43 protein-coding genes and 3 riboswitches are annotated in these 46,158 nt (G+C 35.2%); of the genes, 10 read left to right on the top strand and 33 right to left on the bottom strand.

Annotation, left to right across the window (positions count from 1 at the left end):
• Positions 1–819 (top strand): amino acid ABC transporter permease (locus RTL21_RS10600; RefSeq protein ID WP_312095851.1); only part of this gene is annotated, 819 nt, incomplete at its 5' end.
• Positions 806–1,534 carry an amino acid ABC transporter ATP-binding protein gene (locus tag RTL21_RS10595; RefSeq protein ID WP_312095850.1) on the top strand — a complete coding sequence of 243 codons (729 nt, stop codon included), beginning with the start codon at positions 806–808 and terminating at the stop codon, positions 1,532–1,534. The genes RTL21_RS10600 and RTL21_RS10595, both read left to right, overlap by 14 nt.
• Positions 1,535–1,569: 35 nt before the next feature.
• Here RTL21_RS10595 and RTL21_RS10590 read toward each other — a convergent pair whose 3' ends face one another.
• Positions 1,570–1,917, bottom strand: a complete 348-nt coding sequence (locus RTL21_RS10590; protein WP_312095849.1) for a winged helix-turn-helix transcriptional regulator — start codon at positions 1,915–1,917, stop codon at positions 1,570–1,572.
• A gap of 172 nt (positions 1,918–2,089) precedes the next feature.
• Between RTL21_RS10590 and RTL21_RS10585 the strand changes: the two genes are divergently transcribed.
• On the top strand, positions 2,090–2,944 hold the full coding sequence (locus RTL21_RS10585; protein WP_312095848.1) for an SDR family oxidoreductase: 855 nt from the start codon (positions 2,090–2,092) through the stop codon (positions 2,942–2,944).
• 60 nt (positions 2,945–3,004) lie between these two features.
• Here the strand turns inward: RTL21_RS10585 and RTL21_RS10580 are convergent, their stop codons facing one another.
• Positions 3,005–3,838, bottom strand: a complete 834-nt coding sequence (locus RTL21_RS10580) for a helix-turn-helix transcriptional regulator (RefSeq protein ID WP_312095847.1) — start codon at positions 3,836–3,838, stop codon at positions 3,005–3,007.
• 106 nt (positions 3,839–3,944) lie between these two features.
• Here RTL21_RS10580 and fabF point away from each other — a divergent pair, with 106 nt between their 5' ends.
• A complete protein-coding gene (fabF, locus tag RTL21_RS10575) occupies positions 3,945–5,177 on the top strand; it encodes a beta-ketoacyl-ACP synthase II (RefSeq protein ID WP_312095846.1) in 1,233 nt (410 codons plus the stop codon).
• 54 nt (positions 5,178–5,231) lie between these two features.
• Here fabF and RTL21_RS10570 read toward each other — a convergent pair whose 3' ends face one another.
• From RTL21_RS10570 to RTL21_RS10515, 12 genes are all read right to left on the bottom strand, one after another.
• Positions 5,232–6,449 carry an MFS transporter gene (locus RTL21_RS10570; RefSeq protein ID WP_312095845.1) on the bottom strand — a complete coding sequence of 406 codons (1,218 nt, stop codon included), beginning with the start codon at positions 6,447–6,449 and terminating at the stop codon, positions 5,232–5,234.
• A gap of 109 nt (positions 6,450–6,558) precedes the next feature.
• Positions 6,559–7,602 (bottom strand): ArsR/SmtB family transcription factor, encoded by a 1,044-nt coding sequence (locus RTL21_RS10565; RefSeq protein ID WP_312095844.1) that lies wholly within the window; start codon positions 7,600–7,602, stop codon positions 6,559–6,561.
• Between the two features lie 129 nt (positions 7,603–7,731).
• Positions 7,732–8,940 (bottom strand): MFS transporter, encoded by a 1,209-nt coding sequence (locus tag RTL21_RS10560; protein ID WP_312095843.1) that lies wholly within the window; start codon positions 8,938–8,940, stop codon positions 7,732–7,734.
• Positions 8,941–9,300: 360 nt separating this feature from the next.
• Complete coding sequence (locus tag RTL21_RS10555) at positions 9,301–11,286, bottom strand: methyl-accepting chemotaxis protein (RefSeq protein ID WP_312095842.1); 1,986 nt, start codon at positions 11,284–11,286, stop codon at positions 9,301–9,303.
• A gap of 144 nt (positions 11,287–11,430) precedes the next feature.
• A riboswitch (cyclic di-GMP riboswitch) is annotated at positions 11,431–11,516 on the bottom strand.
• Between the two features lie 168 nt (positions 11,517–11,684).
• Positions 11,685–12,668 carry a ketoacyl-ACP synthase III gene (locus RTL21_RS10550; RefSeq protein ID WP_312095841.1) on the bottom strand — a complete coding sequence of 328 codons (984 nt, stop codon included), beginning with the start codon at positions 12,666–12,668 and terminating at the stop codon, positions 11,685–11,687.
• Between the two features lie 195 nt (positions 12,669–12,863).
• Complete coding sequence (locus tag RTL21_RS10545; protein WP_312095840.1) at positions 12,864–13,292, bottom strand: VOC family protein; 429 nt, start codon at positions 13,290–13,292, stop codon at positions 12,864–12,866.
• Between the two features lie 119 nt (positions 13,293–13,411).
• Positions 13,412–14,584, bottom strand: coding sequence for a M20 family metallopeptidase (locus tag RTL21_RS10540; protein WP_312095839.1), 1,173 nt, complete (start codon positions 14,582–14,584; stop codon positions 13,412–13,414).
• Positions 14,585–14,777: 193 nt separating this feature from the next.
• On the bottom strand, positions 14,778–15,437 hold the full coding sequence (gene phoU / locus RTL21_RS10535) for a phosphate signaling complex protein PhoU (protein WP_312095838.1): 660 nt from the start codon (positions 15,435–15,437) through the stop codon (positions 14,778–14,780).
• Between the two features lie 12 nt (positions 15,438–15,449).
• A complete protein-coding gene (pstB, locus tag RTL21_RS10530) occupies positions 15,450–16,280 on the bottom strand; it encodes a phosphate ABC transporter ATP-binding protein PstB (RefSeq protein ID WP_312095837.1) in 831 nt (276 codons plus the stop codon).
• An 18-nt stretch (positions 16,281–16,298) separates the two neighbouring features.
• Positions 16,299–17,123 (bottom strand): phosphate ABC transporter permease PstA, encoded by an 825-nt coding sequence (gene pstA, locus RTL21_RS10525; RefSeq protein WP_312095836.1) that lies wholly within the window; start codon positions 17,121–17,123, stop codon positions 16,299–16,301.
• 1 nt (position 17,124) lies between these two features.
• Complete coding sequence (gene pstC, locus RTL21_RS10520; RefSeq protein ID WP_312095835.1) at positions 17,125–18,039, bottom strand: phosphate ABC transporter permease subunit PstC; 915 nt, start codon at positions 18,037–18,039, stop codon at positions 17,125–17,127.
• Positions 18,040–18,076: 37 nt separating this feature from the next.
• Positions 18,077–18,910, bottom strand: a complete 834-nt coding sequence (locus RTL21_RS10515) for a phosphate ABC transporter substrate-binding protein (protein ID WP_312095834.1) — start codon at positions 18,908–18,910, stop codon at positions 18,077–18,079.
• A 337-nt stretch (positions 18,911–19,247) separates the two neighbouring features.
• Between RTL21_RS10515 and RTL21_RS10510 the strand changes: the two genes are divergently transcribed.
• Both RTL21_RS10510 and RTL21_RS10505 read left to right on the top strand, forming a co-directional pair.
• Positions 19,248–19,487, top strand: a complete 240-nt coding sequence (locus RTL21_RS10510; protein WP_312095833.1) for a hypothetical protein — start codon at positions 19,248–19,250, stop codon at positions 19,485–19,487.
• A gap of 177 nt (positions 19,488–19,664) precedes the next feature.
• Positions 19,665–20,240 (top strand): DUF6944 family repetitive protein, encoded by a 576-nt coding sequence (locus tag RTL21_RS10505; protein WP_312095832.1) that lies wholly within the window; start codon positions 19,665–19,667, stop codon positions 20,238–20,240.
• A 117-nt stretch (positions 20,241–20,357) separates the two neighbouring features.
• Here the strand turns inward: RTL21_RS10505 and RTL21_RS10500 are convergent, their stop codons facing one another.
• The 9 genes from RTL21_RS10500 to RTL21_RS10460 all read right to left on the bottom strand — a co-directional run bounded on the left by RTL21_RS10500 (position 20,358) and on the right by RTL21_RS10460 (position 29,603).
• A complete protein-coding gene (locus RTL21_RS10500) occupies positions 20,358–21,959 on the bottom strand; it encodes an ABC transporter permease (protein WP_312095831.1) in 1,602 nt (533 codons plus the stop codon).
• Complete coding sequence (locus RTL21_RS10495; protein WP_312095830.1) at positions 21,959–22,876, bottom strand: ABC transporter ATP-binding protein; 918 nt, start codon at positions 22,874–22,876, stop codon at positions 21,959–21,961. The genes RTL21_RS10500 and RTL21_RS10495 overlap by 1 nt, the downstream gene beginning before the upstream one ends.
• Positions 22,877–22,888: 12 nt before the next feature.
• Complete coding sequence (locus tag RTL21_RS10490; protein WP_312095897.1) at positions 22,889–23,452, bottom strand: TetR/AcrR family transcriptional regulator; 564 nt, start codon at positions 23,450–23,452, stop codon at positions 22,889–22,891.
• 74 nt (positions 23,453–23,526) lie between these two features.
• Positions 23,527–23,682 carry a hypothetical protein gene (locus RTL21_RS10485; RefSeq protein ID WP_312095829.1) on the bottom strand — a complete coding sequence of 52 codons (156 nt, stop codon included), beginning with the start codon at positions 23,680–23,682 and terminating at the stop codon, positions 23,527–23,529.
• 131 nt (positions 23,683–23,813) lie between these two features.
• A riboswitch (cyclic di-AMP (ydaO/yuaA leader) is annotated at positions 23,814–23,959 on the bottom strand.
• 171 nt (positions 23,960–24,130) lie between these two features.
• Positions 24,131–24,772 (bottom strand): hypothetical protein, encoded by a 642-nt coding sequence (locus RTL21_RS10480; RefSeq protein ID WP_312095828.1) that lies wholly within the window; start codon positions 24,770–24,772, stop codon positions 24,131–24,133.
• A gap of 226 nt (positions 24,773–24,998) precedes the next feature.
• Complete coding sequence (locus RTL21_RS10475) at positions 24,999–25,706, bottom strand: M48 family metallopeptidase (protein WP_312095827.1); 708 nt, start codon at positions 25,704–25,706, stop codon at positions 24,999–25,001.
• A 29-nt stretch (positions 25,707–25,735) separates the two neighbouring features.
• Entirely contained in the window at positions 25,736–26,230 is a 495-nt protein-coding gene (locus RTL21_RS10470; protein ID WP_312095826.1) for a YehS family protein, read from the bottom strand.
• A gap of 522 nt (positions 26,231–26,752) precedes the next feature.
• The gene (locus RTL21_RS10465; RefSeq protein WP_312095825.1) at positions 26,753–28,300 is read right to left on the bottom strand and encodes an MFS transporter; all 1,548 of its coding nucleotides are present in this window, start codon (positions 28,298–28,300) and stop codon (positions 26,753–26,755) included.
• Between the two features lies 1 nt (position 28,301).
• Positions 28,302–29,603, bottom strand: a complete 1,302-nt coding sequence (locus RTL21_RS10460) for a glycoside hydrolase family 28 protein (RefSeq protein WP_312095824.1) — start codon at positions 29,601–29,603, stop codon at positions 28,302–28,304.
• 105 nt (positions 29,604–29,708) lie between these two features.
• Here RTL21_RS10460 and RTL21_RS10455 point away from each other — a divergent pair, with 105 nt between their 5' ends.
• Complete coding sequence (locus tag RTL21_RS10455) at positions 29,709–30,689, top strand: AraC family transcriptional regulator (RefSeq protein ID WP_312095823.1); 981 nt, start codon at positions 29,709–29,711, stop codon at positions 30,687–30,689.
• A gap of 223 nt (positions 30,690–30,912) precedes the next feature.
• Here RTL21_RS10455 and RTL21_RS10450 read toward each other — a convergent pair whose 3' ends face one another.
• The gene (locus RTL21_RS10450) at positions 30,913–32,124 is read right to left on the bottom strand and encodes an ATP-binding protein (RefSeq protein ID WP_312095822.1); all 1,212 of its coding nucleotides are present in this window, start codon (positions 32,122–32,124) and stop codon (positions 30,913–30,915) included.
• A gap of 311 nt (positions 32,125–32,435) precedes the next feature.
• Between RTL21_RS10450 and RTL21_RS10445 the strand changes: the two genes are divergently transcribed.
• Positions 32,436–33,524: a GGDEF domain-containing protein gene (locus RTL21_RS10445; protein ID WP_312095821.1), complete on the top strand. Its 1,089-nt coding sequence runs from the start codon at positions 32,436–32,438 to the stop codon at positions 33,522–33,524.
• A gap of 111 nt (positions 33,525–33,635) precedes the next feature.
• Here the strand turns inward: RTL21_RS10445 and RTL21_RS10440 are convergent, their stop codons facing one another.
• The 5 genes from RTL21_RS10440 to RTL21_RS10420 form a co-directional block, all read right to left on the bottom strand.
• Positions 33,636–34,142: a hypothetical protein gene (locus RTL21_RS10440; RefSeq protein WP_312095820.1), complete on the bottom strand. Its 507-nt coding sequence runs from the start codon at positions 34,140–34,142 to the stop codon at positions 33,636–33,638.
• 244 nt (positions 34,143–34,386) lie between these two features.
• Positions 34,387–36,681, bottom strand: a complete 2,295-nt coding sequence (locus RTL21_RS10435) for a PAS domain S-box protein (RefSeq protein ID WP_312095819.1) — start codon at positions 36,679–36,681, stop codon at positions 34,387–34,389.
• Between the two features lie 14 nt (positions 36,682–36,695).
• Positions 36,696–36,778: riboswitch (cyclic di-GMP riboswitch) on the bottom strand.
• Between the two features lie 363 nt (positions 36,779–37,141).
• Positions 37,142–37,723 carry a hypothetical protein gene (locus RTL21_RS10430; protein WP_312095818.1) on the bottom strand — a complete coding sequence of 194 codons (582 nt, stop codon included), beginning with the start codon at positions 37,721–37,723 and terminating at the stop codon, positions 37,142–37,144.
• A 115-nt stretch (positions 37,724–37,838) separates the two neighbouring features.
• Positions 37,839–38,975: an ATP-binding protein gene (locus RTL21_RS10425; protein WP_312095817.1), complete on the bottom strand. Its 1,137-nt coding sequence runs from the start codon at positions 38,973–38,975 to the stop codon at positions 37,839–37,841.
• A gap of 474 nt (positions 38,976–39,449) precedes the next feature.
• A complete protein-coding gene (locus tag RTL21_RS10420) occupies positions 39,450–40,004 on the bottom strand; it encodes a helix-turn-helix domain-containing protein (protein WP_312095816.1) in 555 nt (184 codons plus the stop codon).
• Positions 40,005–40,120: 116 nt separating this feature from the next.
• Between RTL21_RS10420 and RTL21_RS10415 the strand changes: the two genes are divergently transcribed.
• Positions 40,121–40,708: a LysE family translocator gene (locus RTL21_RS10415; RefSeq protein ID WP_312095815.1), complete on the top strand. Its 588-nt coding sequence runs from the start codon at positions 40,121–40,123 to the stop codon at positions 40,706–40,708.
• Between the two features lie 254 nt (positions 40,709–40,962).
• Here the strand turns inward: RTL21_RS10415 and RTL21_RS10410 are convergent, their stop codons facing one another.
• The gene (locus tag RTL21_RS10410; RefSeq protein ID WP_312095814.1) at positions 40,963–41,913 is read right to left on the bottom strand and encodes a glycoside hydrolase family 43 protein; all 951 of its coding nucleotides are present in this window, start codon (positions 41,911–41,913) and stop codon (positions 40,963–40,965) included.
• Between the two features lie 807 nt (positions 41,914–42,720).
• Between RTL21_RS10410 and RTL21_RS10405 the strand changes: the two genes are divergently transcribed.
• Positions 42,721–44,274, top strand: a complete 1,554-nt coding sequence (locus RTL21_RS10405) for an ABC-F family ATP-binding cassette domain-containing protein (protein WP_312095813.1) — start codon at positions 42,721–42,723, stop codon at positions 44,272–44,274.
• Positions 44,275–44,418: 144 nt separating this feature from the next.
• On the opposite strand, the gene RTL21_RS10400 is transcribed toward RTL21_RS10405, so the two are convergent.
• From RTL21_RS10400 to RTL21_RS10390, 3 genes are all read right to left on the bottom strand, one after another.
• Positions 44,419–44,802 (bottom strand): aspartyl protease family protein, encoded by a 384-nt coding sequence (locus RTL21_RS10400; RefSeq protein ID WP_199418916.1) that lies wholly within the window; start codon positions 44,800–44,802, stop codon positions 44,419–44,421.
• Positions 44,799–45,059 carry a hypothetical protein gene (locus tag RTL21_RS10395; RefSeq protein ID WP_312095812.1) on the bottom strand — a complete coding sequence of 87 codons (261 nt, stop codon included), beginning with the start codon at positions 45,057–45,059 and terminating at the stop codon, positions 44,799–44,801. The genes RTL21_RS10400 and RTL21_RS10395 overlap by 4 nt, the downstream gene beginning before the upstream one ends.
• A 254-nt stretch (positions 45,060–45,313) precedes the next feature.
• Positions 45,314–45,745, bottom strand: coding sequence for a trypsin-like peptidase domain-containing protein (locus RTL21_RS10390; RefSeq protein WP_312095896.1), 432 nt, complete (start codon positions 45,743–45,745; stop codon positions 45,314–45,316).
• Between the last annotated feature and the right edge of the window lie 413 nt (positions 45,746–46,158).

The following is a 46,158-nucleotide window of genomic DNA, read 5'->3' as shown; positions in this document are numbered from 1 at the left end:
AAAGAAGCGGGAGCATCCTATGGATTTGCCGTATCAAAAGGACAAAATACAGAGCTTCTTGAAATGTTTAACGCAGGACTAACGAATTTAAAAGCGTCTGGTGAATATCAAGAAATATTAGATAAATACTTAGAAACTGGTTCAGAAGAAGAAAAAGACAGTGGCTTTTTCAGACTTTTAAAAGAAAGCTTCCCTAGCCTATTATCTGGTTTAAAAATGACGTTGATCTTAACAGTCGTTTCTCTTTTAATTGCAACAGTACTCGGTATTTTCTTTGGTTTATTACGTATTTCCAAAAATAAAGTATTAAGCACAATTGCTGTTATTTATATCGATATTTTCCGAGGAACACCATTAATTGTTCAAGCATTCTTTATTTACTTTGGAATACCAGCGGCCCTTGATTTCCGAATTACAGCTGTTGCTGCCGGTCTGATCACCCTAAGCTTAAACGCTGGTGCTTACATGGCGGAAATTGTTCGCGGAGGAATTCAATCGGTTGATAAAGGACAAATGGAAGCTGCACGCAGTCTTGGACTTCCTTATGGAAAAGCAATGAGAAAAGTAGTGCTTCCACAGGCTATTCAATTAATGATTCCAGCATTTATTAACCAGTTTGTTATTACATTAAAAGATACGTCTATTCTTTCCATCATCGGTATTAACGAATTGACACAAAGTGGAAAAATTATTATTGCAAGAAACTTAGAATCATTCCAAATGTGGCTAATTGTCGGCATTATGTACTTTATCGTTATTATGATTCTAACAAAAGTATCAAATGTTTTAGAAAGAAGGATTAAAAATGGCCAAGCTTAAAGTGACGAATCTGAAAAAATCATATGGTAGTCTTGAAGTATTGAAATCAATTGATTTACAGGTAACAGAGGGCGAAGTTGTTTGCTTAATCGGTCCTTCTGGATCTGGAAAAAGTACCCTTCTTCGCTGCTTAAATATGTTAGAAGAAGTAACAAGTGGAGAAGTCGTTGTAAATGACTATAACTTAACGGATAAGAAAAATGATATTAACAAAATTAGGGAAAATATCGGTATGGTGTTCCAGCACTTTAATCTTTTCCCACACTTAACGGTATTAGAAAATATCACGCTAGCACCAGTTGATTTAAAGAAAGCAACACCACAGCAAGCGAAAGAAAAAGCATTAGAACTTTTAGATCGAGTTGGATTGAAAGAAAAGGCGAACGAAAATCCAGCTAAATTATCTGGCGGTCAAAAGCAAAGGGTAGCAATCGCACGTGCCCTTGCCATGAACCCTGATATTATGCTATTCGATGAACCAACAAGCGCCCTAGACCCAGAGATGGTCGGAGAAGTGCTGAATGTCATTAAACAATTGGCACAAGAAGGAATGACGATGGTTATCGTAACACATGAAATGGGCTTCGCCAGAGAAGTTGCAGACCGCGTTATCTTTATGGATAATGGTTATATTGTGGAAGAAGGAACACCACAGGAGATCTTCGGAAATCCACAAAATGAGCGTACGCAAGATTTCTTGAATAAAGTATTGTAAAGCTAATGGGGACAATTAACTGTCCCCATTTTTCTTTAATCCTTATAATGCTTCTTGCCCCACTCTCCCATTAAATCAAGAATGGGAATAAAGCTTACTCCCTTTTCGGTTAAAGAATACTCCACCTTAGGCGGCACCTCTTTATATACTTCTCGGTGTACCATTTGATCGGCTTCCAATTCTCGCAGCTGTCTTGTTAAAATTCCTTTTGAAATGCCAGGTAAAAGCCTTTGCAGTTCATTAAAACGTTTGGTCCCCTGACTTAACTGCCACAAGATAATAATTTTCCATCTTCCTGCCGTTAAATTTTGCGTATAAGTTACAGGACAGAAGCCTTCCTCTTCATTCGAAGATGGTTCCCCTTGAACAAAATAACGTGCCATTTTATCTCTCCTTCCCATGGTACTATTTATGTGACTATGTCATAAAAAAATAACTACTTTTATTTTTCTAACTATGAATATACTATATACCTATATTGAATATACAACAACACATCTTGTTAGAAGCTTCTGGTTATAATGAAATGAGAAAATGAATGGGAGGAAATTTCAAATGAAACTATTAGTAACAGGTGCAACTGGTAAACTAGGCTCTAAAATAGTCGATATTTTATTAAAAAAAGTTCCTGCTGATCAGCTTGCAATCAGTGTTCGCAATCCTGAAAAAGCTGCAGGATTACAAGCGAAGGGCGTAAATGTTCGCCAAGGAGATTTCGATCAGCCAGAAACATTAGAAACAGCATTTAAAGGAATTGATCGCTTATTAATTATTTCAGCAGATGGCGATACAGAAACAAGAATTCGTCAACACAATAATGCTGTTTCAGCTGCTAAAAATGCTGGTGTTTCGTTTATTGCATATACAAGTATTGCAAATGCACAAGAAAGCACAAATTTCCTTGCAGAAGTTCATAAAGCAACAGAAAAGGCTATTCTTCAAACAGGCATCCCTTATTCGTTCTTGCGCAACAACTGGTATCTAGAAAATGAACTTTCCACTATTCAAGGTGTTCAAGCTGGAGCACCTTGGGTTACCTCTGCAGGAGACGGAAAAGTCGGCTGGGCTTTACAACAAGACTACGCAGAAGCTGCAGCAGTGGTCCTTACTGAAGAAGGACACGAGAATACAGTTTACGAGCTTTCTGGCAAACTTTTATCCCAAGAAGAAATCGCCGCTGCTGTCGGCACAGTGATTGGAAAAGAAGTACCAGTTCAACAGGTTGATGACACTATTTATGGTGAAATCATGGCACAAGCTGGTGTACCAGATTTCATCGTTCCAATGCTTGTAGCCATTCAAAAGGATATTCGTGAAGGTACATTAGAAATAGAAAGCAATGATTTTGAAAAATTGCTTGGACGTTCGGAAACACCTGTAGTAGAGGGGATTAAGCAACTTATTGATTGAAACCATTAATAGACAAAGGGACACAACAATTGCTGTGTCCCTTTGTCTATTTGTCCAAAACTATTTCATCAATTGCTTAATCTTCTCCTCTGTACCAGTCCCATCAACAGGCGTATAAATACTGCATCTCAAATCATTCGCTCCATGAACCTGTAAAGAAGTTAAATTATAGATCATTTTTCCAGCCTTAGAATGCCGAAATTCAATTAACACTTCAGGAGCAGAACTTACTTCACTTTCGCTCCACATTTTATTAAAGTCTGGATAGTTTTTTTTCATGTCTTCGATAAATTCTCCATACCACTCATCTGCCATATACTGACCCAAGTATGTGCGAAAGATAGAGATGAATCCTTTGACAAAGTCCTCCCAATTAACTGCTAATGCTCTAAGCTCTTTTCTTGAAAAAACTAGTTCAATTAGATTCCTTTTTTCAAGTGGAATCTTTTCAAAATCCAAAAATACTTGTTTAGCAGCTTCATTCCATCCTACGATAAAGGAACGGCGGTCGGTGATAATAGAAGGACAGTAGCGAAGCTCTTTTAAAATTTTCTCCAAGGCTGGCGTAATCATTCCCTCTTCCTCTTCCTTAGGAAAAAAGGAACTCCCCTCCTCAAACGCTAATCCATATACATATTTTCTTTCATCCAGGTTCAATTGCAGAGCATCTGCAACAGCATCTAAAACAGAAATAGATACTTTAATATCTCTCCCTTGCTCTAGCCAGGTGTACCAGGTTGTGCTTACCCCAGCTAGTTGTGCTACCTCTTCCCTCCGAAGTCCCGCCGTTCTTCTTCTGCTGCCAACAGGAAGTCCCACCATTTGTGGCTGTATTTTCGAACGCTTTGTTTTTAGAAAATCGGATAAAGCTTCTAGTCTAATATCTCTATTCATACGAATTCTCCTTTTTAAGCTAGTACTATTTATACTAGTATAAACTACAACTTGTAATAGGATAAAAAAAGAATAGAATAAGTAAAAAAGGAATGGGGGAAAAGTTGTGAAAAGAGTTGTTGTCACTGGAATGGGAATTATTTCACCGTTAGGAAATAATGTAGATGATTATTGGCAGAATCTCTTAAAAGGGGAATCTGGAATCCATCCTATCGACCATTTAGATGTCTCAAATTCAAAAACAAGAATCGCTGGAGTTATAACCGACTTTCATCCAGTAGAACGATGGGGAGCAAAGGAAGCGAAGAAACTTGATCGATTTAGCCAGTTTGCATTAGCTGCAGCTGAAGAAGCCTTAACAGATTCTCGGCTAGACCTAGAACTAGTGGATAAAGAACGTTTAGGTGTTTATGTAGGGTCAGGGATTGGAGGGTTAACAACACTTATTGATAATGTAAATACATTAAATCAAAAAGGTCCTCATCGTGTTAGTCCTAACTTAGTGCCAATGATGATTTCTAATGCTGCGGCAGCACAAATTAGTATCCGACTTGGCGCTCAAGGTCCTTCCCTCTCTCCTGTAACAGCTTGTTCGATTGGAAATACATCGATTGGAGAAGCCTTTCACACCATTCGTAATGGCGATGCAGATGTGATGTTTGCTGGTGGAGCGGAAGCAGCTATCACGAATTTAGCTTTAGCTAGCTTTGGCAATGCAAGAGCGTTATCGACTAGAAATGAGGAACCTAGTCTAGCAAGTAGACCATTTGATAGAAATCGTGATGGATTTGTAATGAGTGAAGGAGCGGCTATTTTAGTAGTTGAAGACTTGGAACATGCCCTTAAGAGAAACGCTCCTATATTAGCTGAAATTATTGGATATGGGGCAAGCTCAGATGCTCATCATATGGTTGCCACCCATCCAGAAGGAAGAGGCGCATATCTCGCCATGAGAAATGCCTTAGCGAAAGCAACTATCTCCCCTTCTGATGTAGATGTGATTAGTGCCCATGCAACCAGTACACCAGTCGGCGATCGTTCGGAAACATTAGCTATTAAGAAATTATTTGAAAATGAAGCTTATAAAATACCAGTAACCGCGAATAAATCCATGCTCGGTCATATGCTTGGTGCGGCTGGTGGTGCAGAAGCCATCGCATTAGTGAAAAGTTTGCAAGAAGGCATTATTCCACCAACCATTAACTTAGAAAATCCAGATTCCGACTGCGATTTAGATTACGTCCCAGGAAGAGCAAGAAAAGCTTCTTTATCCATCGGTTTATCCAATTCCTTTGGTTTTGGCGGTCATAATTCAGCCATCTTGTTGAAAAAATATTAAGGAAAAAGACTAGGAAAATCATTAACAAGTTTCCTAGTCTTTTTCTATTGGAGATTAGGAAGCCAGCTTTTCATCTGTATTTGCTTTATCTATAAACGCAAAATACGGCAATGTCATTCCCAATAAGGAAATGCTAGCAATTAATGCTCCGATGAAAATGTACAATGGCCGAATTCCCCATACTTCACTTAGTACTCCACTTATTAATACACCAAGCGGCATCATGGCTCGAATAATAAAAGAACGTACGGAAACGATTTTTCCCATTAAATGATTTGGAACGTTTTGCTGGCAAATCGTTATATTATGGATGCTAAAAAATGCCATGACAATTCCCGCTATTATCTCTGTAGTTATTGCTAAAAGGATGGAGTTAGTCATCCCGAGATTTATATAAGTCAACCCTCCAATTAATAGTGCTCCCAGCATCATGCTTCTTCTCGATTGGAACCTCCATTTCCCAACGAGTAAAGTTCCTAGCATATACCCTAAAGGAAATCCTGCCATAAAATAACCATACATGACATTATTTCCGTCCAATACGCTTTTTATAAATGGAATATTTATAACCATCGTAACCCCTACTCCAAATTGCACAAATGCTAGAAAAGCACCTAACCATACTATTGTTCTTTGCTGAAAAAAGTAGCTGATCCCCTCCAGAAATTCAGTCGCCCATGTTTTTCTTTCTGCTCTCTCTTCCCTTTCTTCCGCAATACATAATAGAAGGCTTCCACTAACAATCAGAGAAATGCAAATAAAAGATAACGTGCTGTCAATCCCGATATATTCAATGACAACCCCTGCCATAACTGGCGCAGTAAAGGTCATTAATCGTGCCATTCCTTCCATATAGGCATTCGCTGTCTGTAATTGCTGTTTCGAAACAAGGCTAGGCAATATTGCTTGATTGGCAGGGGAATAAACGGGAGTTATTAATCCGATGATGATTTGAACGATAAAAATATGCCATGGGACTAGTGTGTCTGTAATAAACCCAATCAGCGGAATAAGAAATACAAGCCCCCTGCTCCAAAGTGCAAAAATCATAACCCATTTTCTACTCCAACGATCAATATATGGTCCAATAACAAGCTGCAGCATGAGGGATGGCAGGAAATATAGTAGCCACATACTGCCTAATGCCCAAGATGAATCTGTCATTTCATAGATTAATAGTGAATTGCAAAAGGTTCCAAAGGCCCCTGCTAATTCTGACAACCCATTTCCAATCCAAATATATGCAAATGATTTATTTCGAAATATATTCAAACTAGCACCACTTTCTTTGGTTTGGATTATATCCTTGTTGCTTTGGCTGATTTAGTTTTATTTTGGCTGATATCCTTGCTGGTTTGGCTGATTTAGTTTTGTATATCTTTCATTGCTGAAAATATCGCTCTAATTCTTTAGCTAAAGATGCAATAGCTCGCGTCTTTAATACATATTTCCCCTCTTCTATTCCTACTAGCTGGGCAGATCTCAATATTTTTAAATGATGGTGAATCGTGGATTTTCCCAACGCTAATTTTTCCGTCATTTCCTGAAGCGTTCGACTTTTTTCAAATAATAACTTCACCATTCTCATCCGAACTTCATCGCCTAAAGCCTTATGCTTCAAAACAAGAAAATGACTTGGCATATATTTATCGCTCGGAGATATGCTTTCATTTGAGACAGGATAATAATATACTTTTGTTCCTTCTAAATCGGCTGTGATATTCCATGGCCGATATATGTACTGTGGAATAAGTAATACTTTATAAACACTTGGTTCTGGCATATACTTAACCCCACCAGTAGCCCATTCTACAAATTCTTCTGGTTTCATTTTCTTTTTCATACTTTCCTTTGCTTGGACATCTGTTTGTAGAATAAATGTTAATTTTTCTAAATCAGGCCTGATCACTGAGTCATACCATCCACTCATTACGTCAATGAGATGCTGCTTCAATTGCTTGGAATCAATGGTGCAAATAAAAGAAATATAGCTTGGGAAAAAAGGATTGTCCATTGTTGCTTCTCTTAACTGCTCTATTGCATCTACGTTTTTGTCTGCGGCTTGCTCTCTAATAGACTGATAGGTTTCCGCTATAAACGGAATACTTTGGTAGATTAATTCTCTATCTGTCAGGTTATTTATATATTCGATAAATGCATCTAGGCTGGAGAAATCTTTTTGATGAAGTAATTGAAGCAAGGCTTTCCACGTATTATTTGTTTCTACATAGTCTAATTGTGCTTGTAAATCTTTAGAAAGATTTGCTCTGACCTCCTTCCAATAAATCGTTGGCTTGTCTAGCGAATCAAGTAGACGTCTATTTGTAATAGCTGCTATTCCAAGGGCACATTCCCATAATGGTGAATGCTTAATTTCGACTTGATATGTCTCTCGTTTCCGACCTGTTGTGCTAATAACTTCCACAGAGAAGCACCTCCATTTAATTTCCATTATCAATATTCTAAATTATTTGAATTGAACATTCAATATTTATCGAAAATTCAATTCAAAAAAACTCGACCAATTTCTATATTGGCCGAATTTTTTTACAATTTAGCTAACTCTTTGTCTAGTCACAAACAAAGACTTATTTTTATAAATAATCATGCTGACAAACGCAAGCAGAAAGCCTGATAAAACAAAGACCATTCTTACTCCGAATAAATCTGTGAATATTCCCATCAGTAAGGAGCCAACCCCAAAAATGCCTGTGCCAATTGCTCCTAAAGATGTATATACCGTTGATAACTGCTGTTTTCGTACACTTGTTTGAATGACTGTTTGTTGTGGAATATTTTTGATTTGTGTGAAAATACCGACACCAAATGATATCCCTAAAGCAACAATAGGAATGCTATTTACACTAAATAAGATAGTAAAAAGAAAGTTAATAAGAGAGCCAACTACTAGAAAAGCACCTAATTTTCTTTCCACAAAAGAAGAATATTTCATACAATAAACACTTCCCAAGATTAATCCTAAAAAGAAAGCACCATTTATAAATCCCCACCATTTTTGGTCTACCTTTAGTGCATCATTAACAAATACATACAAAACAGCTGCAATCCATACCGTCCCAGCAAGGCTTTCCAAAAATTCGATTGAGGCTATTTTTCTTAATACTGGAGTATGAAATAATGTCTTCCAGCCCTCTTTGATTTGTTCTGCCTTTCCTATTGATTGCATTGTTTTTGCATCTGCATTCTCTAAAAGGCATAGTAGGAAACTTGAAAAAATAAATAAACCGCCTACGTACCAAATGAGTTGCTGTGGACTTAAAATTAAGAGAAACATACTCCCTACAAACCACATTGCTGCTTGAATCAGTTGAGTTACGGTTTCTGCAATTCCGTTTGCTTTCATTAAATGTTCAGGTGCCACATAATACGGTATTAATGTTTGTCTAATTGGATTTGCACAGCCATCAAGAAATGCAATGCAACCTATCACCATAAAGACCACATAAAAATTTGCTTCCGTTAACCCTGATAAGGAAAGACCTAATAGGAAAAGCAATACCGTCTTTCCAAATTGTGAACCTGCCATCAAGGCGTTCAATCGTATTTTCCCAACGAAGAGTGGTGTTATTAAACTCGAAATAAACATACAGGTTGTAATCGTAAATGGAACAAATGACGCTGCCGTCGCCGATCCCTTTATGTCGTAGATAATACTAATAACACTCACCATATAGAGGACATCCCCTATATTTGCAAAAGACTGTCCGATCAATAACAATGAAAAGTTTTTATTAATTATCATGCTTTTTCCCCCATTAAAATTAATAATTTTAATTTAATTAACGGAGGGTTATTAAATTGGACGTGTCATTTTATTCGTACTCCTTTTTTATGAAAAAGCCAGGGGGATTAGGCCTTTCACAGATTTTGTTAAACCCATCTTATCATAAAAGGATGGGATTTTTCCGATATATTTTTGGGTGGGATTCGGAATAGTATCTGTAGGTTTTAAATGAGATTAAGATAGTACGTTCTCTCTGTTATCTGTTCCCGACTACGATTGCTCCTACAGGAACTGGTGCATCCATCTAATTCAAAGCTTCTCATCCACACAAAAAAAAGAGCACTTTCCCAAGTGCCCTCTCTCACATCGCTCTTTGTCTTATACTTTAAATCGATTCAATAATTCTCTTAACTCTTCCGTCACTTTTCCTGCTGTTTCAATGGATTCATTAATCGCTTGAATGGAAGTTAGCTGCTCTTCTGAAGAAGCTGCTGCTTCCTGAATGTATCTGCAAGATTCAATCGATTTCTGCAAATGATCCATTATAACTGATTCAACATCGGTAACCTTCGAAAGTAGTTTTTCAATTTCGATAAAGATCTTATCTACTTCTTTCGAAGACTCTTCAGAGGAATAATAGACATTTTGTAAGCTTTCATTCACATCTTTTAATGTCTCCATGCCTGTACTAAAATGCTTTGTTCCTGAATCCATTTCTACAACAGCATTTGATGTATCGGAAACAATTTCATTTACAAGATTGGAAATCTGATTAGCCGATGTTGCTGATTGCTCTGCTAATTTTTTGACCTCATTTGCGACAACCGCAAATCCTTTTCCATGTTCCCCAGCTCTTGCTGCTTCAATCGAAGCATTTAATGCAAGCAGATTAGTCTGTTCTGTAATATCAGTAATCATTTGTACAATATTACCGATTTCAGTAGAACGATTTCCTAATTTCTTTACAATCTCAGAAGACTGATGGACAGAAGCTTGTATATCAGACATTTGATTAATCAATCGTTTGATTTGTTCGTTTGCTGTTTCGACCTCTCTGTATGAATGCTTCGTTTTCTCTGACACTAAGGAAGAATGATCTTTAATCTCCGAAACACTTTGAGTAATTCCATTAATTGACTCTAAGTTTTGCTTGTTCCCTTGTTCTTGCTCCGTTAGAAGCTCAGCTGAATTTTGGACATTATTGGTAACGTCGCCAGCTAATTGAACCATCTCTTCTGCACTATTTGATAAATCACCAGTATTTTCCGAAACAACTTCTCCTTTATGAAGAATTCCTTGAATTAAATCTTGCAGACTATCCAATAGCTCATTAAAGTTATTGGCAAGATCTCCTACCTCGTCTTTTCTATTAATAGAAAGTCTTTGCGTTAAATCCCCTTTATTATTTGCCAACTCTTCAATCTTGTCATTTACTTCTTTAATCGGCTTTAAAGAACGATTATTAATGACGTAGCATATAATTGCACTTAATAAAATAAACACAATGGTAATAATAATAAAGTAGTTTAATAAAGAATTTGCATCAGCAAATGCTTCACTTGTGGGGATAGAAATCATAATTCCCCAATCCATTGCCGCTGCTTTGCTATAAAAAATTAAACTGTTTTCTCCATTCAGGTTTGTTGTAATATCACCGCTTTTTCCATTCATACTGTCTTTCACTAATTGATCAAGATCACTGTTTTCATAGTCGGCTATTTTCTTATTTAACGTATCTTCTTTATTTTGACCAGCAACTATTGTTCCATCACTCGTAAAAACTGTTACATATCCACTCTCTCCCAATGTTACATTGGAGATAATGTTCATAAGACTTTCAATTTGATTTCCACCGGAGGCAACTCCAACAACTTCTCCGTTATTGCCATATATCGGCGCAGATGATAATACAATTGGTGCTCCGTTTAAACTTGGCGATTCAGAAGGAACAGGATCATAGGTCTTTGTTAGTTCCTCCATTCCGCCTTTATAATGGGGAGCCTCTCCAACGGATATTTTATTTCCACCTAAATATAAGAAGCCTTTTGCATCGATAAATGCAAACGCATCTGGATTTTCCATTCTTTCCGCAATTCTAATTCCTAAGGCATCAGCTTTTTCTACATCATTTGCTTTTAGCTCGTCTGCTTCAGCCATATACGTCATCGTATCTTGTTTTCCATTTATCCAAATATCGATATTTGCTTTTACCGATTCTAATTGACTATAGGCTTGGTCTTGAAAGCGCTCATAAAGAATTGCCTTTGCTTTCATATAACCAAAGGCAGATATACTTATCATGGAAACTGCAATAAGCAAGCTAAAAACCAATGTATTTTTTAAAACTAACTTCAACCTAGCCACCCCTTTTATTTTTTATACTCCTTTATTTGGAATAACAATTTCTTTCAAAAATTCCCCGATGAAATAGCAAAGCTTTATCAATTACGTACTAGCCAGCTTTTTCTTCAATAAAAAAACACCTTAAAAAGGTGGATTAACCATCTTTTCGGTAATCCAGCCACCGTAGCTTATACTGCCTTAGGTCTGTGACTTTGCGTCCCTAACTTTCGATAGGTTTGCCATTTTCGTAGAAATTTTATTCATATCGGCTATTAGCTATTCTTAAAAGGACAGAAAAAAAGAGAGTTCAATTACCGAACTCCTTCCTTACTAGGATAGCTAATATGTACAGAAATAATTATACAACTATATCATTTCCGTACGCTATCACTAAAATTATCCTTTTTTATTGTTTTTCCTCAAAGTGTCCATTTAATCAATAATCCTGCATGTGCTAGACCACCGCCAAAGCCATATAATAATACATGTTCACCAGCTTTTAATTTTCCTTCCCGCACACCTATGTCCATGGATAACGGAATAGTAGCAGAGGAAGTATTTCCGTAATGAACTAAGCTATATAATGTTTTTTCTATTGGAAAATTACTTTTTTCACAAATCGATTCTAACATTCTTAAATTTGCGCTATGAGGGACGAACCAGTCCACCTTATCTAGATTAACCATTCCCTTTTCCGCAACAGTTTTCATGCCATTCGTCACTGTTTTAATGGCCCATTTATAGACTTCTCTGCCATTTTGTACAATACAGCCATTTCCCTGTAAGTCTATGCTATTCATTTGAGTAGCGAGATTTGTACAATATAGATGTTGACCACCTTCCCCTTCAGAACCTATATGGGAAGAGATAAAGCTTGGTTGTCTTTCATCATATTCTACTAGCACCGCACCTGCTCCATCGCCAAAAAGGATACACGTTGTGCGATCTGTAAAATCCGTAATCTTTGATAAAGTTTCTGCCCCTACAACTAGAACTTTTTTATTTAATCCCGAACTAATCATCCCATTTGCTACATACAATCCATAAGTAAATCCTGCACATGCAGCATTTAAATCAATCGCTCCCGTATTCTTTATCCCTAGCTTAGCTTGAATATTGGAGGCGACACTTGGCGTTTTATAATCCGGGGTCATCGTACAGACAATTATTAGATCCACATCGTCAACCGTTTTATCGTATCGTTCCATCAAATCAACTACTGCTTTATAGCCTAGATCACTCGTAAACTCCTTTTCATTAGCTATTCTTCGTTCTTTGATCCCTGTTCGTTTCACAATCCATTCATCATTGGTCTCCACCATTTTTTCTAAGTCACTATTTGTTAAAATACGTTCTGGAACGTATGAACCTATTGCTGTAATCCGTGCTTTGGAAGTTGCCATTCCTATCACCTCATTATTCCTTTATTTATATATTATAACTTATTACTATAACCTGGTACTAATTTTTAATAAAATGCACTCCCATTTTTTCGAAAACTTCTACTAATCGATTATTTTCTATTTTTTTATGCTTTAATGCTCATTTCATAAAAAAACACCATTTTCTCAAAGTAAAATGGTGCCACCTTTTCTAATTTATTGTCCTTCTACCAATGTAGAAAGCTGCCATGTAATCCCAAATTTATCTTTAACTTGTCCATAAGATGGGCTCCAAGGCGTTTCTTGAAGGGGCATTACAACTTCGCCACCATCTAAAAGTTTATCGTATACATCTTTTGATTTTTCTGTATCATTAAAAAGAACAGCTACATCCACTTGTGATCCAACTTGGTATGGCTGTCCAGGGAACGTATCAGATATCATGAGAAATGTATTTCCGATTCTTAATTGTGCATGTAAAACACGATTTTTTGCTTCTTCAGCAAGCGGAAACTCTGGGTTATCAGGCATATCTCCATATGTTTGCACACCGAGATTTTCTGCATCTAATGCATTTTCATAAAATTTGACCGCTTCCTTACCATTGCCATTCATTCGTAAATAAGCATGAACTCCTAAAATCATTAAAGCACACCTCTTCAAATGTTTATAAGTATTTTTTCCTCTGATTAGTCTTACCAAATTTCGTTCCAGGCAATCTTTTTTATTATAATTTTACTATATCAAGCTTATTTTTCGTTTTATTAAAATGTATTTGTTTCTATTTTAAAACTCTCTCTCACTTTCTGTTTAGTTAGTTTATTCAACACTTTTACCAATAATTGTCCACGCTCACTTAGCGAGGAAATAACCATGAACTCATCGTCTTGGTGTGCATTTCCTCCCCTTGGTCCTAGACCATCTACTGTAGGAATCCCCATATTTCCTGTAAAATTCCCATCCGATCCCCCACCACTATATCTCGTTCCTAAATCTAACTGTAATTCAGAGGCAGCTTCTTTTAGCACGAAAAGTAGATCATTTTTCTTTTCTTCTATTTTCCATGCTGGTCGAGTTATACCACCATTTAATTCAATACGAGTATCAGACGTTTCTGTGTAGCTACAAATTTCTACAATTTTGGATTGAGCAAATTCTCCTTGTTCCTGTGTTTCAAAACGCAGATCAATTCCAGCTTCTGCAAAAGGAGCAATTGTATTAACCGATTGTCCACCGCTTACTAAACCGACATTTACATGAATACCTTCCAATTTCGTTAATTCATGCAATTTAACAATTTTTAATGCAAGCTCTTGAATAGCACTTGCCCCTTTTTCTGGTGCAACACCAGAATGAGCTGATTTTCCATATATTTTTACAAAGAATTTGCCCCCACCTTTACGGCCATTCACCACATTGCCATCTAAATCAGCAGGCTCCATTATTAATACATGGTCTACTGTCTTTGCAGTAGCTTCGATCAATTCTCGTGAAGTAATCGAGCCTATTTCTTCATCTGTATTAATTATTATGATGACATTTTTATATGCGTCATTATTCTGCGAAATTAAGTATTTTAAAGCATATAATGTCATCACATGACTTGCCTTCATATCAAAAACTCCTGGACCTTTTGCATAATCACCCTCCATTGAAAATGGACGCTTTTCAACTGTTCCAGCAGGGAAAACCGTATCAATATGCCCAATCAATAATATGCTAGGATTCGTTGCCTCTTTATGCTTTAATACGATGTTATTTCCCTTATCCAGGACGTCGTGTACCTCTGCAATAAAGCCTAATTGCTCAAACTCATTGATGAGGATGTCACCTACTTTATCCACTCCTGCTTTCTGATAGGAACCACTATTAATATTTACTATTCTTTCTAGCAATTGAAGCATATTTTCCTTTTCTTGCTCAAAATACCCCTGCATTACTCTTCCTCCCTTTTCTTACTAATCTTGTATACATCACATAATTTTATCAGAAATATCTAAAAATTCAAACGATAAGAAAGTCATTTTTGTAGGAATGCAGCATTTAATTTTAGAATTAAAACTGTAAAAGGAGAGAAAAACGTATTTGTTTTTCTCTCCTTTTGCAATCTTTTAATCCGAGCATTCACACTTAAGAATTAAAATCATATATTTTCCCTTTAATCAAATAGCCAGTACTTTCCGCCATATTTGTTATATGGTCAGCTGTTCTTTCGAGGTAACGATTAATAAATAATAATTGGACAAGCTGATTTGTTTCTTCTGGATGCTCACTTAAGTATGCAGTAAGTTTCTTATAGGTTTCCAAATAATAGTCATCCACTTGATCTTCCAGCTTACTTATTTCCTTTGCTAGGACAATATCTTCGTCTATAAAGGATTTTATTGCTTTTTTCAACATCTCGATCGATAGTTCCTTCATTTTCTCTAGCTGTGTCAGATCTAAAAGTGAAGTCGTTTTTCCTATCTTAATCGTTGCTTTTGCAATATTTACTGCAAAATCTGCTACACGTTCAATTTCAGAAGAAATTTTAATAACACCAATCACAACACGTAAATCTCTTGCAACAGGCTGTTCTTTTGCCATTAACCAAATCGCAAAATGATTAATTTCCGATTCCAAATTATCAATGTCTGTATCTTCCTCCATCACCTTTAAAGCAATTTCAACATCTTGTGTCTTTAATGCGTCAAATGCCTCTTCTAACGAGGAAATAGACATTACTCCCATTTCAGAAATTTTTCCTTTTAACTCTTCTAGCTTCTTTTCAAAATTCTCTCGAATGACCATTAGTTCCTCCTATTATCCAAAGCGACCTGTTACATAATCTTCTGTGCGCTGATCTCTTGGTGTAGAAAAAATCTTATTCGTTTCATCGTATTCAACCACTTCACCATTTAAGAAAAAGGCTGTTTTATCCGAAATCCTTGCTGCTTGCTGCATATTATGTGTAACGATAACAATTGTATAATCTTTTTTCATTTTTGTAATCAGCTCTTCTACCTTCAATGTAGAAATTGGATCTAAAGCAGAAGTAGGCTCATCCATTAAAATAACATCTGGTTTCATCGCAATTGCACGCGCAATACATACACGCTGCTGTTGTCCACCTGACAATCCAAGCGCTGAGGTTTTTAAGCGGTCTTTCACTTCATCCCAAATTGCTGCCCCGCGTAAGCTTTCTTCCACAATTTTATTTAATTCTTTCTTATTCTTGATTCCTTGCATTCTTGGTCCGTAGGCAACATTGTCAAAAATACTCATTGGGAATAAATTAGGCTTTTGAAAAACCATCCCTACTCTTGTACGTAACTTTATGACATCATTTGATGCATATATATTTTCCCCATCAATAACGATATCACCTGCAATTTTTACACCATCAATTAAATCATTCATGCGATTCAGTGTTCGTAGGAAGGTTGATTTCCCACAGCCAGATGGTCCAATTAAAGCCGTTACCTTTTTTTCTTCAATATCAAGAGATACTCCAAACAAAGCTTGTTTTTCTCCATAAAATAAATTTAAATCACTCACACTAATTTTTGACGCTCCAGGTGTATCTTCTTGACCTACCTGTAAAAATGCTTTCCCAGTTTTCTTTTGCGTTTTTTCCTTTACTGTTGTAGTCATAAACATACCCCTTATAAATTAGTAGTCTGCTTTGTTAAGCTTTTTGGATATAAATGTTGCGATAAGGTTGATAGCAAGAATTATTACGATTAACACAATTCCAACCGCAGCAGCGAGTTCAATATCCCCAGACTCTTGTGTTACTAAAAAGGAATGAACCGTTAATGTTCGAGCAGATGACAGCAAGCCCTCTGGCATTGCAGCAACGGTACCTGCAGTTAAGAAAATAGCAGCAGACTCCCCAACAATTCTTCCGATGGAAAGAATAATTCCAGATAAGATCCCTGGCATCGCACTAGGTAAAATAACCTTATATAATGTTTGTAATCTGGTTGTTCCAAGGGCTAATGACCCTTCTCGATAGGTTGGAGGAACTGTTTTTAAGGATTCCTCTGTTGTACGAATGATAACCGGTAAAACAATAATCGTTAACGTTAAGGAAGCTGCCAAAATGGACATTCCTAATTTTAATGTTGTTACAAAGAATACTGCCCCAAATAAACCATAAATAATCGAGGGAATACCTGTTAAGCTTTCTGTTGCAAATCGAATTACTTTTACCAATCGACCTTGCTTTGCATACTCTTGCAAGTATACAGCTGCTAATATTCCAATTGGTGTTGCAATAAGTAAAGAAATTACAATCGTATAGATGGTTGTAACAATCATTGGCCAAATTCCACCACCACCAGTTGGGGAATAATCGCCAAAAATAAATTCGAAACTAATTAAGTGAGATCCTTTATAAAAAATGTATCCAACAATCATCACTAGGACGGCAACAGATAAGAAGGCAGAAAACCAAAGAAGTCCGCGTAACAAGTTATCTTTCATTTGTCTCATCTTATTTGCCACCCTTCGTACTAATTTTTGCTAAAACAAAATTCAATATTAAAATAAACGAGAATAAAACAATCCCGGTTGCAAATAGCATTTCTTGATGTGTACCGGCAGCATAACCCATTTCAAGGGCAATATTTGTTGTTAGTGGACGAATACTATCTGTTAAGCTTGTTGGCACGATTAAACTATTACCAGCAACTAAAATAACTGCCATTGTTTCACCGATTGCTCGACCTAATCCTAATACAATAGCTGTCATAATGCCGGATTTTGCTGCAGGGACAACGACTTTAAAAATAGTTCCGATTTCCGATACTCCAAGAGCAAGAGATCCTTCACGGTATGTTCTTGGTACAGCGCGAATCGCCGTCTCTGCCACTGTTACGATCGTAGGCAGCATCATAATTGCTAACACTAAAATAACAGCTAATAAACTTTGACCTTTTACTAATCCTAATGTATTTTGTAAAAACGGAACAATAATTGCTAGACCAAAAACACCATATAAAACGGAAGGAATGCCTGCTAAAAGCTGAATGGCTGGCGAAACAATTTTAGCGATCCGCTTTGAAGCTATTTCTGCAAGAAAGATTGCCGTAAACAATCCAATTGGAACGCCAATAACTAGTGCCCCAATTGTGGCATAAAGAGATGCGACAATCATCGGCCATATCCCAAATTTCCCTTCACTTGGCACCCAGTCTGCTCCAAAAAGAAAATCGAAAAAGCTAAATCCTTCCGCCACAAAGGGGTGTGCCCCTTTATAAAAAACAAATCCAATTATTAATAACAAGCTAATTACAGAAAGAAGAGCACAAAGCAAGAAAACTCTTGCTGACACCTTCTCAAACATATATTTCCTCTTATTTGCCTTGCCCATCTCTGAGGCTTGCTTTTCAGTCGTTTGAATAGACACTTTATTTTCCTCCAAGATTACTTCTAAAGATTTTGTATTACTTTATTGGGATTACCCCTGCTTCTGCTGCAATCTTTTGACCTTCATCACTTAGAATATAATCGATGAATTTCTGTCCATTCGCAGTTAGACTTCCTTCTTTATAAACAAACAAAAACGGTCGTGATAAACTATATTTTTTTTCTAATACATTTTCAGCAGTAGCCTCTACACCATCAATATCGATTGTCGAGATATCATCATCAATATATTCAAAGGAAATAAAGCCAACTGCGTGTTTATTATTTGCAACTGTTGTTTTAATATTTCCGTTTCCACTTGCAATAATCGAGTTTTTAATTAATTCACCTGAGCTATATCCTACAATCTCTTGGAAGGCATCACGTGAACCGGATCCATCCTCACGAGAAACAACGACAATTTCCATGTCATCTCCTCCAAGTTGGCTCCAATTCGTCACTTCACCAGTGAATATTTGCTTTACTTGATCTAATGTTAAATCTTTTACTTTATTGCTCGGATGAGTTACCACTACAATCCCATCATAAGCAATAACAACTTCTTTTAAGTTTTCTTTTTCTTCTTCCTTTAAATCACGTGAGGACATCCCAATTTCAGAAACACCACTCATTGCATTTGTAATACCAGCGGAAGATCCAATTTGATTTATTTCAATTTTTGTATTATCTTGTTCATGATATTTTGCCGCTAATTTCTCAGCAAGCGGTCCAACGGAAGTAGATCCTGAAATCGATATTGGCTTACCGTCATTTGTCGATTGTTCTGTTTCTGAATTACTTGCACACGCTGTTAATAAAGTGAGGATAGACAGTAACATGCATACCATTTTTAGTTTTTTTATAATGACCATGATTTACCTCCAGAAGAATAGCAACTTTTCTTTGTCATATCTTGTCTAATTAGTATGATAAATCCCAACTGTAAATATTCTATTGTCTCTATGTAAAGGTTTTGTAAATTACGTTAAAAGCAATATATTTCTTGTTATTTTTTGTAAAAATAACCCTGATTGAGGAGAGAATTTTTGAGGCTTAACTTACTTTACTCTTCATAAAAAAAGGAACAGTTGAAATACCTATTATATTTTTTCTCTATATTATTTTTATTTAAACTGGTATAACTTTCTAATAAACCTCTTTTTGGATTATAATAAGCGAAGATGTTATTTTTTATAGGGAGGTTAAAAAATGGACAAGCAAGGTCAAGAAAGATTTTTATCATTTATTTTAGAAAGGGTACAAGAGGGTAAAGAAGACGAAGCAAAAGAAATATTAACAGAAAACTTTCGAAAACAAGATGAAGGCACTTTTTCACAAGCTGATATCGAAGAGTTTCTTCCTAAAATGATTAGTCTATTAAAACCTGAAAAACTAGAAGAAATCCAAGCAGTTGTGAAGCAGTTTTCTGGGAATTTCGGTAGTAAATAAGAGGGTTTTCTTACATATAAATTAAGTTTCGCAAAAATAACTTGGAATATAGTCTCCAAGTTATTTTTTTCTGCACTCATAAAATATGACTGTCGCCAAAAGCTTGGCTATTTTATCCCATTTAAATCATTATTGAATAAGATATTGGGTGCATAGTGAACGGGCGGTCGATTATAAATGAGTGGACATATTAAAGAAATTTTCGGATCAGCTATTAACACGATTGGTACTATCCAAGCTGCTATCGGGAGTACCCCCTCTTTCCATTTATCTAAAGAAACAAATTACCACCTCCGTTTAGTTGGTAATGTATTACAAGGAACTGGCAGCGCATTATCTGCTGACGGACAAGGAACGATCTCCTTAGAGAAGCTCGGAGATGAAATTCAGGCAATTGGAAATTCAACGGTTATAACCAGCTTAGTTCTTTATAAATGGAGTAATACCCCAACAGAGCAAAAATTAATTATTGCAGGAAACTGGCTCCAAGCACTAGGTAGCTTCATTGGGCTGACAGATGAATTCTTTGATAGCACTGCAGTTGGAAGAATTGAAAATATAGTTGGCGGTTTATTGCAGGGGATTGGGAATTCTTTGCAAGCAATTAGCGGAACAGAACAATTAAAAGGCATAAGCAACCAGCAAAGTCTCGGAACAATAGGAAGCTGGATTCAAGCGACCGGAGCTGCCATTTCGCTTATTGGTCAAGTAAAAGAAGAATTAGAAGAGATAGCATTAAATATTAATGAATAAATGAAGCGTAGAGAGAAAAAAGAATTAAAAGCGGATGGTTTCAGAGAGGAAGAAAAAATCTTCCTCTCTTTCATTAAAAGAAAAACAGCAATAATTTATATTTTTAAAACAAAAAAATCAACTTTGAACATCACGTTTACGAAAGCCAACAAAACTCGCAATCATTAAACCTACTGCAATAATGCTTAATAAAAACAATGGCATAAAGGTAGCATCCTCAATCGGTACTTGCGGTACGTGTCCAAATGGAGAAAGTTTACCTACCCAATCTTTAAATTGAAATAAGTTTCCTAAATAGAGAACGAAAAAGGAATATAGAAAATATGCCCAAATCCAACTGGTGAATCTTGGAGCAAACCCATTAAGAAAAGCAACAACCCCTATCATCACAAGCATCGCTGGAAAATATACGAGTGCAGCACTGTAAATCGTCCAAAACTCCATTCCTTCTTCCATTACAGCTGCTGCCGCAGACCATAAGCCAATGGCACTTAGTGATAGCATCACAAATCCATTCACAGCTGAAAGAACTAAATAGGAACCGATAAGCTTTTCTCGGGATACAGCCCGAACCAATAAATGCTCTAAACGCTCTTTTTTCTCTTCGCCTCGAAATTTGTTCATCGCCATAACAGGAGGAATCGTTGCAATCAGTGAAATAACTATCATTAAAGTTGGAATAAATTGTTCAACTATTGAAGCACCTTCCGCTTGTTGCAGCATTTGCTGATACATATCATTCCCTTCAAAGAATGACTCCAAATCACCAAATATAGATCCATAGGAGGCTCCAAGTATATACAAACCAATTGCCCAAGAAATAAATCCTGTTCGTTGTAATCGAAATGCTAATCCAATTGGACTTTGCAAAAAACGTGATGCGTATCTTCTTCCTCGCTTGGCCGCTATAAATCCTTGTTCCAAATCGCGAATGCTATTTAAGTAATTAGCAAGGATAAATAGCAAGATGGAAATAGCAACCATTAACACTACTGGACCCCAATTATTCGATGAATAGACTGCAGCCTTTGATACCCATCCTAATGGTGAAATCCAAGTTAATGATTCATTACTTACATCTGTGATAGCCCGAAAAAGATAGGATATAATCAATATTGCAATAGACCATCCAATCGTACCACGTGAACTTTCCGAAAGCTGGGCAAAAACTGCTGTAACTCCAGCAAAAACAAAACCGGTCCCCCCTAAAACAGCACCATATAGTAAGGAGCCTTCCAAATCCATACTTTCAATTCCAAGTGTATATAATCCAAAACCTATTATTAACGCTAAAGTAATAAACACTCCACTAGTTACAATTAATGTTGCATTTAAGTAAGAAAGGCGACCAGTAGGTAAAGATCGAATCATTTCTATACGACCATCTTCTTCATCTGCTCTAGTATGACGAGTGACAAGTAGAATAGCCATTAATCCAACAATTACCGCAGTCATTACAATCATTTGATGGGCCGTCATCGCACCAATGGTATAATTATTGAGATCTCCAGTCCCGAGCATCGCAGTCATTGCTGGATTTGCCATTGTTTCTGTAATAGCATCTCTATCCTGCTGCGTTCCATATAAACTTACAAAAGCAGGAGGAATCATTAATGTAAAGACTGATAAGCCAATTATCCATAATGGGATTCTTATTCTATCAAGACGGAGAATAAATCGTGAAAGCATCCCGGTGTTTGCAAATCTATTTCGACTCATCAACGGACACCTCCAGCTTCTTTCCCTTCTCCTTTATCCTTCCTTTCATAATGACTCATAAATAAATCTTCAAGAGTTGGTGGTGCACTTTCCAGCTTTATAATTCCAAACTGACTAATATGTCTAATCGTACTGTCCAACTCCTCGGTATCCACTTGGAAAGTCAGTCCTTGGTCTGTTTCTACTATTTCATGAACACCCGGCAATTCATGTAACGATAAAATCGTTTCCTTTGTCTCTACAAGCATATGTGTCCGTGTTAAGTGGCGAAGTTCTTTTAATGTTCCACTTTCAATGATTTTCCCTTGGCGAATGATCCCGACCCTATCACATAATTTTTCTACTTCAGAAAGAATGTGGCTTGAAAGAAGCACACTTTTTCCTTTGCTTTTTACATCCAACACACACTCTTGAAAAACCTGCTCCATCAACGGATCAAGTCCTGAAGTTGGTTCATCTAAGATATATAAATCTGCGTCTTGCGAAAACGCAGCAATTAGCGCAACCTTTTGACGATTCCCCTTCGAATAAGTTCGACATTTCTTCGTCGGATCCAAATCGAATTTTTTTATCAGTTCTTCTCTTCTGCTAGCATTATTGCTTCCTCGTAATTTAACAAATAAATCAATTACTTCACCACCCGTTAAATTTGGCCATAAATTGACATCTCCAGGTACATAAGCCAATCTCTTATGTATTTCCACTGCATCATGCCAAGCATCCTTCCCAAATAGCTTCACATCCCCTTTGGTTGCCTTTAAAATACCAAGTAACACGCGGATTGTCGTTGATTTCCCTGCACCATTAGGTCCAATAAACCCAAAAACTTCCCCACTGCCCACTTCAAAATTAACTCCATCAAGTGCAATAAACCCTCCAAATTTCTTTGTTAAATTTCGGACTTCCAATACACTCATAGTACTTCCTCCTTATTTATAAAAACTATTTTTCAGTAAGGTAGAATAGATCTCCCATTCTTTAAGGTATTCCTCTCCGATGCCTTCAAACGATTTTAATTGACTACCTACTTTCTCTCCAAATCCAAACATCGTCCAATTAATGATATCTATTGCCTTTTCCAAATCGATATCATCACGGAACATGGAATAGTCTATATTCACATAAATTTTGGTCATGCCGTCTTTAGAAACGGGATGAATTCTTTGCGTAATTTCTTCCATAACTTCCTTCGATTCCTCTTGATTTAAAGATAGAAGAAAATCAAATACCAGAGGAAATTTTCTTTGGATCATCAATTTAGTTAGCCCCAATTTCTCCATTCTTTTAAAGAAATCTGTTTCGTTTAAATCAATCTGTTCATAAATTTGCTCAATAACTTTCACACTGTATTCAATTAAATAGACATACAAATCTTTTTTGCTATTAAAATAGTTAAATAATGACCCTTTTGAGATTTTTGCTCTTTTTACGATTTCATTTGTTGAAGCTTTATCAAAACCACTTTGAACAAATTCTTTCATTGCAGCGTTTATAATACGCTCTTGTTTCTCTGCTTTTAGACTATGGAAAATAGTATTAATAATGATTCCTCCTTCATTACCATTGATTAATAAAACTGACCGATGCGGTCAATCGAAATCAAAGAAAAAAGAAGGTTAGATAACTCTTTATTCCACTTATTACATTGACCATATTGGTCAACGATTTGCAAAAATTTTTCCAACCTTTCATCATCAGACATATGAAAATAATCTTTGCTCATTAATAAGTCTTTATAATATCTTCCATCCTCCTTTGATTCCTTCAACAACACTAATCATTCGCTTTAAAGCCATGAAAAAAAGACCAGCACAAACTAGAATGGTCTTAGGGCTAAACCTAGACCTTCCCCTCGGGTAATACATGTAACGCTTACGAGGTTAGCTGTCGGATTAGGGACTGAGAGTGCCCCCTCTTACTAAGTAAGATTCACCCCTAGATAGGAATTTACCTATCAAAAATGGTTCCCCCGCTCAAATCAGATTCAGCGAATAAAAGGTGTTCGGAAATATTTATTTTTAAATCTACCCATAAATTACTCCCATTTATCTCCATTGTCAACTACTTTTATAGTTTAAATATCGACGATGTTCCAAAAGATATAAGTCTAAAAATTATAGGCAATACAGGAATAAAAATTTCCCTCTAAAAATTCGTATTAATTATATGACTCAGTTGTCTACTTGGCTAATCCCAACCATATACTTAGTCCTAGGTAGATAATGAATTTCATACTGTTCATTTGCGGATATTCCTATTTCAAAATCAGTATTCGTTTTAAATTCTTCTCCATCTACACTTGTATACACATAATCGATTGCCCCACCATATATCCCAGAAGGATAGATTACCTCATAATCTTCTAAAACAATAACCTTCTCCATCGCTCCATTTTCATAGTAATCTTTAGAATCCGCTAGATTATCCATCCAATCAACACCTAAAATAGCATATGCTAATCCTAGAAAGATAATGGTGAGGAAGGTTGCTGGTAATACTAATTTTTTTGGTTCTGCTGCCTTTTTCGTTAATAGAAGATAGACACTTCCAAAAGGAACGATGATTCCCGGAAGTAAAAATAACCCTCCCCAAGCAGCATTTATAATGACCTCTTTTAATAAAAAGAAGATGAAAGGATAATGACCTTCTGTCAAACCATCAACAAATTTCATATCTGTAATGAGAAAACTAAAATATACCCAAATAACGAATAACGCAAATACTGCAACGATGATATAAGCTTGCCATTTATCCCACCAGGTTTCGGTTTGCTCTATGGTTAGTTTGTTGTTTCTCTTCCTTTTCGCGGTCATTTTTATCCCTCCATTTTCTTTTATAATATGGGATTACGCTTTATGATAGCGGAAGGTTCCCATTTATAAACCTTTTGGGTAAATAGTCTGATGGAAGATTAGCTAAGTTCTTTAAAGAAAAAAGCTCAACAAAAAAATTGGCGTCCATTAGTCGATAGATGACTAATGGACGCCAATGATGGATACCAAATTTAATATAACAGTCTCAGAGTTTGTAACGGACTCATTAAACCGTCATTTTCCAGCTCGACAAAGCGAGCCACCGTTCTTTCTCTTTATAATCAGGCATTAGCTTTCCAACCAAACGCCAAAAGGAGCGGTCATGATTGAGATGTACCATGTGACACATTTCATGAACAACGACGTAATCAATGACCTCAGCTGGAGCCATCGCTAGCCTCCAATTGAAGGTTAATTGGAAATTGGAATCACAGGTTCCCCATGTTGTTTTACTATCCGTAATCCGTATTGATCGAGGCTTTGTCTTGAAATTACTTTGATAGAAGGAGACTCTTTCTTCTACTAAAGCCTTACTCCTCTGATAATAATATCTTTTCAATAATTGTTTTATTTTTTCATTATCAAATTGCTTCACATAAATAAGTAGCATTTTTTCTTCAAGCTCGACACGTTCATGTGTGATATTTATATCCTGGACGATTTTAATAGGGTAGGTATTTCCTAAATAAAGAAACCTTTCATTATTCTCATATACCTTTTCCTGTGGTCCATCCATTCTTTTCTTCATTTCTTTTATTTTGATCTGAATTTGATCCCAGTTCGCCTCTAACACTTGAAGTACACGTTCATCAGGCGTCTTTTTTGGTGCCAAAACTACTATATTTCCATATCCATCTATCGTAATGCCAATAGAGGTACGATTTTTATACTTGATATCAAAACGTATTGTTTCCCCTAAGTAGGTATGTATCATCTCATCACCTGATAAATCCTTTGCAGCTGTTATCCTCTATATTTAATCGCTAGTCCTTTTAAGAAGTTTCTGGCGAAGTTATCTAAGCATACTTTATAATTTTTATGTCCCTCTTTTCTTAAAAAGGCTCCGAGTTCTCCTTTTGAGACATTTAATCCAGCTTTTTTGAATATATCTATCATATCCTCTGTTGTTAATGCCAATGCAATTTTAACTTTCTTTAAAAGGATATTGTTTACACTCGTATTATTTTTTATGGACGATTCTGGTGCATTTGATTGTCCTGGTTTTGGCTCCTGCTTTCCTCTTTTATAAATAATAAAGCCATTTAAAAAGGAATCTAACATGCTATTCGTCAATTTTATTTGATCATCATTTTCTAATTCATCATCAGTCTTTTTAAGAATCTTTACCACCTCTGGCACAGATACCTCTTTCCCTCCAAGCTTAAATATTTCAGCCATTTCACTATTTTTTATTTCTAACGCGTATCTTAAACGGATTAATATATCATTATTCTCCATCATGTAACCTCCTGTTTTAAAACAACTACATACCTTTTTATTTTTCAATTTATTTTAATGTCTTATACAGATAGACTGTGTAGTGTTACCTAATCATAAATAAATATTTTAAAAAAGTATAGTATCTTTATCCTTCTCTATCTAAATAGATTCTTAATTTCCCACAATATTGTTTAATCTATTAATTATCTAAACAGAAAATTAGAAATGACATCAGAAGCCGCGAATAAAATGTTACTACATAAATTAAAAAGAGGTAACTCTCCTTTAAATAAGGTAGTTACCTCTTTGACTATTAGATTGAAAGATAAATAGTAATTTTACATAAAAGATTTGGAAAAACCTAATCGCACCGCTTATATTAATCTCCCAATCCTCTTCCCATAAATTCGTCTCGGTTTTAGTTCTTTTCTTGTGTTGGAAACTTAACTCATTCCTCCTAACCCCTTCTGATTAATCCTATTGTTTTCAACATTTTCATTATTATTACTAAACTGTACCCAATAGCTAGAAGAAATCTTCCTAGTTAGCTGGATTCCATATATCTTCGTATTTATAGCCAGTTAAGTCTTCAACAACAGCCTTAGTTTTAGCATCAACATCTTTTTTCAATCCTCCCGCTTGAAGACGATTGATTTCATTTTTGATAATTTGATGTGTGTCTTGGTTAAGGTTGAATGTGCGAATCAGATACATGGAGTAAGCTAAACAAATAAGCGGAATTATCGCAAATGAAATCATAATTGCCCATTTAGCAAGGTCACCTTGCTCGCTCAATGTTTTGTCAAAACCACCAAAAGCTAAAATCCAACCGATGAGAGCTGAACCGATAGCACCAGTTACCTTACGAGTGAAAGTTTGGCAAGCTGCAAAAGTTCCAGCCCTTAATTTGGTAGATACAAGCGTATCAACATCTGGAACGAAAGGAATAACATTCCAAACGGTATACTCCATTGTTTGACGACCAATTTGCCAAAGAGCTGACAAAACAATAATAACTATAAACGCTGTCTTAGCATCAAATTGTACACCGGCAAAATATAGTCCTAAATAGGTTAAAAGAACAAGAATCTGTGCAGAAAAGGCTGAAGTCCAAAGAAATTTGGGGCCTTTTTTATACATCCCAATGGTTGCGATTGGCACTACAATCATCCCTAATATAGAAAGACTTGAGGCCGTTTGTGCTGTTGATTGGCCCAAGCCAAGCAAAAACATAACATAAAAGAAGAAAGCAGTGTTAAAACAATCTTTTGCAAAATAGGATACAAAATAAATTGCACAAGTTCTTCTGCAAGCTTTTGTTTTCATTACATGACCATAATCCTTAACTGCTTCTAGAAAGCCTTTTCTTTCCTTATTTTTGTTAACAGCCTCAAATTTTGCTACGTGCTCCGGTGAAAACTCCCAAGTTGAAAAATAGGTGATCAAAGTTCCAATGCAAAGAGCAATTCCAAAAACAATTCCAGAAATCGTATAAGCGCTTCCATTATCATCGCCAAGAGCACTTAAAAGAATCGCAGGAAGTCCTGTCACTGCAAAAGTTCCAAATGCTGAGATAAACATCCGAACTGAGCTAAGTTTTACACGTTCTTCAGCTTTATCAGTCATTTCCGTTGCTAAAGTTTCATAAGCGATATTGTCAAATGATTGTGCAGCTTCTAAAAATAAAAGAACTAGAAAATACCAAAGGTATGAGCCAGGGTGAATGGTAAATAATAAGGGAAAACAGATTGCTGTTAAAATGGCTCCGACTAAGAATAAAGCATGACGTCGACCCAGCTTACGACCAATGGCCGTTGCAAACAAATGGTCACTCACTCCACCAATAACACCACAAATGACCATATCTAGAAGTTTTAAAACAAATAGCATCGTCCCCACAATACCAGCGTTTAAGTCGGCATAAGTTGTCAAGAACACCATCAAATAGGAACCAACTAACGTTCCCCACGCTGACCCGTTTAAATCGTTCATTCCATAGCCTAAGCTTCTAAAAAAAGTGATTTTTTTTGGAGTGTAAACCCAAGGTTGCTTTATTGTTGCCATTTTAGGTTGCTTTATTGCGCCCATTTTACATCGCCTCCCCGTTAATCGTTAAGTTACTAATATTTATCGTTTTAATGCCTCGATTTTCATCATGGAATAAGCCTTTAGTGGGCTCACTGTTCCAAGTTTCAATCAAATCTTCAGCTGAAGCTAAACTCCAATTAAAATTATCAATATTAACTTTTTCAATCGGGCTTTCTGGTAAACCTACAATAAAAGCTGCTGTTGACCTTACATTTATTGCATTGATGTTTTTTATTTTGATGTTTTTAATGTGCGGTGTAGTTGCTACTACTGCCTGAGCTTTAACGCTTAATAAAGCTGCTTCTTCATGAGGTAATATTCCTGGAGCAAAATACATCCCCAAAACAATTGGACACCAACAACCGTCCATTTCTAAGTTTTCAAGATTAATATTTTCAATCGTACCACCACGGCCACGACGACTTTTTAAGCGAATTCCCCGCTGCGTTCCAAGAAACTTACAATCTTTAACTTCAACATCTTTAATACCACCAGCTGTTTCACTACCTATTGCAATACCTCCATGACTTGCTAAAATCTTGCAATTACTTACCCGAACATTTTCAGTTGGAATATTTACTCTTAAACCATCTGTGCCACTTCCTGATTTTAGGGTAATTGCATCATCACCAACATCAAATAAACAATCTTGTATTACTACATTTTTACAGGAGTCAATATCGATTGCATCTGTATTAATAGCCTTCGCTGGATTATTAATAGTCACCTTTTGTATGGTAATATCTTCGCTATACACTGTATGTAGTGTCCAAAATGGCGAGTTCTGCAAAGTAAGGTTCTCAAAAGTGATGTTTTTACACTTCCAAAATTGAATTAGCGGTGGACGAAGAAACTGTGTCGAAGGTCTTGCACCACCACCTGTACGTTCTTTGTAATCAGGATTAAGCTTTGCTAGCTGCCACTCGTAGTCTTCACGTGGTTCAACTCGGTCTTCTTGTTCAATTCGAGCAAATTTATCCCACCAAGATTGCCCGTTTCCGTCAATTGTACCTAATCCAGTAATTGTAATATTTTCACATTCACTTGCGTATAACAATGGATGCATTGCATAACACTCAATTCCTTCCCAGCGTGTCCAAATCGGCTCATACGCGCTTGGATCGTCAACAAATTTTATAACGGCACCTTTTTCTAAGATCAGTGTTAGGTTCGAAATTAAGCTAAGCGCACCAGTTTCTACTACACCCGCTGGAATCACTAACTCCCGCTTTTCGTCTTTACCGCTAAGGAAATCAATTGCTGCTTGAACACTTTCGAAATCACTTGCGCTAACTTTTGCCATAGCTACCTCCATCTATTTATTTTTCTTCATTTTATTAATAAATGTTAACGGTTTCAATGACATTATGTTAGAATAAAAGTAACAAAATTACAGGTGGTATTATGGATGCAAAAAAATGTGGAAGAACTATTGTTTAATATAAGTTTAGATGAAATAGATAATCTTAATAATGCCAGAAAAGTAACAAAAGTTAATAAAGAAACCTATGCCAATATCGACCGCAAAATGGTTATCAAAAAAGACTATTTTTTAAAAAATCGCAAGGTTTATATTAGCAAGCATTCTCGTTTTGCCGACTTTCCTGAACATAGCCATAATTTTTTGGAACTAAACTATATGCTTACAGGGACAGTTAAACAAATTATTAATGGGAATGAAGAAACCCTACATACAGGCGATATCTTGCTAATGGATAAAGACGCAGTGCATTTTGTTAAAGCTCCAGGAATAAATGATTTGCTAATTAACCTGATGATTCCCGTTGAAAATCTTGATTTTGAAAGTCTTAGTAGCATTGTGCATAAAAATCACTTTATTTTTAACTTTTTAATGGAAAATACCTCGTGTGAAAAAAACCACTCCACATATATAATTTTTCGTAGTTCCAAGCATGTTGTCATCAAACAATTATTAGATCAGATTATTGATAAATATTACTCAAATAGCCCCTTTGCTAACGAAATCATCCGACTTAACACGTCCATTTTATTTATGGAGCTGCTTGAAAACGTCCCTTTTGAGGTTCACGGTAACACGCATCAGCAAATCCAAAATAATCTGGTATTTGAAATTTTACGTATCATCCACCAAGATTTTAGGACATTAACGCTTAGTCAACTTGCCAATCAACTAAACTACAATAAAAACTACCTTAGTAATCTAATAAAAAACAAAACCGGAAAATCTTTTAAGCAACTGCAAACAAAAGAGCGTTTAGAGCGCGCTAAACTTTTGATTGAAAATACTGATTTAACGATTGACGAAATTATTTATGAAGTTGGCTGGTTAAATAAAAGTCACTTTTATAGTAAATACAAGGAAGCTTATGGAGCACTGGTAAAAAAACGAGAAAACAAACAAAATTAGCATTTAATGAAAAAAAGACTCGGAAAGCGGAAAAGTTTATTTCCACGAAAACCGAGTCTGATTACGAAATGATTATTATACATTGCTAATAAATTACAGCTAATTTTAAAACTTCTTTAACTTCTCCAACAAAAAATGGAAGTGTTAATGTGACAATTACTTTGAATTGAAATGTCCTCTATTCATCTATACTAATACTTCTCTATAAATCTTTTGACATTATCTATACTTGATTTTGGTATGGAAAGCGAATCGAAGCAGTTGTTCCATGATCTTTTAAGCTTTTAAATTCAATCTTGCCATGATATTTTTCGACAATATTAAAGCAAATCATCAAGCCCAACCCTGTTCCTTTACTTTTTAATGAGTAAAATGGGGTGCCAAGTAAGGCAACTTCTTCCTCTGACATTCCTTGTCCATGATCAATTACTTTCATTACAACATAATCCTTTTCCCTTTCAGCCGTTACAATTACTAAATCACCATAATCAGAAGCCTCAATCGCGTTTTTTATAATATTTATGAGCAATTGTTTTAATTCAATGATATTAGCAGAAATAGTACAATCATCTGTTACCTTTAATTCAATTCGATTATCATGTAAAAGTCCATATGAATGAAGCAAATCCGTAACACTTTGGAGCACAACCTTAACATCTACTATTTCCGTAGCCTTTTCTTGCTCCGGTTTAGCCATTGTTAAGAATTGAGAAATAACTTGTTCGGCCATTTTTAATTCATCTATCATCAAAGTAAAATGTCTTTTTCGCTCAGAGGAAAAAGACGGATCCCCTTCGAAAACTTGTAAAAAACCTTTCACAACCGTTAAAGGATTCCTAATCTCATGTGCAACAGCTGCTGCAAGCTGACCAGATGTCTTTAATCGTTCAGACTGTTGCATTTGTTCATAATATAATTGCTGTTTTTTCATTCGGCTATTCGTTAAATGAAAAATAAAATAAATGATAACTTGGCTTGTAAGGAAGTTTAATAGGTACCCAATTATATCCTCTTGTATATAGCTGTATTGATATGCTTGATTAATGAACAGAATGTAACCAAATAAGATTAAAATTAATGCGCCATTCAAAAACAAGGAAAAGTAAAAAAGCTTTGAATTGAAAAATAAAATCGATAGAGCTGGGATTAAACATAGTAAAATAAAACTAGATCCTGGGTATAAAAGAAAAAGGATATAAAAGTAGATAGAGGCTAATACGATGATGCTTATTCTAAGAATATCTGTCTCATACTTAGGATAAAGCAATAAACATACGGACAGACCAAATCCCAGTATGACTCGAAATAGATATCCAAATTCGACTTTACTTAAAAGTGGGATATCAATAATTAACCCTATTAAAATAATGGCTATGCCCGTACAAACGATTTTATAGTATATCTTTTTATTTAAAGTATTTTTTATCTCCTTCATGGATACCCCTTAAGTTTTTAATCATTATTATATATAGTAAAATATAACATTTTTAATACTAAAAGGGATATATTACTTTTTTTACACTGGTGGGCCTAATAGTAACATTTATGTCAAGGTCGATCCTTCCCAATTATGCAAGAGGCTTTTACAACATAGCACATATCTTTTCCATATGTATTTATGATTAAATTGTTCTCTGTTATTTTTACTTATTTTCCCTTTATCTCGCCAAATAATTTTTACCATTATAGATAATACTAAAGAAATTCTACTAACAATTATGCAATCTTATTTTAAGGTGAAAAATTATGATAATTAAAGATTTATTTTCAAATCTTGCAATATTGATATCCTTACTTTTTTTGTATAGTCAAATAACCACAGATAACCCTTTAAATAGACAGTCATCAATGATAAGGAAAATAAGAATTGGGATTATAGGAGGTATTCTCGGAAATATCCTTATGCAATATAGTATTCATATTGAAGATGCCATAATAGATCTCAGACACATCCCCATCACTCTTTTAGCTTTTTATGGTGGATCACTTCCTGCATTGATATCTATGATTTTAATCATTATCGGTCGGCTTTATATCGGAATGAATTTGTCATCCATTTTTTCTGTAATACTCATTTTTTCATCTACAATTGGCGCTATTTTCTTTGTAAGCAGTACACTATCTACAAAAAATAAAATCATTTTAACACTAGCTTGGAACAATCTTATATTCACACTATTCGCCATCCATTTAATTGATGAAATAAATATTCTCCTTGTACTGATTCCAGCCTATTGGACAATTTCCTATCTTGGAGGATTTACTGCATTTTATGTCATACGTTATTTAAGGTCGATTCAAGTACTGTTTGAAAAATATCGAAATGAGTCAACTACAGATGGATTAACTGGATTAAATAACTATCGCAACTTTGACAATATCTTTAATGCATTGATAAAGCAGGTTGATGCTAAAGAGGAAAAACTTTCTCTCCTTTATATAGATATTGATTTCTTTAAGAAAATTAATGATAGATATGGACATATAAAAGGGGACGAAATATTAAAACAACTTGGTGAAGTACTAAAAAATTGCACCAAATCTTATGATGTGGTCAGCAGAAATGGAGGAGAAGAATTTACCGTATTATTACTAGATTGTCCTTTGGAAAAAGCAAAAGAAATGGCAGAAAATATTCGAAAAACTGTGGAGTCATATCCTTTCTATGCATTTGGGGAAAATATCCACCTAACCATTTCAATTGGAATAGCTTGTTACAATGAAACAACTAGCAAAGCTATTGATATTATTGATGATGCGGACAGGGCTCTTTATTATGCAAAAAATTCCGGAAGAAATAAAGTATGTATTGCTAACAGTTATCCAGAAAAATAGAATTCACAAACCTTTATTTAATTTGCAGAAATAAGAAAAGAACGAATGAGAGATTTCTCCGATTCGTTCTTTTCTTAATTACTCCATTTCTTTTTTACCTTCACTTAATATTTACATCAAGTCAACTTTTTTATCTTTTTCAAATCTCCATTTATTAAGGTGAATATTTTCATATAAAAATTGAAAAGCATATAAGATTAAAGTTAAAACCATAAAAACATACATTAATTGAATTTTTTTCATTCGTACCAAAGATGCTACTCCGAATTTTGTTAAGATAGGCACCATAGCATATGTAAACATTCCATCAAAGAACATATTCAATGCCAAATATCTTAAGAACTTGCCATACGTCCATTTTAATATCCATATGGAACCAACAAAAAATGGTCCAAGCATAAAAGGGATTACTCTTGATAATCTAGGATGAAGTGTTCCATACCACCACCACCATTTACGCCTTTTGGCAATGACATTGGTTAACCTCACCATTAATGCAATAAATACACCTGCTGGCAAATAATGTTTAAGCGTTTTTTTACCTAATAATGGTGCAGTAACCCAAGGTATTATCATGGTCAAAAACAATAATGTCTTTGAATATTTCATTATATTCATCTTACACACCCTCTAAATATTCGATAAGAATACTATTCCCCAAAAAGTGTGATTTACTATAATTAATTATGGGATGCGTATTTTTTTAAATTGTATAGATAAAGATTATTTAATAGAGTCCTCTCTCAATACAATAACTACAGGACTAAATAGAAAGTATTTATATTTATTTACAAGTGTTAATGACTAAAGCAGCGTGGAGTCCCCCGCTGCTTTAGTTGTATAATTTGTACATAGTAAATTTTTATGTCGTGTATACTTTAATATTATTCCTTCCAGATTCTTTAGCAGCATACATCGCCGTATCCGCATATTTCATCAGTTCACCAACGGTAGTTCCTATTTTAGGATAAAACGCAACTCCTATACTTGATGTTGTATAAAACTCGTGATTATTAATAATCCATGGTTTCTGAAGAGAAGCAAGAATTCGCTCAGCAATCATCAAAGCATCCTGTTCTTCTTTGATTTCAGAGAGAAGGATAGTAAATTCATCCCCACCTTGTCTAGCAAGCATGTCACTTTCACGAAGACAGTTTTGGACTCTCTCGGAAAATTGTTTTAACAATTCATCTCCGGCGTCATGTCCGAGGGTATCATTTATCTCCTTAAATTTATCAATATCCATATACAGGAGAGCAAACTTTCTTTTATACCGATCCGCCACTTTTATTGTCTGTATTAACTTTTCTCGAAAGAGTCTACGATTTGGAATCCCTGTTAATGGATCATAGAAAGCCATATTGCTTAATTTCTTTTCCAGCATTTTTCTCTCTGTAATATTTCTGCCCACAACTTGGAGTCTCAGAATATGGTCTCGTTCACTTAAAACTAGCTTTGCATGTGCTTCTATCCAAACCCAATGACCATTCGCATGTTTTATTCGAAAATCGGCAGTATGGTCTTCCTTATCCATCATTCCACTCTTAAATATATTTTCTAATTTTTCAATATCAGCTGGATGAATCAATAAAAAGGCATTATTCCCTTCAAATACTTTTGGAGAGTAACCCAATACATGTTCATGTGACGGGGAAGCATAGACTACGATACCCTTTGGATCTACCACCCTTACAAGGTCAGTCATATTTTCCGCAATTAATCGATATTTTTCCTCACTCTGCTGAAGTGCTTCCTCCGCTTTTTTACGACTAGTAATATCCCGAAATATCATCAGAAATGCATGATCTCCTTCATGGTTAATGGTAATACCCGTAACCTCAACATCTAAAGTTCTTCCATCTAAACTAATGATTTTCTCTTCAAAAGGAGCTAATTTCACCCCTATATCTTTTACTTTTTCTACTCGCTCATTAACTGAATTAATATATTGTGGATGGGAGAACTTACTAATTGGTTGATTGATTAGCTGCTCTAGTGTTGATGCACCCAATAGTTTCACACAAGCCGGATTCCCATACTTAATTAATCCATTCGAGTGGATAATTATCGCCTCTGGAGAGAGGTCGACAAGTCTACCATATCTCTCTTCACTTTCCTTTAACTCATTTTGCATTCGTTTACTTTCTGATATATCTCGAATCATCATCATGGTAGAAGTTTTACCTTCATGATTAAAAGTTGCCCCTCCAATCATTGCATCAATGACGCTTCCATCTCCTCGAATTAATTTTATATCTTCAAAGGGGACTTCATATCCTATTGCCAGATCTGATAATCTCTCCTTAAAAGCTTCATGGTACTCCTTATGAATAAAAGAAAAAATAGATCGCCCAATTTCATTGTCTACCATTATTATTTTACGTGCTGAATTATTCGCAAAGATTATTCTACCCTCTTGATAGATAACAATTCCAAGTGGCGCACGTTCCACAACCTTTCGATAGCGCTCTTCACTTTCTCTTAATGATTCTTCTGCTAGCTTCTTTTCTGTAATGTCATTTCGGATTGCTACATATTGATAAGGCTTTCCTTCTTCATTTAAGAATGGAACAATAGTTGTAGCAACCCAATAATAAGTCCCATCCTTGGCTCTATTTCGAATATCGCTTTTCCATGTCTTCCCTGTCCCAATCGTTTTCCACATCTCTCTAAAAAATTCTTTAGAATGATAGTCTGAATTTAAAATACGATGGTCTTGTCCAATTAGTTCTTCTCTCGTGTATTGAGATATTTCACAAAATTTATCATTAGCATATTTTATTGTTCCCCTGCTATCCGTAATTACAATGATGGAGGACTCATCTAATGCTTTTTGAACATCAGCCAGTTCTTTTATCGATTCCTTCAATGCCTGTTCACTTTTCCACAATTCACGATCAGTCTGCTTTCTATCTCGAATATATCCTCTTGAAACAAGAACAAATACTAATACAGATGATAAAATGACAAAGAAGTATTTTTTTAAAACGGATAATGAATAAAATAAATTTGAATCAATAAACAATATTTTTAAAATTTGATCAGAAAAATAAATCCATATACTACCTAATAAGGCATATAAGAGCGTGATTTTTAAAGGTACAGCGTAGTACCTTACTCTTTTTATCGCTACTCTTCTACCATTCCGTTTGTTCATTTCTCTTTCTCTCCTTCGGCAACCCAGCCATCCTAGCTAGCACCTTAGACCTGTGGTTTTGCGTCCTTGCCTTTCAACAAGTTTGCCCTTTCAAGATTAGTGCAAAATTTTGATATATTTATCCTCACTAACCTTTCTATGAAAAAAGGATGTAATTAAAATAGGATACAGCTATCTCACTTAGTATTATCCAAATTTCCCTTTTTTTAGTAAACTCAGATTTACTTTTATGTAGTAAGTATTCATGATTATGATTCATACAATAGGTTTCACCAAATAGCATTTCTTTTATAGATTTACCCCCAATAATAAACAATCTAACGTCTACCTGACTGTTTATGAGTTCAATCATCTACGCTTATTCTCTATGCAAAGCTTCATCCATATAGTGAACATCATTAGCTTCGTAAAAACAAAAAAAGCACTCCAAAAGAGTACTCACATAAGATTCAAATTCATATTAGCAAAACTCATTTCCACTTAATCCGGAAATTATGTTACAAAATTTCATCCATTTTGGTGGATAGTGATTACTTCCAGTTTTTATCTCACAATGTGTATCATATTCTATGCGAACACTCCAATGGGTACCATCCATTACTAGACCAAATACCTTGTATTCTTCAGCCCAGTTAAGAAAATCACATTTATGAAGTTCAGTCAGAAATAACACTATATCCTCTTCTATTATTTCTTTAGTAACCTTAATTGGTAATTCATCGGAGAAAGGAAATTCACTTTTGTATTCCACCTTTTTATCAGCAAAATCAACTTTCACTTGACTATATGGACCAGGATATCCACCTACCTCTGCATAAATTGCTTGAATTCTTTCATATGGTTTCATCCCTCTATACTTTTTCCACTTATAATTACAATCCATACAATAATAATTTGCATTTCCAATTGAATAAGTATACTCATCGAACTCTTCAACCTCTAATTGGAATTCAGGTTGATTTGGGATTTCTGGGATAATATCATAGGTATTGTTTTTTTTGCATTTTGGACATATTTGTGTAATTCTCCTTAAATTTTGCACTCTACTCCCCCCATTTTTTATTTTATAAAATTAACATAATCGAATAACTAATAATAGACTTTCGCTTCTTTAAATGCCTGTGAGTTGTGTAAAATTCGGCTGAACTTTTGCTACCTTAGTTTATTTGGGGTAAAAGAATAATAAATTCTGTCCCTTTATCCTTTTCACTTTTCACCTGTATTTCCCCCTTGAAAGATCGAACAATTTGATAGCTTACCATCATCCCTAAACCTGTCCCACTTTCTTTTAATGAATAAAATGGATATCCAAGCCTATCCATTTGCTCTTTTGTCATACCAATTCCTTGATCCTTAATGGTAATCTTTATAAAACCATCCTCCGTAGAAGTACAGGTAATCCAAATAATTCCACCATTTGGCATAGATTCTATCGCATTTTTCAAGATATTAATCAAAGACTGGTTTAATTTATGTGCATTAGCGTATATCCAGCAATCTTCAAGAATTTCTGTTATCATCTGGACATTATGACTCAGACTGTAACTTTGAATGATTTTTACAACACGTTGCAATTGATAACCAACTTCAATTCTTTCGTTGTTATTGATAACCGGCTTTCCAAATGCTAAGAAATCATTAATAATTTCATTTGCTCGATCTAATTCTTCTATTGATATTTGTATATATTCCTTTTTTTCTTTAGGCAAATCAGGCTCATTTAATAGTTGTAAAAAACCACGTGTAACTTGCATCGGATTTCTAAGTTCATGAGCAAACACACTTGTTAATTCACTTATCACTCGTAGCTTCTCTGCATTTTGCAATTCTGTTCGAATCTGATTAATCTCAATAATAGTTTCATATAACACAATGAAGAACCAAGTAGCTATTGCACCAAAAATAAGTTGAATAATTTGTATTTTGGCATAATCTATAGAAAAACCTCTTAGTATAATAAAGATAATAAATCCAATAAAACAGTAGTAAAGGGAAAGACCAATCGCAATTTTCACTCTTTTGCGTTTTTCTGATCTTGCAAAATATCTTTGAAAAAACAATATAACTGGTATGGTTAATAATAAAACAAGAACAGAATTATAAAATCCTATACTAACACCAGAATAAAGCCGATAAACGATTATAAGGATGGAAAGAAAGATGGAAGACCAAAATCCTCCGTATAAGCTCCCCAATATTAACGGGACAATTCTTAAATCTAGTCGTATATTTTGACCAAGGCTCACTGGGAAGGACATGCAAAACAATATGGATATTCCCCATAAAATAGACATGATAATGTTTCTATTTTTATGACTCTTTACCCTCTCCAAAACAATTGTAAAGTTAATAAATATGGGTACTACCATAAGCGTCAGTTGTAGCAAAAAATCCTTTATTATACTCATATTCTTTACCTTTCTTATTCACTTTCTACCATATAAGGACTATTCTAGTTTAGTCCTTATTATAGGAATACTCCATATCAAACTTTATAATACTCATTATATGTTTAATATGGAGTATTTCCATCGTATATATATACGAGACAAAAGGAAAGAACCTATACGTCATACATAGTTGATAAATAGTCGACAAAACAAAAAGCCGAATCACTATGAATTCAGCCCTAAATTTGTTTGGAATCTTGATTATGAGCAAGATTAAATAAATAATTTCTCCGCTTCCATTATTAGAAATTCGACTATCAACTACCTAGGTAAATATTGACCAAAAAATTTAAAGAAGAGAAACAAATACAAATTCTCTTAACCTGGATAGTAAATTATCATACTTAAACGAGATAATGCCTGTCCTGCATTAGAATATATGTGGGGTTTATCTGCTTTGAATCTTATTGAATCACCTTTTTTCAAATTATACTTACACTCGTTTACAGTAATATCAATTTCTCCATCAAATACAGTTATAAATTCCTCTGCTCCATCTATGTGCCCAACTGAACTGAGATTCCCCTCTGGATCAATTTCGACTGTATAAATTTCAAAGCGCTTATTTTCTTGAAATGGAAACACTGGATAAACTCTGTACCTTCCATTATCTTCAGGCATTACTTGTAACTCATTCCGTAAAACAACTTTCGCATCAAGTGGAGGAGCGCTAATAAGAGACGTAAAGGAAACCTTTAATCCGTTAGCAATTTTCCAAATGGTTGTAATAGTTGGACTTGAATCTCCTCTTTCAATTTGTCCTATCATAGCTTTACTAACCCCACTTAGTTCTGAAACTTTCTCTAAACTAAGTCTTTCCTTCTCTCTTATAGCCTTTAAATTTCTTGCCAAAATCAATTGAATTTCTTCCATGAAATCACCTCTAAACAATTTACAATTTAACGTACAATTTATATAATATAACAATCGAATGTTATATTGTTAATTTCGTACATTATAACATACAATTTAGAGTAGGAGGTTTAAATATGCCCTTTTTATCGTTCTTTTTGTTTGTATTAGTTAGTAGCTTTACTCCAGGTCCAAATAATTTTATGGCCATGTCGTTTGCAAATAAATATGGGTTTAAAAAAACAATTAAGTTCAGCCTTGGCGTTGCAGTAGGCTTTTTTGTTCTGGCCTTGATGTCTAGTATTTTTAACCTTTTGCTTATAAACATCTTCCCCATAATAAAGGTACCATTAACCATTTTAGGCGTTGGCTATATGTTATTTTTAGCTTATAAAACACTTACAAGTAAAGACATGAATAATGAAAGAAGTGAAGAGAGTGCCAAAAATCTTTTCGTAATTGGCGCGTTGGTACAATTTATAAATCCAAAAGGGATTCTGTATGGAATTACAGTCGTATCAACCTTCCTATTACCTTACTACACTTCTTACTTTAGTTATTTAATCTTTTCATTATTCTTAGGAATTATTGGATTTCTAAGTTCATTAAGTTGGAGTTTATTTGGCTCTATTTTTCAGAAGGCGCTATCAGAGCATCGGAAAACATTTAATTTAATAATGGCATTGTTATTGATATATAGTGCCATTTCAATTGTTTTACATTAAAGAATATATATGCACGACAAAAAGAGGGTGTAACAGACATTAAGCACCCTCCTCTTTATTTCCACTCTATTGCTTTCCATTCACAAATGATAGACAATTGGCCTTCATTTATAGAGAAAACGCTTACTATCTAATGTAACTAATTCAGCAAAAGTCTTTGACCCTACCTCACCATTTACTTTTAAATCGTTATCTTCTTGGAATTTTTAACAGTAGCGAACATTTCCTTACCGAATTCCTCAGTTCCCTACTTATCACTCACCAGAAGGAATGACAATCGGTGCTGATGTACATAATGGACTTCCAAAATTAGGGGAACCATCGGCATTCCAATTGAATTTTTGTATTCTGGTACTTCGTCGCTGGCTTCCTCCCTCTGATTCGGAGATAGCATGATAAACAATCCAATCTTCTGTTTCATCAGGAGATTGTGTAAAACTATTATGGCCAGGAGCAAATACCTTATTTTCGATACTTTTCTTAAACACAGGCTGAGTAGATTTAATCCAAACGTCGGGATTCATGACATCCATATTCTCTGAGATTGTTAACATCCCCAAACTATAATCATCAGACCAAGTGGTACTAGCAGAATAAATTAAAAACAACTTATTATTCCTCTTTAACATTACAGGTCCCTCATTAATCGCCATTCCACCTTGCTTTTCCCAATCATACTCAGGTTTTGACAATAATACGTTCGGACCAGTAAGTGTCCACGGATTTTCCATCTCAGCTATATATAGAGCTGAACCATACTCAGGAAAGTTCCCATATCCAGCATATACAAAATAAAGTCGATCTTTATGTTCAAAAATCGTTCCATCTAAACCAGGATATTCTGTATTTACATATCCTCTTTCTACCCAAGTCCCGTTAAACGGATCTTCCGCAGAATTCTCTAGCACAAAAATCTTCCTTGATTGATCATCGCCTATCCCGTCATTTGCTGTGAAATATATATACCATTTCCCATTTAACCGATGAATTTCTGGAGCCCAAATATTAGCACAATTGATTCCTTCACTCGGAGCAGTCCAAATTGTTTTACAATTACCTTGTGCCATTCCACTTAATGTAGGTGACTTCCATAAATCAAGTCTTGTTCTTTTTGTGACCATAAAATAGTAAGTATCTTTATCTTTATACACCCATGGATCTGCCCCAGGCTCTAGAATCGGGTTATGAAAAGTTAAATTCTCCATCGTTTCCTCCTCTTACCACGTTTTTTAATTATGAAAACTGCCTTACAAATAATCTTTTAAGTTCTAATAAATGAGTTCTTTAATTTGAGGAAAAGCGGCGCAAGAAAGCGTTATCAAATTAAAGAAAGACTAAGGTTTGAACACTTTCTGCTTCAAATAGTGCGGTTCTATTCTTTCTCCATTATATACCCCTTTGTTAGGATTCCATTCCACCGACTTGTATAAGCTTTAGCCACTTCGTCTCCCAAATGATATTTCTATCTTAGTTAATCCTCGAATTCCATAACATATCCCTACTCCCACTTTTATTTATCCAATATATTTATTCTCTACCCTCTCTTACTTTTCCTTTTAAAATTAACAGGGATTGTGAATAGGCTACACTTTTTTTAGGCAAAGTTGATTACAGATCATATATTTGGGGAGAATCTACATGACTATAAGAGAACGCCGAACATGTACTGAGGAATTCAAAAAACAATTCGTGCTGATCCCCACTATTTTTTATCTGAAGGATAGTCAGATATAATGTGGGGCGCTAACTCTTTTCATCTTACGTATGGAATGTACACCCTAAAATTTTCTTTTAGAACTCAACCAATTATTTCATTTTTTATTCAACTATTCCCATATAGGAAAACCTCCTATCCTATTGTATAATAGACTTTTATCCTACTTGTGAGATGCCCAAGCAAGTATAATTCCATAATCGAATTTCATTTTACACAAATAATAATTACAAGTTAGAAAATCTAATATAAATCTAGTATGATATCTACATGTGATATAAAAGAAGGGGTTAAAAAAATGAGCGTATTAAACGTAAAAGGTTTAAGTCACGGTTTCGGTGATCGTGCGATTTTTAATGATGTGTCTTTTCGACTTTTAAAAGGGGAACACGTTGGACTAGTTGGGGCAAATGGTGAAGGTAAATCTACTTTCATGAATATTGTTACTGGAAAGCTACAACCTGACGAAGGGAAAGTGGAGTGGTCACGAAAAGTTCGTGTTGGTTATTTAGATCAGCATGCTGTACTTCAAAAAGGTACTACAATGCGTGAAGCTTTAAGTACTGCTTTTCAATATCTTTTTGATGCTGAAGCAGAGATTAATGAGCTTTATGCAAAAATGGGTGATGAAGGTGCTGATATCGATGCATTACTTGCAGAAGTTGGAGAGCTACAAGAAACGTTAGATAGTAATGACTTCTATCAAATTAATTCAAAAGTGGAGGAAGTTGCACGTGGTCTAGGACTAGATGATGTTGGGCTCGATCGAGATGTAGCTGATCTTAGCGGTGGGCAACGTACGAAAGTTTTGCTAGCCAAGCTATTGCTAGAAAAGCCTGAAATCCTATTACTAGATGAGCCTACAAACTATTTGGATGAACAGCATATCGAATGGTTGAAGCGCTATTTACAAGAATATGAAAATGCATTTATCTTGATTTCACATGATATTCCATTCCTGAACAATGTTGTTAACTTGATTTATCACATGGAAAACCAAGAGTTGAATCGCTATGCTGGCGACTATGATAACTTCGTAAAAATACATGAAATGAAGAAGCAACAACTAGAGTCTGCTTACAAGCGTCAACAACAAGAAATTGCTAATTTGAAAGATTTCGTTGCACGTAACAAGGCTAGTGTTGCGACTCGTAATATGGCGATGTCTCGTCAAAAGAAGCTCGACAAAATGGACATTATTGAATTAGGGAAAGAGAAGCCAAAACCAGAGTTTAAATTCAAAGAAGCTCGTGCAGCTAGTCGTTGGATTTTCACGGCTGAAGATCTTGTTATTGGTTATAACGAACCACTTTCTCGCCCGCTCAATTTGAAAATGGAACGAGGACAAAAAATCGCCTTCGTTGGTGCAAACGGTATTGGTAAGTCTACGCTTTTAAAAAGTATTCTTGGATTAATCAATCCAATCTCAGGTACAGTGGAACGCGGTGATTATCAACACATCGGCTACTTCGAGCAGGAAGTGAAAGAGTCCAACTACAACACTTGTATTGAAGAAATTTGGAGCGAATTCCCAAGCATGAATCAGGCGGAAGTCCGTGCTGCTCTTGCAAAATGTGGATTAACGACGAAACATATTGAAAGTAAAATCGAAGTCCTTTCTGGTGGCGAAAAAGCCAAAGTTCGCTTGTGTAAAATTTTAAACACAGAAACAAATTTATTAATTCTCGACGAGCCTACCAATCACTTGGATGTAGATGCAAAAGAAGAACTGAAACGTGCATTAAAGGAATATCGCGGAAGCATCTTAATGGTATCCCATGAACCTGATTTCTATCGTGACATTGCGACAGATATTTGGAATTGTGAGGATTGGACTACGAAGGTGTTTTAAATAAAGAGGAAGGGGTACTCAAATGAAGAAAATTTCACTTGAGTACCCCTTTTTTACTGAGAAGAGTTTATTTTAATACAAGTTGCCCACGTGGCTTGGATGGTGATGGCAGATAAATATTGATGTAGTGGTGTTTACCTTAACCTAATTTTTTCGCACTTCCATATTTTCAAAGTCGATGATTAATTTATTTGCAAGAAAGAAGTCACTGCCGATGATGCAGTCAAATCCATGCATTTCTCTAACATCGCCGAGCTGTATAGTGAAATTATTAAGTTGAAACTCGTCAATATTCATACCGTATACTTTTTGCTCAATGCAAATTTCCGTACCGCCAATTCCATACATCTTTCGTGTAATGGCATTTTCTAAATCGAGCATCAATCCGACTTCTTCACATAAATCTGTATCTAAAATGGTTGAAGAGCAGCCGGTATCAAGCAATACGTTATTGAATATCTTTTTGTTCCCATTGTATTCAATCTCAACAGATACTAGAGGTAAGTGGTCATCCATTTGAAATCTCATACTCTTCTTCGCACTCCTATATATGGCTGCTCAATTACCTTTATTTCTTCGTTATTCGTGTGAAAAATATATAATTCACGATTTTGATTTTCCCCATGTAGTTTTTTATACACTTTCCATGCTGCATTACCGTTCTCAAAGTCATCAATTACTGACATTTCTTTGATAATTCTTTCTTTTCCTCTCGATTCGGATTTTAACGCTTCAACTAAGACACACCGTTCTGGAAAATGTTCGCGTACCTCAGACCATTTCATACATATGCGCCTCCGGTTCATTCTTAATTTTATTTTTATTATATCATTTTTTGATATTAAGAAACCTAATGGCTTATTTAAAAATGCTAGCGTTATATTTGTATATTGGTTGTGGGAGAAATGAATGTATTTAAATCAATACAAAAGAAGGAATGTTGAGGAACTTTTATGCTTTCAGCAGCAATCTTGTTTGAGAAAATCAGTAAGCCCAGTTTTTCAGAAAAACAGAAAGCTATCAATGATGCTTTCTGTTTTTACGATAATATTTTACTTATTTCAGAAGAAACTGTCATACAAGCAATACAAGCATCTTCAATTTTTACTATCATGCTCTCAGCAGTCGAATCATTTTTCGAATTCGGTGAAATGTCTTTAAATCCTTTTGTGGCAATCCCAATAACCTCATTTTGCAAATTAATAACCAGCCCACCACTATTGCCTGTTACAATCCGGGAACTAATTGTAACCCGTTCTTGCTTAACTCCCAATTTACCAGTTTCCTTGCTAAAAATATTTGGTATATAATGCGAGCGATATTGTACTAATTGTCCTTTATTTATATAAAGGGAGTTTCCATCGCCATGATTTGGATAATCAATTAATACTATATCTTGGCCTAAATAATGGTCAGTATCATAGCTAAATCCATAATCAATGTCGAAGCCTTCAACATGGAGAATTGCGATATCTCTATCTTTATAATTTTAAGTCACAGTGCACAACCCGAAATTTGTCGATAACTATAGGTATATCTGTAACTATCATACGTAAATGGATTACTCAATTTCGATTTAAGTGAAGAATTTCCAATGAAGTTCGTTCATTTGTCCTCCCAAAAACTATATGAGGTGTAATTGTATTCATTTTTCTCTACAATGTTGCCATCACAACTTAAAAATACAGAATTGCAATCTTTTTAACTCCCTGTCGACATAATTCGAGGCGTCACTGTGACAGAGAATTTATTTTATTTTCTCACTTGAAGGAGAAATCGGAAAGGTTTTTTGTGACCTGTTAGTTACTTTATTGGTTAATTATAATTTCTGTTCAGTAATATTAATGTCCTGCTACCCTCATTTTCTCAAACCCTTGTTATTCC

This window comes from Niallia sp., from assembly GCF_031978665.1.
Lineage (GTDB): Bacteria > Bacillota > Bacilli > Bacillales > Cytobacillaceae > Niallia.
The sequence above is the reverse complement of the archived record's forward strand: the minus strand, read 5'-3'. Positions and strand labels throughout refer to the sequence as shown.

Bases quoted from the DNA above. Each gene is read 5' to 3' on its own strand.
- RTL21_RS10595 (WP_312095850.1), top strand. From the start codon at position 806: ATGGCCAAGCTTAAAGTGACGAATCTGAAAAAATCATATGGTAGTCTT.
- RTL21_RS10590 (WP_312095849.1), bottom strand. From the start codon at position 1,917: ATGGCACGTTATTTTGTTCAAGGGGAACCATCTTCGAATGAAGAGGAA.
- RTL21_RS10585 (WP_312095848.1), top strand. From the start codon at position 2,090: ATGAAACTATTAGTAACAGGTGCAACTGGTAAACTAGGCTCTAAAATA.
- RTL21_RS10580 (WP_312095847.1), bottom strand. From the start codon at position 3,838: ATGAATAGAGATATTAGACTAGAAGCTTTATCCGATTTTCTAAAAACA.
- RTL21_RS10560 (WP_312095843.1), bottom strand. From the start codon at position 8,940: ATGATAATTAATAAAAACTTTTCATTGTTATTGATCGGACAGTCTTTT.
- RTL21_RS10550 (WP_312095841.1), bottom strand. From the start codon at position 12,668: ATGGCAACTTCCAAAGCACGGATTACAGCAATAGGTTCATACGTTCCA.
- RTL21_RS10545 (WP_312095840.1), bottom strand. From the start codon at position 13,292: ATGATTTTAGGAGTTCATGCTTATTTACGAATGAATGGCAATGGTAAG.
- RTL21_RS10540 (WP_312095839.1), bottom strand. From the start codon at position 14,584: ATGCAGGGGTATTTTGAGCAAGAAAAGGAAAATATGCTTCAATTGCTA.
- phoU (WP_312095838.1), bottom strand. From the start codon at position 15,437: ATGGTCATTCGAGAGAATTTTGAAAAGAAGCTAGAAGAGTTAAAAGGA.
- pstB (WP_312095837.1), bottom strand. From the start codon at position 16,280: ATGACTACAACAGTAAAGGAAAAAACGCAAAAGAAAACTGGGAAAGCA.
- pstA (WP_312095836.1), bottom strand. From the start codon at position 17,123: ATGAGACAAATGAAAGATAACTTGTTACGCGGACTTCTTTGGTTTTCT.
- RTL21_RS10515 (WP_312095834.1), bottom strand. From the start codon at position 18,910: ATGGTCATTATAAAAAAACTAAAAATGGTATGCATGTTACTGTCTATC.
- RTL21_RS10510 (WP_312095833.1), top strand. From the start codon at position 19,248: ATGGACAAGCAAGGTCAAGAAAGATTTTTATCATTTATTTTAGAAAGG.
- RTL21_RS10505 (WP_312095832.1), top strand. From the start codon at position 19,665: ATGAGTGGACATATTAAAGAAATTTTCGGATCAGCTATTAACACGATT.
- RTL21_RS10500 (WP_312095831.1), bottom strand. From the start codon at position 21,959: ATGAGTCGAAATAGATTTGCAAACACCGGGATGCTTTCACGATTTATT.
- RTL21_RS10495 (WP_312095830.1), bottom strand. From the start codon at position 22,876: ATGAGTGTATTGGAAGTCCGAAATTTAACAAAGAAATTTGGAGGGTTT.
- RTL21_RS10485 (WP_312095829.1), bottom strand. From the start codon at position 23,682: ATGAGCAAAGATTATTTTCATATGTCTGATGATGAAAGGTTGGAAAAA.
- RTL21_RS10480 (WP_312095828.1), bottom strand. From the start codon at position 24,772: ATGACCGCGAAAAGGAAGAGAAACAACAAACTAACCATAGAGCAAACC.
- RTL21_RS10475 (WP_312095827.1), bottom strand. From the start codon at position 25,706: ATGATACATACCTACTTAGGGGAAACAATACGTTTTGATATCAAGTAT.
- RTL21_RS10470 (WP_312095826.1), bottom strand. From the start codon at position 26,230: ATGGAGAATAATGATATATTAATCCGTTTAAGATACGCGTTAGAAATA.
- RTL21_RS10465 (WP_312095825.1), bottom strand. From the start codon at position 28,300: ATGGGCGCAATAAAGCAACCTAAAATGGCAACAATAAAGCAACCTTGG.
- RTL21_RS10460 (WP_312095824.1), bottom strand. From the start codon at position 29,603: ATGGCAAAAGTTAGCGCAAGTGATTTCGAAAGTGTTCAAGCAGCAATT.
- RTL21_RS10455 (WP_312095823.1), top strand. From the start codon at position 29,709: ATGCAAAAAAATGTGGAAGAACTATTGTTTAATATAAGTTTAGATGAA.
- RTL21_RS10450 (WP_312095822.1), bottom strand. From the start codon at position 32,124: ATGAAGGAGATAAAAAATACTTTAAATAAAAAGATATACTATAAAATC.
- RTL21_RS10445 (WP_312095821.1), top strand. From the start codon at position 32,436: ATGATAATTAAAGATTTATTTTCAAATCTTGCAATATTGATATCCTTA.
- RTL21_RS10440 (WP_312095820.1), bottom strand. From the start codon at position 34,142: ATGAATATAATGAAATATTCAAAGACATTATTGTTTTTGACCATGATA.
- RTL21_RS10435 (WP_312095819.1), bottom strand. From the start codon at position 36,681: ATGAACAAACGGAATGGTAGAAGAGTAGCGATAAAAAGAGTAAGGTAC.
- RTL21_RS10425 (WP_312095817.1), bottom strand. From the start codon at position 38,975: ATGTCTATTTTATGGGGAATATCCATATTGTTTTGCATGTCCTTCCCA.
- RTL21_RS10420 (WP_312095816.1), bottom strand. From the start codon at position 40,004: ATGGAAGAAATTCAATTGATTTTGGCAAGAAATTTAAAGGCTATAAGA.
- RTL21_RS10415 (WP_312095815.1), top strand. From the start codon at position 40,121: ATGCCCTTTTTATCGTTCTTTTTGTTTGTATTAGTTAGTAGCTTTACT.
- RTL21_RS10410 (WP_312095814.1), bottom strand. From the start codon at position 41,913: ATGGAGAATTTAACTTTTCATAACCCGATTCTAGAGCCTGGGGCAGAT.
- RTL21_RS10405 (WP_312095813.1), top strand. From the start codon at position 42,721: ATGAGCGTATTAAACGTAAAAGGTTTAAGTCACGGTTTCGGTGATCGT.
- RTL21_RS10400 (WP_199418916.1), bottom strand. From the start codon at position 44,802: ATGAGATTTCAAATGGATGACCACTTACCTCTAGTATCTGTTGAGATT.
- RTL21_RS10395 (WP_312095812.1), bottom strand. From the start codon at position 45,059: ATGAAATGGTCTGAGGTACGCGAACATTTTCCAGAACGGTGTGTCTTA.